We start from the raw sequence: 56,654 nt of genomic DNA, 5'->3' as shown, positions 1-56,654 counted from the left end.
CGCGGGCGGTCAGCAGCAATCCCGACGCCTACGTCTACCTCGCCGAATCGATCCGGGCCTGGCCCGATCAAGAGCAGCTCGCCCGGCGCATCGAGGCCGCGGGCTGGAGCGACGTGAAGTGGCGCAATCTCACGGGGGGCATCACCGCCCTGCACCGCGCGGTACGCAAGTAGCCGGGCGCATCGGCACCGTGCGGTACGCAAGTAGCCGGGCGCATCGGCACCGCGCGGTACGCAAATTGCCGCGCGGCGCTGTATCGGCGCTCAGGAGAAGAGCGGCTGCCGATCCCAGCGCATCGAGAGATGACCGCTCGTCCGCCACACCCGGGCCACGAAGTCGGCGTCCTCGTCGGTGACGAGATTGCCCATCACCCGCACCGCGACCGACATCATCGTCCGCGACCGCATCGCGATCGGGCCGGTCGCCGGCAGGAACTTCGGGATCGTGAGCAGGCTCGCGAGGCGACGCGCGGTGGAGAACGCCCGGCCGTAGTGGGAGCGCAGCGTCGCCGGCCACAGGTCGGTGAGGTCGTCGGAGTCGAGCAGCCCGGCGAGCAACCGACCGCCTTCGAGTCCGTAGTCGATGCCCTCGCCGTTGAGCGGATTGACGCACGCCGCGGCGTCGCCGATCAGCGCCCAGTTCCTGCCCGCGACCCCCGACACGGCTCCGCCCATGGGCAGCAGCGCCGACGCCACACGCGTCACCTCGCCGAGTTCCCATTCCGTGCGGCGCTGCCGCGCGTAGAGGTCGATGAGATGCCGCAGCGATCCGCTCGCCGGTCGCGAGGCGGTCGCGAGGGTCCCCACTCCCAGGTTCACCTCGCCGGTGCCGAGCGGGAACACCCAGCCGTAGCCCGGCTGGACGGCCCCCGCGTCGTCGCGCAGTTCGAGGTGCGAGGTGATCCACGGATCGTCGCTGCGCGGGGAGGTGGCGTAGGCCCGCGCGGCCACGCCGTAGGTGGTGTCGCGGTGCCAGCGACGACCGAGCACCTTGCCGAGGGGAGAACGCACCCCGTCGGCGACGATCACCGTGCGGCAGCGGACGGTCCGCGGTCCGTCGGCGGTGCGGAAGATCACGGCCGAGACCCGGTCGCCGTCGCGTTCGACGTCGACGGCCTTCGTTCCGTCCACGGCGCGGGCACCCGAGTCGAGCGCGGCCTGCCGGATCCGGGCGTCGAGTTCGGTGCGCGGCACGGCGCTGCCCACGACCGGGAACGACGAGTCGGGCCAGGGGAGTTCGAAGCGGCCACCGAAGCCCTCGAGACGCAGACCGCGGTTGACGGTGCGGGTGCGCAGCCAGTCGCCGAGGCCGAGTTCGTCGAGTTCGGCGACGGCACGCGGGGTCAGTCCGTCACCGCAGGTCTTGTCGCGAGGGAAGGTCGCGGCATCGACGAGCAACACCTCGCGACCGGCGCGGGCAGCCCACGCGGCGGCGGCGGAACCGGCTGGACCGGCACCGACGACGAGAACATCGGTACTGTCGGGAACGCAGGACTGGGATTGCCGCGGATCTCGCGCGGAGTGTTCGGCCACCACCGCTCCATCTTCTCAGGCCGCGATCGGCCGCCTCGACGAGGTGGATCGGGGAACGAACGGCTAGGTTCACTACGGTGAAGTCGAGGCGACAGAACAGGATGGGTACGTCATCGTGAGCACTGAGGGGGCGGCTCGGACCGCTGGTTCGGCCGATGCGGCGCCGAGCACCGTCGTGGCCGGTGTGGAACTCGGCGATCCGGTCCTCGCCGCGACAGTCGGGGACGGCCTCGCGAGCGTCGAGAAACTCCTGGTCGAGGAACTGTCCGACGGTGAGGACTTCCTGACGGAGGCCGCACTGCACCTTGCTAAGGCGGGTGGCAAGCGGTTCCGGCCGCTGTTCACTATCCTCACCGCGCAGCTCGGGCCGAAGCCCACCGATCCCGCCGTGGTGACGGCGGCGACCGTCGTCGAGCTCGTGCACCTCGCGACGCTCTATCACGACGACGTGATGGACGAGGCGACGATGCGTCGCGGCGCCCCGAGCGCCAACGTGCGCTGGGGCAACAGCGTCGCGATCCTCGCCGGCGACTATCTGTTCGCGCACGCCTCGCGGTTGGTGTCGACGCTGGGTCCGTCGGCCGTGCAGATCATCGCGGAGACGTTCGCCGAGCTGGTCACCGGTCAGATGCGCGAAACCATCGGTGTGCGTACCAACGACGACCCGGTCGAGCACTACCTGCGGGTGATCTGGGAGAAGACCGGTTCGCTGATCGCCGCCAGCGGTCGCTTCGGCGGTACGTTCTCGGGCGCTGATCCGGAACATGTAGAGCGTCTCGAACGGCTCGGCGACGCCGTCGGCACCGCTTTCCAGATCGTCGACGACATCATCGACATCGCGTCCGACACCACGGAGTCGGGCAAGACCCCCGGAACCGATCTCCGCGAGGGTGTGTACACCCTGCCGGTGCTCTACGCGCTGCGGGAGACCGGACCGGAGGCGGATCGTCTGCGTGAACTGCTCGTCGGTCCCATCGAGGACGAAGCACACGTCGCGGAGGCGCTCGAACTGCTCGTCCGCTCGCCGGGGATGGATGCGGCGAAGGCGACTCTCGCGACCTACGCCGCCCGCGCTCACGCCGAACTCGATGCCCTGCCGCAGGGGTCGGCGAACGAGGCGCTGCGTCGCCTCGTGGACTTCACCGTCGCCCGCGTCGGCTGACGGACCGTCGTGTCGTCCCGCCCCGGTCGGGGCGGGAACCGCGCCGTTCGCTCGTTCGTTGGACGAATGAGTGGGAAATCGTGGTGCGGAAGGGGTGCGACGTGCACGGATACTCGAACCGTCTCAAGACGGCCGGTCTGTTGATCGGAATGTCCGCGCTGATCGTGTTCGTCGGAGCGTTGTTCGGCAATTCGACGATCCTGCTGATATCGATCGTGCTCGCCGTCGGCATGAACGGCTACGCGTACTTCAACAGCGACAAGCTCGCCCTGCGGGCGATGCACGCCCAGCCGGTCACCGAGGTGCAGGCACCGGCGATGTACCGGATCGTGCGTGAACTCGCGACCGCGGCGCACCAGCCCATGCCGCGGCTCTACATCAGCCCCACCAACGCCCCCAACGCGTTCGCCACGGGTCGTAACCCGCGAAACGCCGCCGTGTGCTGCACGACGGGCATCCTGGAGATCCTGAACGAACGGGAACTGCGCGCGGTGCTCGGCCACGAACTCGCCCACGTCTACAACCGCGACATCCTCATCTCGTCGGTCGCCGGCGCGATGGCTGCCGTCATCTCGGGCCTGGCGAACTTCGCGTTCTTCGCCTCGGCCTTCGGCAACCGGGAGGGTGGCGCGAACCCACTGGCGCTGCTGCTGGTTTCCCTGCTCGGCCCCATCGCGGCGTCGGTCGTCAAACTCGCTGTGTCGAGGTCGCGCGAGTACCAGGCCGACCAGTCCGGTGCCGAGCTCACCGGCGACCCGCTGGCCCTCGCGTCGGCGCTGCGCAAGCTCGCTCTCGGCACGCAGGCCGCGCCGCTGCCACCCGAACCGAAACTCGCGGCCCAGTCGCACCTGATGATCGCCAACCCGTTCCGGGCGGGCGACAAGATGAGCCGGCTGTTCTCGACGCACCCGCCGATGGCCGACCGCATCGAACGGCTCGAGCGCATGGCCGGGATCCGCTGACCGGACGGCACCCCACAGACGACATCCCAGACGACTCCGCCCGCGACGACGGTCGCGGGCGGAGTCGTAGGAGAGGGCGTCGTCGGCAGTGGTCGACGTACTAGCGGTAGTTGACGAACTGCAGGGCGATGTCGAGGTCGGCGTTCTTGAGCAGCGAGATGACGGCCTGCAGGTCGTCGCGCTTCTTGCTGCTCACGCGCAGCTCCTCGCCCTGGATCTGCGCCTTGACGCCCTTCGGGCCCTCGTCACGGATGAGCTTGGAGATCTTCTTGGCATTCTCCTGGCTGATGCCCTGCACCAGCGTGCCGGTGATCTTGTAGACCTTGCCGGACTGCGTCGGCTCGCCGGCGTCGAAGGACTTGAGGGACAGGTCGCGGCGGATCAGCTTCTCCTTGAAGACCTCGAGCGCGGCGAGCGCGCGGTCCTCGGTCTCGGCCGAGATCGTGATGGCCTCGTCGCCCGACCACTCGATGTGCGCCCCGGTGTTCCGGAAATCGAAGCGGTTGGCGATCTCCTTCGCCGCCTGGTTCAGCGCGTTGTCCACTTCCTGGCGGTCGACCTTGCTCACCACATCGAACGACGAATCAGCCACGTCTCACTCCACTTCGGGGTCGGTCTGTAAGGGTTCTGTCCACCCGACGCTATCGGGTCGCGCGGAGCTGTGACCACTCGGTTTGCGTTTCGGGGGGGTATGCGTTGTATTCTTCCAAACGCATCGAGGACGCGGTCCCGATCGCACCCCGGCAGGTTGCCCGAGCGGCCAATGGGAGCGGACTGTAAATCCGTCGGCTTACGCCTACGTAGGTTCGAATCCTACACCTGCCACCGGAACGGCCCCGGTTCTTCGGAACCGGGGCTGTTCTGCATTCCGGGGCCCTTCGGTGCGGGCTCCGGAGTGTGGGTCCTGCTCTCCCCGAGGTTCCGGGCGGCTCGGCACGCGGTGCCGTTCCGCCTCGCGCCCGATGCCTCCCGCCGGCCCGCCGCGCGCGTATGTGTGGGCACGGGTGGGTGCGGGTGGGCAGAGCTCGGAGAGGAGCGGCGTTTATGCGCCTCTACCAGCGGATTTTGCACCAGGACCGAGTGTGTGTAATCTTTTGGAGGCCGCAGCGAGCAGAGATGCTCCGGAGGCCACGCCCCCTTAGCTCAGTCGGCAGAGCGTTTCCATGGTAAGGAAAAGGTCGACGGTTCGATTCCGTCAGGGGGCTCGCTGGATTGAGGTGCCGCCTTCGTAGCGACACTCGGCACCGAGGCGGTGTAGCTCAGTTGGTAGAGCAAACGACTCATAATCGTTGCGTCGCCGGTTCAAGTCCGGTCACCGCTACCAAAAGTTCATTGATCCACCCTGATCGATACTGATCGGATTGACGCGAAAGAAGGCATCCCGTGGCCTCCTCTACTGACGTTCGGCCGAAGATCACCTTGGCCTGCGAGGTGTGCAAGCACCGCAACTACATCACGAAGAAGAACCGTCGCAACGACCCCGACCGGCTCGAGCTGAAGAAGTTCTGCCCGAACTGCGGTACGCACCAGTCGCACCGCGAGTCCAAGTAGCCGGTCGCAACGACGTCGACGCATAAGGTCTCCGCAATACCGACCGTGCCAGTTGGCGTCGTCGGAATTGCGGAGGTTTTGCGTATGACGAACATACTCGAGAACCAGGAATCGGTGGACGCGACCGAACAGGCCGGGATCCCGTTCGATGCCGCCGCGCACGCCAAGTCCATGGTCGGTCACCACTACCGGGTGGGCGACTACTACGAGGTCGGTCGCGAGAAGATCCGCGAGTACGCCCGTGCCGTGCGCGATTCGCATCCGGCCCATCACGACGACGACGCAGCCCGGGGGCTGGGATATGACGGAGTGATCGCGCCGCTGACCTTCGTCTCGATCGTCGGCATGATCGCGCAGCGCAAGCTGTTCGAAGAGGTCGTCACCGGCTACGACCTGAGCCAGATCATGCAGACCGACCAGCGGATGGTCTACCACCGCCCGATCCAGGCCGGCGACAGGCTGTTCTGCGACGTCTACCTCGACGATTTCCGGCAAGCTGCCGGCAGCGACATCATCACCACCAAGAACGTGATCACGGATCAGTACGACAATCTCGTGCTCACCTCCTGGACGACGCTCGTCGCCCGTTCCGGTGGCGAGGTCGACGACAACATCGCGCACGCGGTCAAGGATGTGGTGATGCACAGTGACACTCCGTAGCTTCGCGGATGTCGCGGTAGGGGACGAGCTTCCGTCGAAGGTCGTCACGCTCACGCGCGGAAATCTGGTCAACTATGCAGGTGTGTCGGGTGATCCCAACCCGATCCACTGGAGCGACAAGGTGGCCGAACTGGCCGGCTTGCGCGACGTCGTCGGGCACGGCATGCTCTCGATGGGCATCGCGGCCGGCTTCGTCACGGAGTGGCTGGGAGACCCCGGCGCGGTGACCGAATACAATGTTCGGTTCACCAGTCCGGTATATGTGGAGGCCGACAAGGCCGCCGAGATCGAGTTCACCGGCAAGATCAAGTCGGTGGACGCGGAGAGCAAGACAGCAGTGGTCGCTATCGTGGCGAAGTCCGACGGTCGTAAGATCTTCGGTCGCGCCACGGCAACGGTCCGTTTGGCCTGACGGCCGAGCGGATTGGGTTTGTCCCGGGGCAATGCAGTACACTTAGGCTTCTGGGATCGCATAGCAGCGCGCTGCTCTACGAAGGCCGTAACGGCCCGACGGGGTAGCGCGCGTGTCATGTGGTCGCGGATGGGTCGGTTCCGGACACTCGCTTCGTACGAGTGTGGATGTCCGACCAGAGGGGCGTAGCTCAATTGGCAGAGCAGCGGTCTCCAAAACCGCAGGTTGCAGGTTCAAGTCCTGTCGCCCCTGCCCCCGGACTGCCAGCGACCGAGAGGAACGATGTGAGCGAGGAGCGCGGTCAGCGCCACAGCGGCACCGCAGGGAACATTCCCGGCGACGCTGGAACGGCTACCGGCGCGACCCCCGACGGTTCTTCCGCGGCTGCTCGGCCGACCGGCAAGCGGGCCACCCGTCGTGGTGCAGCCGATCCCTCGGCATCCACGACGAGTGCGGTGTCCATGAAGAAGACGTCGCGTTCGGCCACGGCCGTGAGCGATCGTCCCGCCGCGAAGTCCGAGAACATCTTCAAGCGACTCGTGCGCTTCTTCCGTGAGGTCATCGCCGAGCTCCGCAAGGTGATCTGGCCCAACCGCAAGCAGTTGACCACCTACACGCTCGTGGTCCTTGCGTTCGTGACCGTCATGACGGCGTTCATCTTCGGATTGGATCTGGCGTTCGTACAGGGCGTCAGCTGGTTGTTCGGTTAGCGCCTGTCCGCGCGAGACGAAAAATGTGATCGACGAGAGGAAAGTGCCCGGTGAGCACCCCCGAGAACGACTCGTACGAGGCTTCGGCCGAGGAGCACGTTTCGGACGAGGCCTTGGTTGACGACGTGACGGCCGAGTCGGCGGATGCGGACACCGAGGTCTCCGAGTCCGACGCTGCTGTCGAGTCCGGCACCGATGCCGAGACCGATGTCGAGGTCTCCGACGCAGCGGAGGGCACCGACGACGCCGCCGCCGAAGAGGACGAGGTCGACCCGGCCGAGGCCCTCGAGAAGCAACTGCGGCGCGAGCCCGGCGACTGGTACGTCGTGCACTCCTACGCCGGCTACGAGAACAAGGTCAAGACCAACCTCGAAACCCGCGTCCAGAACCTCGACCTCACCGAGTACATCTTCCAGGTCGAGGTGCCGACCGAAGAGGTCACCGAGATCAAGAACGGTCAGCGCAAGCAGGTCAACCGCAAGGTCCTGCCCGGCTACATCCTCGTCCGGATGGAACTCAACGACGAGTCGTGGGGCGCCGTCCGGAACACCCCCGGCGTGACCGGCTTCGTCGGAGCCACGTCGCGTCCGTCGCCGCTGACGATCAAGGAGGTCGTGAAGTTCCTCCTCCCGCAGCAGGCGAAGAAGAAGCCGGCGGCCGGTGCTTCGACCGCAGGCGAGCAGGCTCCCGCCGCCGCTGCGAAGCCCGCCATCGAGGTGGACTTCGAGGTCGGCGAGTCGGTCACCGTGATGGACGGCCCGTTCGCGACGCTGCCCGCCTCCATCAGTGAGGTCAACGCCGAGCAGCAGAAGCTCAAGGTCCTGGTGTCGATCTTCGGCCGTGAGACTCCCGTGGAGTTGTCGTTCAACCAGGTGTCGAAGATCTGACGATCCCCAGGATCCGACGGCGCCGGCATCCGGCGCGCACAAGCTTGCAGTAGCAGTACGCAAGAACCACACCGAGCACGAAACTAGGAATAGAGATGCCCCCCAAGAAGAAGAAGATCGCCGGGCTCATCAAGCTCCAGATCCAGGCCGGCCAGGCCAACCCGGCTCCGCCGGTCGGCCCCGCGCTGGGTCAGCACGGCGTCAACATCATGGAGTTCTGCAAGGCGTACAACGCGGCGACCGAGTCGCAGCGTGGCAACGTCGTGCCGGTCGAGATCACGGTCTACGAGGACCGTTCGTTCGACTTCAAGCTGAAGACTCCGCCGGCCGCGAAGCTCCTGCTCAAGGCCGCAGGCGTGCAGAAGGGCTCCGGCGAGCCGCACAAGACCAAGGTCGCCAAGGTGACCATGGATCAGGTGCGCGAGATCGCCAAGACCAAGCAGGAAGACCTGAACGCCAACGACATCGAGGCTGCCGCGAAGATCATCGCCGGCACCGCTCGGTCGATGGGCATCACGGTCGAGGGCTGAGCCCCTCGCTGTTCCGGGGCTCCGTCCCCGGGCTTGCATAGCACTCGTGGGAGGGCCGGCCAGGCCCGCTACCACGCCCGAACCATTCACCTGCCGGTGAGAAGTTAGGAAAGAACATGGCAAAGCGCAGCAAGGCATACCTCGCCGCGGCCGAGAAGATCGACTCGGACAACCTGTACAGCCCCCTCGCAGCTGCGAAGCTCGCGAAGGAGACCAGCTCGAAGAACTACGACGCCACCGTCGAGGTCGCCATGCGACTCGGTGTGGATCCCCGCAAGGCGGACCAGATGGTGCGCGGCACGGTCAACCTGCCGCACGGCACGGGTAAGACCGCTCGCGTCATCGTCTTCGCGGTGGGCGAGAAGGCTGCCGAGGCCGAGGCCGCAGGTGCCGACGTCGTGGGCGCCGAGGATCTGATCGAGCGCATCCAGGGCGGCTGGCTGGACTTCGACGCCGCGATCGCGACCCCCGACCAGATGGCGAAGGTCGGTCGTATCGCCCGCGTCCTCGGTCCCCGTGGTCTGATGCCGAACCCGAAGACGGGCACGGTCACCCCGGACGTCGCGAAGGCCGTCACCGACATCAAGGGTGGCAAGATCAGCTTCCGCGTCGACAAGAACGCCAACCTGCACTTCGTGATCGGCAAGGCCTCGTTCGACGAGACCAAGCTGGTCGAGAACTACGCTGCTGCTCTGGACGAGGTGCTCCGCGCCAAGCCGTCCAGCGCGAAGGGCCGCTACATCAAGAAGGTCACGATCGCTACGACCACCGGCCCGGGCATCCCGGTGGATCCGCAGCGCACCCGCAACCTCCTCGAGACCGCGGAGTAATTCGCACTGCACGCAGTGGATGTGCGTCCTGAAGCGGCCGGTACAGCATCGCTGTGCCGGCCGTTTTGCATCTCGTGCACATCGTCCGCTACAGTGGTGGGGTAGTTCGGCGTGCGCCGATCTTCACCCCGATCATGTTCTACCCAAGACCGTTGGTCACCGAATCCGCGTGCGGATCGGTTGAAGGTCCGGAGTTGTCCGGCGGCCCACGCAGGAGGACGAGGTTAGGGGAGATACGAACCGCGATGTGTCTTCCGGGTGCATTCGAGTTCCTCCTCCTGTATGCCCCGTGTGCCCTGCGCCGGGGCGTTCGTCGTTTTCCGGTCCCGGCGGTCGTCCGGTGGGGCGTCCCACTCGGGACACCGGGAAAACGACTGTTACTGAGAGGAGGCGAAGTATGGCAAAGCCCGAGAAGGTTTCCGCAGTTGCGGAGATCACCGAGCAGTTCAAGACCTCCACCGCTGCCGTGATCACGGAATATCGTGGTCTGTCGGTGGGAAGTCTGACCGAGCTGCGTCGCGCTCTCGGAGAGGGTGCCACCTACTCCGTCGCCAAGAACACCCTGGTCAAGCGTGCCGCCGCTGAGGCGGGCGTCGAGGGTCTCGACGATCTGTTCGTCGGTCCGACCGCCATCGCGTTCGTCAAGGGCGAAGCGGTGGATGCTGCGAAGGCTCTGAAGAACTTCGCGAAGGACAACAAGGCTCTCGTCATCAAGGGCGGTTACATGGACGGCGCTGCGCTGTCCGTGGAGCAGGTCAACCAGATCGCGGACCTCGAGTCCCGCGAGGTGCTGTTGGCCAAGCTCGCCGGCGCGATGAAGGGCAACTTGGCAAAGGCCGCAGGCCTGTTCAACGCCCCCGCTTCGCAGGTGGCCCGCCTCGCGGCCGCTCTGCAGGAGAAGAAGGCGGGCGAAGAAGCCGCCTGACGCTGATCCGCATCACTGCGAATCTGCATCACCGCGAAAGATACATCCACGCGTGCTCCGGCACGCACCATCCCATCCGGTCGCGGATCAGCGACATGGGACTTATCAGGAAGGACCGCCATCATGGCGAAGCTCACCACCGAAGAGCTGCTCGACGCGTTCAAGGAACTGACCCTGCTCGAGCTCTCGGAGTTCGTCAAGGCATTCGAGGAGACCTTCGAGGTCACCGCTGCTGCTCCGGTTGCCGTCGCTGCCGCCGGTGCTCCGGCCGCTGCTGCCGAGGCCGAGTCCGAGCAGGACGAGTTCGACGTCATCCTCGAGGGTGCCGGCGAGAAGAAGATCCAGGTCATCAAGGTCGTTCGCGAGATCGTCTCCGGCCTGGGCCTGAAGGAAGCCAAGGACCTCGTCGAGGGTGCTCCGAAGCCGATCCTCGAGAAGGTCGCCAAGGATGCTGCCGACGCTGCCAAGGCCAAGCTCGAAGAGGCCGGCGCCAAGGTCACCGTCAAGTAAGACGGTTTCCGAACTTTCCGTCGAGCGTTCCGACGCTCTCCGGAACGGTTCCGCACAGGGCCGTTTCCGCGAATTCATTTCGCGGAAGCGGCCCTTCTGAATTTCGGGCATGAATGCCGAGTGATATGTCCGTTATCGGCAGAAATCGACATCTACACCGTGTTCATGCAGGTCACGGCGTAAGTCGAGATACGCGTACCCCCTTGTACAACGTCCTTACTCATGAGTAGGATCGCGTGTCACAGGTACCACTATCCATGCGATAGAGTGGCCCAACCCACACGGGGGCGACGGTATCGGACAGCGGAGGTGATCGTGGGAGTCGAGGTTTCCGTCGAGGGACTGACCAAGTCCTTCGGCTCGCAACGTATCTGGCAGGACGTGACGTTGACGTTGCCGGCCGGTGAGGTGTCCGCGTTGCTCGGGCCGTCGGGTACCGGTAAGTCGGTGTTCCTCAAGTCGTTGATCGGTCTGCTGCGCCCGGAGGAGGGCTCGATCGTCATCGACGGCACCGACATCCTGCAGTGCTCCTCGAAGGAGCTCTACGAGATCCGCAAGTTGTTCGGGGTGCTGTTCCAGGACGGTGCGTTGTTCGGGTCGATGAACCTCTACGACAATGTCGCCTTCCCGTTGCGTGAGCACACCCGCAAGTCCGAGTCGGAGATCCGGCAGATCGTGATGAGCAAGCTCGAGCTCGTCGGTCTGCTCGGCGCCGAGGACAAGTTGCCCGGGGAGATCTCCGGGGGGATGCGGAAGCGCGCCGGTCTGGCGCGGGCGTTGGTGTTGGATCCGGAGATCATTCTGGTGGACGAGCCGGATTCGGGTCTCGATCCGGTGCGCACGACCTATATTTCGCAGACGTTGATCGATATCAATGCGGAGATCGATGCGACGATCCTGATCGTGTCGCACAACATCAATCTGGCGCGCACGGTGCCGGACAACATCGGGATGTTGTTCCGCCGGCAGTTGGTGATGTTCGGTCCGCGTGAGGTGTTGCTGACTTCGGATGAGCCGGTGGTCAAGCAGTTCCTCAACGGCACGATGATCGGTCCGATCGGGATGTCGGAGGAGAAGGACGAGGCGACGATGGCGCACGAGCAGGCGCTCGTCGAGGCGGGTCATCATGCCGGTGGTGTGGACGACGTCGAGGGGATCGTGCCGCAGATGCAGGCGACTCCGGGGATGCCGGAGCGGCAGGCGGTGGCGCGTCGGCAGGAGCGGGTGCGGTCGATCCTGCACAACCTGCCCCCGGCCGCCCAGAGCGCCATCCTCGAGTCGCTCGATCACAACGGCGCGCCCCACACAGCCCGGGGCTATGCCGACGATGACACCCAGATCATTCCCGCCTATACCGGAGAGAGATACGAGCAGCAGGCCCAGCAGTAGCACCAGCCGCAGCAGTGGTACAGCGTCAGCAGTGGTACAGCCGCAGGCTGGAGAAGTAGGAGAGTAGATGGGGGCGGGCAGCTCGCTCGTGCGGCCGGTTCACGGCGCACTCACCCAGGCCGGCAACATCGTCGAACTGTTCGTCGACGTCGTGCGGAACACCTTCCGCCGACCGTTCCAGTTCCGGGAATTCATCGAACAGGCGTGGTTCATCGCCAGTGTCACGATTCTTCCGACGGCGCTCGTCGCGATCCCGTTCGGCGCCGTCGTGTCGCTGCAGACCGGCTCGCTGATCAAGCAGCTCGGCGCCGAATCGTTCACCGGTGCCGCGAGCGTCCTGGCGGTCATCCAGCAGGGCAGTCCGATCGTGACGGCTCTGCTGATCGCCGGTGCCGCCGGCTCCGCGGTCACCGCCGACCTCGGATCGCGGACGATCCGCGAGGAGATCGACGCGATGGAGGTGCTGGGCATCAATCCCATCCAGCGCCTCGTCGTCCCGCGAGTACTGGCGATGGTGCTCGTCGCGCTCCTGCTCAACGGTCTCGTCTCCGTGATCGGCATCGCCGGCGGCTACTTCTTCAACGTGGTGCTGCAGGGCGGTACCCCCGGCGCCTACCTCGCCTCCTTCTCCGCCCTGGCGCAGCTACCCGACCTCTACGTCGCCGAACTCAAGGCTGCGATCTTCGGGTTGATCGCCGGCGTCGTCGCGTCCTACAAGGGGCTGCACCCCGGTGCAGGCCCGAAGGGCGTGGGGGAGGCCGTGAACCAGACTGTCGTCATCACGTTCCTGCTGCTCTTCTTCGCGAACTTGATCCTGACGATGGTGTACCTGCAGATCGTTCCTGCGAAGGGATCCTGACCAGATGACAGTCTCCAGAGGCCGCGGAGATCTCGTTCTTCTCCGGGGTCGCCGAGCGGTGCGCGCACCGCTGAACGTGCTCGACCGCGCGGGGGACCAGATGTCCTTCTACGCGCGCGCCGTCGCGTGGACCCCGCGAACCCTCACCCACTACCGCAAGGAAGTCCTGCGGTTGCTCGCCGAGGTCACCTTCGGCAGCGGTGCACTCGCCGTGATCGGTGGCACCATCGGCGTCATCGCGATGATGTCCGGCTTCACCGGCGTCGTCGTGGGTCTGCAGGGTTACGCCGCGCTCGAGCAGCTCGGCTCGTCGGTGCTCACCGGCTTCCTCTCGGCCTACGTCAACACCCGTGAACTGGCCCCGATCGTCGCGGCGCTCGCGTTGTCGGCGACCGTGGGCTGCGGCTTCACGGCACAGCTCGGTGCCATGAGGATCAGCGAGGAGATCGACGCCCTCGAGGTGATGGCCGTGCCGTCGCTGCCGTTCCTGGTGACCTCCCGGATGATCGCCGGCTTCGTCGCCGTGATCCCGCTGTACATCATCGGTCTCCTCGCGGCCTATCTCGCGACCCGCACGATCAGCACGCTGTTCAACGGCCAGTCGAGCGGATCGTACGACCACTACTTCTATCTGTTCCTCCCACCGGAGGATGTGTTGTATTCGTTCGCGAAAGTGCTGGTCTTCGCGTTCGTGGTCATCCTCATCCACTGCTACTACGGTTTCCACGCCAGCGGCGGTCCCGCCGGCGTCGGGGTGGCCGTGGGCCGCGCGGTACGTACCGCGATCGTGACGATCGCGATCCTCGACTTCTTCCTCAGCCTCGCGATCTGGGGCACGACGACCACGGTGAGGGTGGCCGGATGAGCGACACGACCACTTCGCCCTTGCGTCGCCGCACCCTGGGATTGATCTTCTTCGTGGTGCTGGCGCTGTTCCTGTACGTCACGATCGCGATGTACAACAAGACGTTCACGAAGGTCGTGAAGGTCGACCTCCGCACCGACAGCATCGGCAACGCCCTGCCGCTCAACGCCGACGTCAAGGCACGCGGTGTGCTCGTCGGCGAGGTCCGCGGAACGAGCGCGGAAGGCGGCGACGTCACCGCGCATCTTGCGCTCGACCCCGACAAGGCCGAACTGATCCCGGTCAACGCCACCGCACAGCTGCTGCCGAAGACCCTCTTCGGTGAGCGCTACGTCTCGCTGATCATCCCCGACGATCCGGGGCGTCCCGTCACGAACGGCGATGTGCTGGTGCAGGACACGAGCGAGCGCACCGTCGAACTCGGCGACGTGCTCGACGGGCTGCTCCCGCTCCTCGAGGCCGTCCCGCCGCAGGACCTCGCCAACACGCTCGGCGCCCTGGCCCAGGGACTGAGCGGACGCGGCGAGAAGCTGGGACAGACGGTCGACGACCTCGAACAGATCTTCCGCGAGGTGAACGGCGAACTGCCCACACTGCAGGAGGATCTGCGCGGACTCGCCGATTTCTCGCAGACCTACTCCGAGGCCGCACCGGATCTCGTCGAGGCGCTGAACAACCTGCGCACGACGGGTGGCACGGTCGTCGAACAGCAGAACCAGATCCGCACGCTGCTTGCGAGCGCGACGGGAGCGTCGTCGCAGACGGCCGATTTCATCGAGCAGAACTCGAACTCGATCATCACGCTGTCCGCCGATTCGAAGGAGGCGCTGCAGCTGCTCGCCCGTTACTCGCCGTCCTTCCCGTGCACCTTCGAGGGATTCGCCGACGCGAAGCCGGCCGCCGTCGATCTGCTCGCGGCCGACGATCCGTTCCCGGGTGTGCGCGCGAACATCCAGTTCACGAACCCGAAGGGCCGCTACCTGCCGAACCAGGACGAACCGCGTCTGCTCGACGATCGCGGACCGGCCTGCTACGACGACGTGACCGCGCCCGGCCGCAACTTCCCGCAGTATCCGGGCGGTTCGATCAACGACGGTTCGTACCAGGTGCCGTCGCGTAATCCCGGCCCCGAGACCATCGATTTCTTCCCTGCCCCGGCAGGATCCGGCGTCCCCGACGACGTCGGTGAGATCATCGGCACCTCGGACGGCGGCGCGACTCCCGTCTCGTACGCCGGCTCGCGTCTGGAACAGGACACGCTCGACGTCATCTACGGACAGGCCACCGGTGTCGACCCCGAGGAGGTCCCGTCCTGGACCACCCGGCTCGGCGCTCCGGCGATCCGCGGTACGGAGGTGAGCTTCCAGTGAGAGGTCTCGCAGCACCCCTGATCAAACTCATCGTGTTCGCCGTGGTCACCGTCCTCGCGACCGGTGTCCTCGCCGCGACCATCGCCAATGTCGGCGGTGGGGGAGGAACGAAGTTCCACGCGGTCTTTTCCGACGTCACCTCACTCAACAAGGGCGACGACATCCGCATCGCGGGTGTCCGCGTGGGGCAGGTCGAGGAGATCTCGGTCTTCGACGAACGGCAGGCGCGGGTCACCTTCTCGCTCGAGGAGCGCGACTGGCTCCCGGCCGGTGCCACCGCGACCATCCGGTTCCGCAATCTCGTCGGCCAGCGTTACATCGCGCTCGGTCAGGGTGAGGGCGCGCAGGGTGAGAAGATCACGGGCGGCGATACGATCCCGATCGAGCGTACGAAGCCGGCGGTGAACCTCACGACGCTCTTCGACGGCTTCCGACCGTTGTTCCAGACGCTGAGCGCCGACGACGTCAACAAGCTCTCGTTCCAGATCATCCAGGTCTTCCAGGGTGAGGCCGGAACGATCGACGATCTGGTGCGCAGCACCGCGTCGCTGACCAACACCATCGCCGACAAGGACCGCGTGATCGGTGCGGTGATCGACAACCTCAACACCGTCCTGGCCACGATCGACCAGCGCGACGAGCAGCTCGATTCGCTGCTGGTCAACACGCAGGCACTCGTCAGCGGGTTGTCGGCCGACCGGGCGACCGTCGGTTCGGCCGTGGCGTCGATGGCGGGGCTGACCGACGCGGTCTCCGACGTCCTCGAGCCCACCCGCCCGTCGATCGCACAGTCGATCACGGCGCTCGAACAGGTCACTTCGAATCTCAACGCGAACCGCGACGAGGTCGACCGCGTCCTCGAGACGTTGCCGGTCAAGCTCGACAAGCTCGGGCGCGTGGCCAGCTCCGGTTCGTGGTTCCAGTTCTACCTGTGCGGAATCGACATCATCGCAGGTCCCGGTTCGGTCCCGTATCTGAATCTGCCGACGGGGCTGCCCACCGTGAACCAACCCATCTACACGAATGCGGCGAAGCGTTGCTCGCAAGAGGGGATGCAGGAGTTGCAGGGACGATGAGCAAACGTCGCAGTCCGGCCGCCGCCGGTGCCCTGGGCATCGTCGTGGTGCTGCTGGGGACACTGTCCGCCTTTTTCCTCGACGAACTGCCCATTATCGGGGCGGGCGCGACCTACGAGGCCGAGTTCAGCGAGGCCGCGGGTCTCAAACCCACCAACGAGGTGCGTATCGCCGGCGTGAAGGTCGGCAAGGTCACCGGAGTCGACCTCGAGGGCGACCGCGTGATCGTCTCGTTCAAGGTCCAGGACGCATGGGTCGGGAACGACACGGCGGCCTCCATCCAGATCAAGACGATCCTCGGACAGAAGTATCTGGCACTCGAGCCGCGGGGTACGGAGGTGCTCGACCCGGACGACCGGATCCCGCTCGACCGGACGGTCGCGCCGTACGACGTGATCGAAGCGTTCTCGTCGGCGGCCACGACCCTCGGCGAGATCGATTCCGAGCAGCTCGCGACCGGCTTCCAGACCCTGTCGGAGGCGTTCTCGGAGACACCCGACGACATCCGGGCCTCGCTCGACGGCATCAGCCGCCTGTCCGAGACCGTCGCGAGTCGTGACCAGGAGCTGGAGAAGCTCCTCGACGCGACCGGCAATGTCTCGAAGGTGCTCGCCGACCGCAACGCCGAGTTCAACCGGTTGCTCTCCGACGGTGCGCTGCTCGTCGCGGAACTGAACAATCGGCAGGAGGCGATCTCCCAGTTGCTCGATGGCACCAAGCGGTTGTCGGCCGAGCTCTCCGGGCTCGTCGAGGAGAACCGCGAGACCATCGGTCCCGCCCTGCAGCAGTTGCGCGGCGTCGTCGACGTCCTCCAGGAAAACAACGACAACCTCGATCGGGCCATGGAGCTGTACGAGCCGTTCGTGCGTGTCTACACCAACGTCGTCGGCAACGGCCGGTGGTTCGACCAGGTCGTCGTGAACCTGACCCCGCCGGGCCTGCCGGAGATCCCCGGTTACCGCGAGCCCGGTCGCCGCCTGGAAGGGGGCAACTGATGGCACACGCCGAGAACGGCGAGTCCCGCAGCAATCGCGGGCGCATCGCGCTGATCGCGGCCGTCGTGGCGGTCGCAGTGGCCCTGGCCGGAGCGGGCTGGTGGCTGTTCGCCCGACTGGGCACCACCGAGATCACCGCTTACTTCGACAATGCCGTCGGCATCTACGAGGGCTCCGACGTGCGGGTGCTCGGCGTCGAGGTGGGGAAGGTGACCTCCGTCGAACCGCAGGGCGACCTCGTGAAGGTCGGTCTGCGGGTGAACCGCGGCGTCGACATCCCGGCCGACGCCCGCGCCGTGCAGATCACCCCGTCGGTCGTCGCCGACCGTTACGTACAGCTCACCCCTGCCTACACCGGTGGCGACACGATGAGCAGCGGTGCGGTGATCGACCGCGAGCGCACCGCCACCCCTGTGGAGGTCGACGAGCTCTACGCGAGCATCGACGAGCTCTCCCGCGCGCTCGGTCCCGACGGCGCGAACCGCGAGGGCGCGCTGACCGACTTCGTCGAAGTCGGTGCGGAGAACCTCGCCGGCAACGGTGAGGCCCTCGGGCAGAGCATCGAGAACCTGTCGGCCGCCGCGCGCACGCTCGACCAGTCGCGCGACGACCTCTACGGCACGATCGAGAACCTGCAGGTGTTCGTCAGTGCTCTCGCGGCCAACGACGAGCAGGTGCGCCAGTTCAATGCGCAGCTCTCGGACCTGTCGGGATTCCTGGCGGGGGAGCGGCAGAACCTCGGTGAGGCGCTGAACACGCTGTCGGTCACGCTCGGCGACGTCGCGACGTTCGTGCGCGACAACCAGGCGGCCGTGAAGGACAACGTCGACGCACTCGTGCCGATCACGGAGACCCTGGCTAACCGCCGGCAGGAACTCGTGAATTCGCTGACGCTGCTCCCGCTCGCGGTGAGCAACCTCGTCAACTCGTACGACGCCGAAGCAGGTGTGCTCGCATCGCGGCTCGTGCTGCCCGACCTGCAGGACCCTGCGGGAGCGGTGTGCAAGCTCATCGATCTCGGCAATCTCGTGCCCGGCGACGAGCGTTTCGAGCAGCTCGGCCGGCAGATGCAGCCGCTGATCGACCGGTGCCGCGACGTCGCCACGCAGATCACCGAGGACCAGCGGTCCCCGGATCTGATCCTGCCGTTCGGTGTCCTGAGCGGTGAGAACATCCAGCGGCAGGTCACCCCGGGCACGGTGCCCGGCGTGGTCTCGCCTCGGCTCGACCTCCGGGGAGGAGATCGGTGAGCGGCGCGAAGAGGATGGGCCGCACAGGTGTCTTCGGAGCGGCCGCGTGCGTGGTCGCGGTGACGGTCACGGGGTGCGGAGGTCTGTCCGACGTCCCGTTGCCCGGCGGCGCCGACGTGGGTAGCGATCCGATCCGTCTGTCCATCCAGTTCGACGACGTGCTCGACCTGGTTCCGCAGTCGAGCGTGAAGGTCGACGGTGTGCCGGTCGGGCGCGTCGAATCGATCTCGGTCGCATCCGATTTCGGATGGACCGCCGACGTCGGCATCGTGCTCGACTCGAGCGTCGACCTGCCGGCGAACGCGCTCGCGAGCGTCGAACAGTCGAGTCTGCTCGGTGAGAAGTTCGTGCAGCTCACGCCTCCGGAGGACGAGCCCCCGACGGGCCGGCTCGCCGACGGCGACGTGATCCCGCTCGACCGCACCCGGCACGCCACCGAACTCGAACCGGTGCTCGGCGCGCTGTCGCTGCTGCTCAACGGTGGCGGTGTCGGCCAGCTCGCGCCGATCGTCAACGAATTGTCGACGGCCTTCGACGGCCGCGAGGGAACCACGCGCAGCCTCATCGAGCAGGCCGAGACCCTGATAACCGGTCTCGAACAGCAACGCGACGACATCACCCGGGCGCTCGACGGACTCGACGAGCTCACGGTGCGGGTCGCGGAGCAGAACGACAAGATCGCCGCCGTGCTCGACGAACTGCCGGTCGCGACCGAGGTGCTCGAGCAACAGCGGCCGCAGCTGACCCAGCTGCTCGGCCAGCTCGACCGGCTCGGCACCGCAGGTGTCGACGTCCTCGATCAGTCCAAGGAGGATCTGATCGCCGATCTCCTGGCGCTGCGCCCGACCCTCCAGGCACTCGCGGCGTCGGGCGACGATCTCGTCGAGGCGCTCTCCTTCGTGCCCACGGTGCCGTTCCCGGACGGTGTCGAGAAGGTCGCGCTGGGCAACTCGGTGAACCTCTTCCTCCTCGTCGACCTGCAGATCGGCGATGCGCTGGCCGCGCTCGGTGTGGGCCAGGGCGACCCGGTCTACCGCCAGCCGAAGTTCGGCAATCCGAAGCCGCTCGTCGACCCGTCCAACCCGTACTACGACGGGAACGGACCTGCCCCGGGCTGGCCCACCGTGTCGTTGCTGCCGGTGCTTCCTACTCCGCGTCTGCCCGGTGTGACCCTGCCCGAAGGGGTGTCGCTGCCCGACGGCATCGAGATCCCGGGGGTCACCGAGGCCGGTACGGACACCGATACCGGCACCGGCACCGACGGTGACGAGGCCCCGCCGCCGGGGCCGCTGGAAGGTTTGCTGAATCAGCTCGGACTCGGGGGTGGGCAGTGAGATCGCGCCTGGTGAAAGTGCAGCTCGCGCTGTTCGTGGTCATCGCTCTGCTCGGCATCGTGTTCGTCGGTGCCCGGTACGTGCGGCTCGACAACCTCATGGGCTTCGGCCAGTACACCGTCGACGCGCGGTTCCCCACCGGCGGTGGCATCTTCCCGAACGCCGAGGTCACCTATCGTGGGGTGCCCGTCGGTCGAGTCGGGGCGCTCAGCCTCACGGACGACGGAATCAACGTCGAACTGCGCCTCGACAACGGCGGACCGCAGATCCCGGCGTCGGCGCGTCCCGTCGTGGCGAACCGGTCGGCGATCGGTGAGCAGTACGTCGATCTGCAGCCGCCGAACGACGAGGGCCCCTATCTCGAACAGGGCTCCGTCATCGAGGGCACCGAGGACGATCTGCCCACGCCGGTCGAAGACCTGCTGTTGAGCACGAACGACCTCGTGTACTCGGTTCCGCTCGAGCCGCTGCGCACCGTCGTCACCGAGCTCGGCGCGGCCTTCGACGGCCGCGGCGACGACCTGCAGGTGCTCGTCGACGCGCTCGCCGGTCTCAGCGAGAAGGGCACCGAATACCTGCCGCAGACCGTTACGCTCATCCGCGACAGCCTCACGGTGCTCGACACGCAGTCCGCCCAGTCGTCGGCGATCCAGCAGTTCAGCTCGGATCTGGATCTGGTGACCGCGCAGCTCCGCGACAGCGACCCCGACCTGCGGCGCCTGATCGACACCGGCACCGACGCGAGCGACCAGCTCTCCCAGCTGATCGAGGGCTCCGGCCCGGGCCTGACCACCGACCTCGCCAACCTCGCGGCGGTGGCGGAAGCGGCAGCCCCGCAGTCGATCGCTCTGCAGCCGCTGCTGGCCTTCCTTCCCGCCGTCGCGGGCAGCGCGAGTACGGTCGCTCCGGGCGACGGCGCGGTGCGTCAGGGCATCGTGCTCGAGACCAACAATCCGCCTTCGTGCACCATCGGGTACGAGGGGACGCAGGAGATCCTCGCGCAGATGCGCGCGCAGGATCCGAACTTCGACGAGACCCAGCAGGACTTCCCGTTCAACACGAACGCCTCGTGCGAGGTGCCGCAGGGCAGTGTCACCGGCGTGCGCAGCGCGAACCGCATCGTCTTCGCCGATCCGAACACGATCCAGCCCTGGGATTTCAAGCCGAAGAAGGACCCCGACAAGCTCAACCTGAATCCGATCGCGACGCAGCTCGCGCCGTTGCTCGGAGTCACCCCGAAGTGAGCAGTTAGTAGGTTTGTGGAGTGAGTGCACCAATTTCCTCCGACGCTCCGCCCACCCCGCCCCCCTCCGCCGACGGCAACTCGTCCGCGGACGGGCGGGGGCCGGGCGGGGCACGCAGGGCGGCCCTCGCCGTCGTCTCGGTGCTCGCCGTCGTCGCCCTCGCGGCGGCGGTGTGGTTCGGCTACGGCTGGGGGCGCGCGCTCCTGGTGGACCGTTCGGCTGCCGAGGCGCGCGACGCCGCGCTCTCGGGAGCCATGCAGGCGGCCGTCAACCTGAACAGCGTCGACGCGAACGACGTCGACCTGTCGATCGAGAACATGCGGTCGTCGATCACCGGCGACGCCCTGCGCAACGATCTCGCGGCGACCGAAGAGGACATCCGGGCCCGGGTCGCGGAGACCGGCACCAGCATGTCGGCCGAGGTGCTGTTCGGAACGCTCACCGAACTCAACACCGACGACGACCTGGGCAAGGCGCTCGTCGTCCTGGCCGTGCGCACCCAGACTCCCGAGTACTTCGTGACCAACAAGGTCCCGGTGCTCGTGTCGCTGCGCAAGGACGGTGACGTGTGGAAGGCCGAGACCATCGAACCGCTCGCCTCCGTCGAGATGGAGTCGGGACCGGTCCCCGGTGCTCCGGCTCCCGATCCCGGCGCGCAGCCCGCACCGGACGGGGCGCCCGCGCCCGAGGGTTCCGGGGCGCTCGCGCCCGAGGGCGAGGCGGGCCCGTGATGTTCGGCAAGTCGACGAAGGAGAACGTGTAGTGCCCCCGCAGCGACGGAAGACCGGCCCCAGTGGGCCCCCGCGCCGTCGGCCGAAGGTCGCCGGCACGTCCCGACCGCCTCGAGCGACCCCTGCAGAGGACGAACGCCCGACCCGGGCAGAGGACGAACGCCCGACCCGGGCAGAGCAAAACTCTGCCGAGGAAACTTCTGCCGAGCAGTCACGACCCTCCGAGGTGACGCTCGACAAGCAGGACGAGGAGCAGGAGAAGCCGGCCCCGGCGGCCGGCGACGGAACTCCCGCAGAGCACCCGACGGAGTCTCCGGCCGAGCCGGTTGATCCGCCCGAGCCTCCCGCCGGTGACGCCGGCAGGTCGCGTGCCTCCGGTGGGTGGCGTCCGGTGATCGTCGTCGGTGCGGTGGCGGTGGTGCTCGCGGTGATCGCCGCGGTCGCAGCCTTCCGCCCCGGCGCCGAGATCTCGAACGTCGCGTGGGTCGACACCGCGGAGACACGCGAGGTCACCGAGGCCGCGAAGGTCGCGATCGAGACCATGCACGGCTACGACTACCGCACCATCGACGAGGACTTCGGCCGGATCCGGGAGTTGCTGACCCCGGAGCGGCTCGAGGAGTTCGACTCGACCGCGGACGTCACCAAGAAGGCCGCGATCGACACCCGCACGGTCACCGAGGTGATGGTCGAGCACATCGGCGTGACGATGATCGACGACACCCGCGCCGAGGTCGCCGCCTACATCAACGTCAGCGCCACCGGCGACGGGATCGCCCAGGGAAGTGCGGCCGCACCGCTGCTGGTGAGGATGGAGAAGTCGGACGGACGATGGCTGGTCTCGGAGATCCGCGACCGGTGACGACGGCTGCGGATCGCCCCCTCACCGGGGGCGTCCGCGGCCGCGACGCGCGGATCGTTCCGGACGCGCAGTCTTGACGCAGGCGACGCGAGCGGTCACTCTATCGGTACGCCTGTTCGACTGAAGGCTTCCTCGTGAGCCGCTCGAGGTCGTTTGCCAGGTTTCTTTGAGGCACCCCTGTGGACATTTCGCCTACTCAGGTGTAGGTTAGTTCTTTGCGCTGGCTGCCTCCTGTTCACCTTCTGATCGTCGAGTCGGAATTCGCTCTTTCGAGCGAGACCGTTTCGGTGCGTCGGTGGGGTTCTCGTTCGGGTTGCGACCAGCGAAAACGCCCCACATGAAGAAGCAGGTACAGCGGCGGTCGCACCGGTTGGAGCGGCCCGCGTGAGGTGCTGGAAGGACGCATCTTGGCAGTCTCTAGCCAGACCAAGGCAGTAGCCGGAATCCCCGGAGCCCCGACGAGGGTGTCGTTCGCGAAGATTCGCGAACCCCTCGAAGTTCCCGGGCTCCTCGATCTACAGACCGATTCGTTCGAATGGTTGATCGGCTCGGAGCGCTGGCGCGCGAAGGCTGCCGAGCGCGGCGACGGTCACGTCGTCGGTGGCCTGGAAGAAATCCTCGACGAGCTCTCGCCCATCGAGGACTTCTCGGGTTCGATGTCCCTGTCCTTCTCCGATCCGCGCTTCGACGAGGTCAAGGCCTCCGTCGAGGAGTGCAAGGACAAGGACATGACGTACGCGGCTCCGCTGTTCGTCACCGCCGAGTTCATCAACAACAACACCGGTGAGATCAAGAGCCAGACGGTCTTCATGGGTGATTTCCCGATGATGACCGACAAGGGCACCTTCATCATCAACGGCACCGAGCGTGTCGTGGTGTCGCAGCTCGTGCGTTCGCCCGGTGTGTACTTCGACAAGAACGTCGACAAGAGCACCGAGAAGGACCTGCACAGCGTCAAGGTCATCCCGGGCCGCGGTGCCTGGCTCGAGTTCGACGTCGACAAGCGCGACACCGTCGGCGTGCGTATCGACCGCAAGCGTCGTCAGCCGGTCACCGTGCTGCTCAAGGCGCTGGGCTGGTCCACCGAGCAGATCGTCGAGCGTTTCGGGTTCTCCGAGATCATGATGTCGACGCTCGAGAAGGACAACACGGCGGGCACCGACGAGGCGCTCCTCGACATCTACCGCAAGCTCCGTCCGGGCGAGCCGCCGACCAAGGAGAGCGCGCAGACCCTGCTGGAGAACCTCTTCTTCAAGGACAAGCGCTACGACCTGGCGCGCGTGGGCCGTTACAAGATCAACAAGAAGCTCGGCCTGAACACGGGCCAGCCGATCGAGGCGTCCACCCTCACCGAGGAAGACATCGTCGCCACGATCGAGTACCTCGTGCGCCTGCACGCGGGCGAGAACAAGATGACCGTCCCCGGCGGCGTCGAGGTTCCCGTCGAGGTCGACGACATCGACCACTTCGGCAACCGTCGTCTGCGCACGGTCGGCGAGCTCATCCAGAACCAGATCCGCGTGGGCCTGTCCCGCATGGAGCGCGTGGTCCGTGAGCGCATGACCACCCAGGACGTCGAGGCGATCACGCCGCAGACCCTGATCAATATCCGTCCGGTCGTGGCCGCGATCAAGGAGTTCTTCGGAACCTCCCAGCTGTCGCAGTTCATGGACCAGAACAACCCGCTCTCGGGCCTGACCCACAAGCGTCGCCTGTCGGCGCTGGGCCCCGGCGGTCTGTCGCGTGAGCGCGCCGGCCTCGAGGTCCGCGATGTCCACCCGTCCCACTACGGCCGCATGTGCCCGATCGAGACCCCGGAAGGTCCGAACATCGGCCTGATCGGCTCGCTGTCGGTGTACGCGCGGGTCAACCCGTTCGGCTTCATCGAGACGCCCTACCGCAAGGTCGTCGACGGTGTCGTCACCGATGAGGTCGAGTACCTCACCGCCGACGAGGAGGACCGCTACCTCATCGCGCAGGCCAACTCGCCGATCGGTTCCGACAACCGCTTCTCGGACGAGCGTGTGCTCGTCCGTAAGAAGGGCGCGGAGATCGAGTACGTCTCCGCCGACCAGGTCGAGTACATGGACGTCTCGCCGCGCCAGATGGTGTCGGTCGCGACCGCCATGATCCCGTTCCTCGAGCACGACGACGCCAACCGTGCCCTCATGGGCGCGAACATGCAGCGTCAGGCCGTGCCGCTGGTGCGCAGCGAGTCGCCGATCGTCGGTACCGGCATGGAGCTGCGTGCCGCCGTCGACGCCGGCGACGTCATCGTCACCGAGAAGAGCGGCGTGATCGAAGAGGTCTCCGCCGACTTCATCACCGTCATGGCCGACGATGGAACCCGCAAGACCTACCGTCTGCGCAAGTTCGACCGTTCGAACCAGGGCACCTGCTCGAACCAGCGTCCGATCGTGGACGAAGGACAGCGCGTGGAGTCCGGCCAGGTCCTCGCCGACGGCCCCTGCACCGAGAACGGTGAGATGGCGCTCGGCAAGAACCTGCTCGTGGCGATCATGCCGTGGGAAGGCCACAACTACGAGGACGCGATCATCCTGTCGCAGCGCCTCGTGGAGGAGGACGTGCTCACCTCGATCCACATCGAGGAGCACGAGATCGACGCTCGCGACACCAAGCTCGGTGCCGAGGAGATCACCCGCGACATCCCGAACGTCTCCGACGAGGTCCTCGCCGACCTCGACGAGCGTGGCATCGTCCGCATCGGCGCCGAAGTCCGCGACGGCGACATCCTCGTCGGCAAGGTCACGCCGAAGGGTGAGACCGAGCTGACCCCCGAGGAGCGCCTGCTCCGCGCGATCTTCGGTGAGAAGGCGCGCGAGGTCCGCGACACCTCGCTGAAGGTGCCCCACGGCGAGAACGGCAAGGTCATCGGTGTTCGCGTGTTCTCGCGCGAGGACGACGACGATCTGCCTCCGGGTGTCAACGAGCTCGTCCGCGTGTATGTGGCGCAGAAGCGCAAGATCCAGGACGGCGACAAACTCGCCGGCCGCCACGGCAACAAGGGCGTCATCGGCAAGATCCTCCCGCAGGAGGACATGCCGTTCCTGCCCGACGGCACCCCGGTCGACATCATCCTGAACACCCACGGTGTTCCGCGTCGTATGAACATCGGCCAGGTCCTCGAGACGCACTTGGGCTGGATCGGCAAGGCCGGCTGGCAGATCCAGGTGGCCGACGACGGCAGCCGTCCCGAGTGGGCGCAGAACCTCTCCGATGAGATGCTCGCCGCCGAGCCCGACACCAACATCGCCACGCCGGTGTTCGACGGTGCCCGCGAGGAGGAGCTGACGGGTCTGCTGTCCTCGACGCTGCCGAACCGCGACGGCGAGGTCATGGTCGGCCCCGACGGCAAGGCGACGCTGTTCGACGGTCGCTCCGGCGAGCCGTTCCCGTACCCGGTGTCGGTCGGCTACATGTACATCATCAAGCTGCACCACCTGGTCGACGACAAGATTCACGCGCGTTCGACCGGTCCGTACTCGATGATCACGCAGCAGCCGCTCGGTGGTAAGGCACAGTTCGGTGGTCAGCGCTTCGGTGAGATGGAGTGCTGGGCCATGCAGGCCTACGGCGCCGCCTACACCCTCCAGGAGCTGCTCACGATCAAGTCCGACGACGTGGTCGGTCGCGTCAAGGTCTACGAGGCGATCGTCAAGGGCGAGAACATCCCCGAGCCGGGTATCCCCGAGTCGTTCAAGGTGCTCCTCAAGGAACTCCAGTCGCTGTGCCTGAACGTGGAGGTCCTCTCCAGCGACGGCGCGGCCATCGCGATGGCCGACGGCGACGACGAGGACCTCGAGCGGGCGGCCGCCAACCTGGGCATCAACCTTTCCCGCAACGAGTCGGCCACGGTCGACGACCTCGCGAACTAGGAGCCGAGCCGACGCGGTACGCACCCCGACACCACTGGGCGCGTACCGCGTCGGGCCCCGGCAGCGATAGCGACAACTAGCAGCAATACAACCCGCACAGGGGAAAGGAAGTTACGTGCTCGACGTCAACTTCTTCGATGAACTCCGGATCGGCCTGGCCACCGCCGAGGACATCCGTAACTGGTCGTACGGCGAGGTCAAGAAGCCCGAGACCATCAACTACCGCACGCTCAAGCCCGAGAAGGACGGCTTGTTCTGCGAGAAGATCTTCGGTCCCACCCGGGACTGGGAGTGCTACTGCGGCAAGTACAAGCGTGTCCGCTTCAAGGGCATCATCTGCGAGCGCTGCGGCGTCGAGGTGACCCGCGCCAAGGTCCGCCGTGAGCGTATGGGCCACATCGAGCTCGCCGCTCCGGTGACGCACATCTGGTACTTCAAGGGTGTGCCGAGCCGCCTCGGCTACCTGCTCGACCTCGCGCCGAAGGATCTCGAGAAGATCATCTACTTCGCCGCGTACGTCATCACGTCGGTCGACGACGAGCTGCGCCACAACGAGCTCTCCACTCTCGAAGCCGAGATGGAGGTCGAGAAGAAGTCGGTCGCCGACCAGCGCGACGCCGACCTCGAGGCCCGTGCACAGAAGCTCGAAGCCGACCTCGCCGAACTCGAGGCCGAGGGCGCCAAGTCCGACGTCCGCCGCAAGGTCAAGGACGGCGGCGAGCGCGAGATGCGTCAGCTCCGCGACCGTGCGCAGCGCGAGCTCGACCGCCTCGACGAGATCTGGACGACCTTCACGAAGCTGAAGCCGAAGGACCTGATCGTCGACGAGATGATCTACCGCGAGCTCCAGGACCGCTACGGCGAGTACTTCACCGGTGCCATGGGTGCCGAGGCGATCCAGAAGCTCATCGAGAACTTCGACATCGATGCCGAGGCCGAGTCGCTGCGCGAGACCATCCGCAGCGGCAAGGGCCAGAAGAAGCTCCGTGCTCTCAAGCGCCTGAAGGTCGTGGCGGCGTTCCAGCAGTCCGGCAACTCGCCCATGGGCATGGTTCTCGACGCCGTGCCGGTGATCCCGCCGGAACTGCGTCCGATGGTGCAGCTCGACGGTGGCCGCTTCGCGACCTCCGACCTCAACGACCTGTACCGCCGCGTCATCAACCGCAACAACCGCCTCAAGCGACTGATCGACCTCGGTGCCCCCGAGATCATCGTCAACAACGAGAAGCGGATGCTGCAGGAGTCGGTCGACGCCCTGTTCGACAACGGCCGTCGTGGCCGGCCGGTCACCGGTCCCGGTAACCGGCCGCTCAAGTCGCTGTCCGATCTGCTCAAGGGCAAGCAGGGCCGCTTCCGTCAGAACCTGCTCGGTAAGCGCGTCGACTACTCGGGCCGTTCGGTCATCGTCGTCGGTCCGCAGCTCAAGCTGCACCAGTGCGGTCTGCCGAAGCTGATGGCGCTCGAGCTGTTCAAGCCGTTCGTGATGAAGCGTCTCGTCGACCTCAACCACGCGCAGAACATCAAGTCCGCCAAGCGCATGGTCGAGCGTCAGCGCCCGCAGGTGTGGGACGTCCTCGAAGAGGTCATCAACGAGCACCCGGTTCTGCTGAACCGTGCTCCCACGCTGCACCGCCTCGGTATCCAGGCGTTTGAGCCGCAGCTCGTCGAGGGCAAGGCCATTCAGCTGCACCCCCTCGTGTGTGAGGCCTTCAACGCCGACTTCGACGGCGACCAGATGGCCGTGCACCTCCCGCTGTCCGCGGAGGCGCAGGCCGAGGCCCGCATCCTGATGCTGTCGTCGAACAACATCCTGTCGCCGGCATCGGGCCGCCCGCTCGCCATGCCGCGTCTGGACATGGTGACGGGTCTGTTCCACCTGACCCGTCTGGTCGAGGACGCCCCCGGCGCCTACACGGCCGCGACCGCCGACGAGCCCGAGCAGGGCGTCTACTCGTCGCCGGCCGAGGCCCAGATGGCCGTCGACCGTGGCGTGCTGTCGGTCCAGGCTCCGATCAAGGTGCGCCTGACCCAGCTGCGTCCGCCGCGCGACGTCGAGAACGAGCTGTTCCCGGAGGGTTGGAAGTTCGGTGAGCCGTGGACCACGCAGACCACCCTCGGTCGCGTGCTGTTCAACGAGCTGCTGCCGACGAACTACGCGTTCGTCAACGACATCATGCCGAAGAAGCGCCAGGCCGCGATCATCAACGACCTGGCCGAGCGGTACCCGATGATCGTTGTCGCGCAGACCGTCGACAAGCTCAAGGACGCCGGCTTCTACTGGGCCACGCGTTCGGGTGTCACCATCTCGATGGCGGACGTGCTCGTTCCGCCGGAGAAGAAGGACATCCTCGAGCGGTACGAGACCCAGGCCGACGCCATCCAGCGGCAGTACGACCGAGGCAAGCTCTCGGAGGACGAGCGTCGCGACTCGCTCGTCAAGCTGTGGCAGGAAGCGACCGAAGAGGTCGGTCAGGTCATGGAGGCGCACTACCCGGACGACAACCCGATCCCCACGATCGTCAAGTCCGGTGCTGCGGGCAACATGACCCAGATCCGTTCGCTGGCGGGCATGAAGGGTCTGGTGACGAACCCGAAGGGCGAGTTCATCCCGCGCCCGATCAAGTCCTCCTTCCGTGAGGGCCTGACCGTCGCCGAGTACTTCATCAACACGCACGGCGCGCGTAAGGGTCTGGCCGACACCGCTCTCCGTACCGCCGACTCGGGCTACCTGACCCGTCGTCTGGTCGACGTCTCGCAGGACGTCATCGTCCGCGAGGTCGACTGCGGCACGCCGCGCGGCATCGAGATGACCATCGCCGAGCTCGCACGCGACGCGACCGGTCAGCCGACCGGTGAGCTCGTGCGCGACGCTCACATCGAGACCAGCACCTACGCTCGCACGCTGGCGACGGACGCGGTCGACGCGAACGGCAACGTCGTCGTCGAGCGTGGTTCCGACCTCGGCGACCCGGCGATCGAGGCGCTGCTCGAGGCCGGTATCCAGAAGGTCAAGGTCCGCTCGGTCCTGACCTGCGACACCGGCACCGGCGTGTGCGCGACCTGCTACGGCCGTTCGATGGCGACGGGCAAGCTCGTCGACATCGGCGAGGCCGTCGGTATCGTCGCCGCCCAGTCGATCGGTGAGCCCGGTACGCAGCTGACGATGCGTACCTTCCACCAGGGTGGCGTCGGTGAGGACATCACCGGTGGTCTGCCCCGCGTCCAGGAGCTGTTCGAGGCTCGCGTCCCCAAGGGCAAGGCCCCGATCGCCGACGTCTCCGGTCGCATCCGTCTCGAGGACGACGATCGTTTCTACAAGATCACGATCATCCCCGACGACGGTGGCGAGGAGGTCGTGTACGACAAGCTGTCCAAGCGTCAGCGTCTGCACGTCATCCGCAAGGCCGACGGCACCGAGGGCGTGCTCGCGGACGGCGATCACGTGGAGGTCGGTCAGCAGCTCCTCGAGGGCTCTGCCGATCCGCACGAGGTGCTGCGCGTGATGGGCCCGCGTCAGGTTCAGGTCCACCTGGTCCACGAGGTCCAGGAGGTCTACCGGAGCCAGGGCGTGTCGATCCACGACAAGCACATCGAGGTCATCGTGCGTCAGATGCTGCGTCGCGTGACGATCATCGACTCGGGCTCGACGGAGTTCCTGCCCGGTTCGCTCGTCGAGCGCAGCGAGTTCGAGGCTGCGAACCGTCGTGTGGTTCAGGAGGGTGGCGAGCCGGCTGCCGGCCGTCCGGTCCTCATGGGTATCACGAAGGCGTCGCTGGCCACCGACTCGTGGCTGTCGGCGGCGTCCTTCCAGGAGACCACTCGCGTGCTCACCGACGCGGCGATCAACTGCCGCTCGGACAAGCTGATCGGTCTCAAGGAGAACGTGATCATCGGTAAGCTGATCCCCGCCGGTACCGGTATCAACAAGTACCGGAACATCGAAGTCCAGCCGACCGAGGAGGCCCGTGCGGCCGCGTACGCCATCCCGGCGTACGACGACCAGTACTACTCGCCGGACGGCTTCGGCCAGAACACCGGCGCTGCAGTGCCGCTGGATGACTACGGTTACTCCAACGACTACCGGTAGTTCGCTGCCGTAGTAGACGACGAAGGTCCCGCCCTCTTCTCTTCGGGGGCGGGACCTTCGTCATTTGTTCTCGACGGTGATGCCGTCACGGCGTGCGTGCGAGCGTCCCGTGGCAGTTCCGCTCGGGGTGGGTCGCTCGGGACGCGGGTCAGCGCGGGATGTGGAAGTCCACGAGTTCGGCGGTGCCTCGCGACAGTTCGGACCAGGATCCGCTCACCGTGAGGACCGCGATCGCGGAGGTGGGGAACTTCTCGGCCACCTGATGGGCAGCGTCGGTGCTGTGATCCGTGATGAGCCCGAGGACGGTCGCGGAGAGGGTCGGCTCGTGCCCGATGACGAGCAGGGTGTGCACGTCGTCGGCCGTTCCCCGGATCTCGGCGACCAGGGATTCCGGATCGGCGTGGTACAGGCTGTCGCGGTACTCGACGGGAGCCTCCACGGCTGCTTCGGCGAGTGTCTTGCGCGTCCGGGTCGCGGTGGAGCACAGAACGGCGTCCACTTCGGGCAGGTTCGCCCGGATCCAGCGACCGGCGAGTCCGGCCTCGCGGCGTCCGCGGGGGGAGAGGGGACGCTCGTGATCGTCCACGTCGTCCGGGTACGCGGACTTGCCGTGGCGCAGCAAGATCAGGGTACGGGTCATGGGGTCCACCGTAGAGCGTCCGGTTTCCGGCCGATCCACGCGACCGCGCGAGTGTGATCCTCGACCGTGAACCAGACCGTCAGTCCGTCCTCTCGCAGGGTCGTCCGCAGTGTGAGGGTCTCGCCGGCGGCGACGGGGCGCAGGTGTTCGATCACCGCCCGGTACGGCGCGTCCGGGATGTCCGGCCGGAGGGGCAGGAGCTCCTCGAGGCCGTGCCAGTAGACGGCGTTGTTGACGTGCCCGAACGGGTCGAGGTCGGTGGCGCGTAGGGGGAAGACGCGTTCGTCGTCGAGCTCGTCGGGTGCGCGAGCGGGCAGCCACGCCGTCCACTTCAGGCGTGTGTCGTGCGCGTAGCGGGCCATGTGCTCGAACAGGCCGTCGCTGATCCGGGTGGGGGCGCCGGTGGTGGGACCGATGTCGATCCAGAACGCCGCGGTCTCGATCAGCGGGCCGTCCGGGGCGTCGCCGGGGTCGTCGAAGCGGACCCGCACGTTCGCCCACCGCGTCGACAGGGCGTCGCACCAACGTCGCAGCCGGAGCGTGCGGCCGTACTCGGCGGGGCGGTGCACGTCGACGATCGTGCGCCGGACGATCCAGAGCGGGTCGGTCTCGGACGCGCCGACGGCGGCGAGGTTGTCGGTGCCGATGTCCTGGAGATAGCGGGCGATGCCGTCGAGCCGCAGTCGCTTACCGGTGTCGACGTCGCCGGTGCGGACGGTGCGCTCGGTGGAGAAGGGGTTCGCCTGCTCGGGCAGTTCCGTGAGCGGTCGCGTCCGAGGCAGATCGGTGCTCGGCGTCGACGTGGCCATGTGTCCCCCCCGGGTCGGATGTCCGATCGTGCGATTCTCGCAGTTTCGGTGGGCGGTCGCAGGTTCTCTTGCGAACCCACGGCGACAGCCGCTACAGTCGAATTAACTGTTACGGATCGTTACATGAAATTTGCGGACGCTCCGCCCGGCTGCCGAGGACCCTTCCCATGGCCTATGTGATCACCCAGACCTGCTGCAACGACGCGAGCTGCGTCGCAGTCTGCCCCGTGAACTGCATCCACCCCTCGCCGGACGAGCCCGAGTTCGCCACCGCCGAGATGCTGCACATCGATCCGAAGACCTGCATCGACTGCGGCGCCTGCGCCGACGCGTGCCCGGTCGAGGCGATCCTGCCCGACGACAAGCTCGATCCCTCCCAGATGCGGTTCGCCGAGATCAACGCGGCCTGGTACGAGGACCACCCGGCGCCGGAGGGGTGGAAGCCCCTCGTGCCCACCCCGGCGCCTCCGCGCGATCGTGGAACGCTGCGGGTCGCGATCGTCGGCGCCGGCCCCGCGGCCTGCTACGCCGCCCAGGAACTGCTCGAACGTTCCGAAGTCGAGGTCGAGATGTTCGACCGGCTCCCGACTCCCTTCGGCCTCGTGCGCGCCGGTGTCGCCCCCGATCATCCGGGGACCAAGGCGGTCATGGAATCGTTCGAATGGTCGTTCCGGCGCGAGGAGTTCGCCCTGCACCTTGCCACCGAGGTCGGTCGCGACATCACCCACGCCGAACTGCTCGAGCACCACCACGCCGTGATCTACGCGACCGGTGCGTCGTCCGACCGCCGCCTCGGGGTCGCCGGTGAGGACCTGCCCGGCAGCCACGCTGCCACCGAGTTCGTCGCCTGGTACAACGGCCACCCCGACTACGCCGACCGCACTTTCGATCTGTCCGGGGAACGCGCCGTCATCGTCGGCAACGGCAACGTCGCCCTCGACGTCGCGCGGATACTCACCATGGACGTCGACGAACTCGCGCGCACCGACATCGCCGACCACGCCCTGACGGCGTTGCGGAAGAGCAACATCCGCGAGGTCGTCCTGCTCGGCCGGCGCGGCCCGGCCCAGGCCGCGTACAGCAATCCGGAGTTCCTCGCCCTCGGCGACCTCACCGGAGTCGACGTCGTCGTCGACGACGCCGACCTCGAACTCGATCCGGTGAGCGCCCGGGCCGTGGAGGAGGACGCGGCGACCGCGCTGCGCGTCCGTCTCGCCAGCGAGTACGCCGGCCGGCCCGTCCGTCCCGGGCACCGCCGCATCGTCTTCCGGTACCTCGCCGCGCCGAGCGAACTGCTCGGCGACGACCACGTGACCGGCGTGCGGATCGAACGCACCGAACTCGTCGACGATAGTGGTCGTCTCTCCGCCCGACCCACCGGCCGTTTCGAGGACCTGCCCGCCACGCTCGTACTCCGGTCGATCGGCTATCGCGGCGTTCCCCTGCCGGGTGTGCCCTTCGACGACGTCCGCGGGGTCGTTCCCAACACCGGCGGTCGTGTGGACGCCGGCGTCTACGTCACCGGGTGGGCCAAGCGCGGCCCGAGCGGCGTCATCGGCACCAACAAGGGATGCGCGAAGGAGACCGTCGCCGCGCTGCTGGCCGACTTCGACTCCGGTGCACTCGCCGCTCCCCGCGGCGACCGTCGTGCGCTGAACCGGTTGCTCGCACAGCGCAGGCCCGATCGGGTGGACCTGGACGGCTGGAAGACCATCGACGCGGCCGAGCGGCAGGCCGGACGAGCCCAGGGTCGACCGCGCGTCAAGATCACCGACCGCGAGAGCCTCGTCGAACTCGGTCGTCGCCGACGCCGTCTTCCGCTGCTCGCCTCGTTGCGTCGTTGACACAGCCGCGGGTGACGCAGGTCGCGGCCTGCCCGGACGTTCGTCGATAGGCTCGGGAGAACCGAATCCCGACCCGAACGGACATGTGCATGAGCAGCGACAACCTCGACCGCACGGCGCTCACGCGCCGCACCCTCATCGGCGGCGCCGGTGTGGTGGCGGCCGGCGCGGCCCTTACAGCCTGCGGATCGTCCGGCGACACCGGCGAGGCGCGATCGGCGGTGCCCGCACCGACCACGACGGCGCCTCCCGGACCCGATGCGGAGGTCGTCGCCGCCGTCGCGGACGTGCCGGTCGGCGGAGGCGTCATGCTCGAATCGAAGAGGCTCGTCGTCACCCAGCCCGCAGAGGGCGACTTCCGCGCGTTCATCGCGATCTGCACCCATCAGGGCTGCAATCTCAGCGGTGTCGAGGACGATCGCATCATCTGCCCGTGCCACGGCAGCCGGTACGACCTCGACGGCGCGCCGGTCGAAGGACCGGCGAAGCGGCCGCTGAAGACCCGTCCCGTGGCGGCCCGCGGGTCCGATCTCGTCGTGGGCTGATCGGTCCGGGGATAGAGTCCGCTCCGTGGAGACCAGCGGAGGCCGGCGACCGAAGGCGCTGCACGGTTGGCGCCCGAAGGCGCTGCGTGACGGTACGGACCCGGACCCTCGTTTCACGCTGGCCAACGAGCGCACCTTCCTCGCGTGGGTGCGGACCGCGCTCGGCGTCATCGCCGCGGCGGTCGCGCTGGAGACCTTCGCGGGCGGCATCGTGTCGGAGGGGCTCCGCACGGTGCTGGCGTGCGTGTTGCTCGGATTCGCCGCTGTGCTCACGGTGTTCGCGCTGATCCGCTGGCACCGCGTCGAGCACGCGATGCGCACCGGACGGGCACTCCCGGTGCCGTGGGTGGCCTATCTGCTCGCCGTGGCCCTCGGGGTCTCGGGGGTCGTGCTCGCCGTCGCGATCGCCCGGTGAGACGAGCCGCACCGTGAGCCGGGACGATCTGCGGCACGGCGACGTCGGTCTGCAGCCCGAACGGACGAGTCTGGCGTGGCTGCGCACCGCCTCGGTGCTCGGTGCGGTGGTGCTCGGATTCATGCGGTTCGTGCCGGGTCCGGGTGCCGTGGTCGCGTCGATCGGCCTGATCTGCCTCGTGCCCGTGCTGGCGGTGCTGCTCGCCTCCCGGATCGGTCACCGCGCGCGAGTGCGCGGTCTGGTCGCGGGTCGCGCGCCCTATTTCTGGTGGCGCAACGTCGCGGTCTCCGCCACGGTCGTGGTGCTCGCGATCTCGTCGGCCGTCCTGATCGTCACCGCCCGCTGAGTGACAACACGCCGATCAGGGCTATCGCCGCGACCCAGACGGTCGCCGCTGCCGCGAGCGCGATCGGACGCCATCCGACGCCGCGGAGCACTTCCCGGCGCACCCCCGCGCCCAGGGCGAACATCGCGACGGTCAGCAGCGTGCGCTGCACCGTCCCCGCAGCCTCCACCACGATCGGATCGAGCAGTCCGGTCGAGCGCAGTGCGACGCACGCGAGGAAACCCAGCAGGAAGACCGGCACGATCGGGGGAGTGCGCTCGTCGCGGCGGTCCTCACCGCGCCGCCGAGCGACGACCCCGACGACCGCCACGACCGGGGCCAGCAGTGCCACCCGCGCGAGCTTGACCGTCACCGCCGCGGCGAGCACCCCACCGGCGGTGGCCTCGAGGGCGGTGCCGGTCGCGACCACCTGGGCGACCTCGTGGATCGCCGCACCCGCCCACAGGCCGGCGGTCCCGGGAGTCAGCCCGAGCATCCCGGCGGCGAGCGGAACGAGCGGGATCATCGCGGTGCCGAAGACGACCACCAATGCGACGGTGGTGACGAGTTCGCGTTTGCGCGAATCGATCACACCGTCGACCGCCGCCGCGGCCGCGGCTCCGCAGATCGAGAAACCGCACGCGATGAGCAGGCGCTGGGTCCAGCCCACCCCGAGCCACCGGCCGAAGGCGAGCGACCCGCCGATACCCGCGACGACGACGGTCGCCGCGACGACCGCTGTGCCCCACCCGAGGTCGACGAGATCGGAGACCGCGAGCTGCACGCCGAGAAGAGCGACGCCCACTCGGAGGAGACGCTTCGACGCCGTACCCAGGCCCGGCTCCAGAAGGCCGACCACCGGTGCGGGCAGACCGATATTCGCCACGACCACACCCAGGACGATCGCGACGAGCAACGGGCTCGTCCCGGGGATCAGGTGCGCCGCTCCCAGTGCGACGACCGCGCCCGCCGCGGCCACGAGGAGACCCGGGACGACGGTGGGCCGGGACACGGGCGCGTGGACGGTGAGCATGCCTCGACTCTTCCGCCGCAGCGGTGTCCGCACCAGCCGTCGATCGGACATGAGCTCATATCGAATGGATATGAGTGGCGAGTGCGGCATATCGTTCGTGCATGACCAGCTGGCCGGATCTCGTCGCTCTGGAACTGCTCGTCGGGGTCGACGACCGGGGCGGGCTCGGCGCCGCGGCCCGCGCGGCCGGTCTCGCCCAACCCAACGCGACCCGCATGCTGCGCCGACTCGAACGGCAACTCGGCGCGGTCCTCGTGCGGCGGGGCCGCACGGGTTCGGTGCTCACCCCGGAGGGCACGGTGGTCGCGCACTGGGCGCGGGAGGTCCTGGCCGACGCGGAACGCCTCCTCGACGCCGCTGCAGCACTGCGCGTCGAACAGCAACCCGAACTGGTGGTCGCGGCGTCGATGACGGTCGCCGAACACCTCATCCCGCGGTGGCTCGGCGCCTTCCGCACGCTCCGCGACGACGTCCAGATCCAGTTGCAGGTCCACAACTCGATGCGGGTGTGTGACGTCGTCGCCGAGGGCGGATGCGACGTCGGGTTCGTCGAGGGGCCGACGGTTCCGGAGGGACTGCACAGTGTCGCGGTGGCACGCGACCGCCTGGTCGTGGTCGTCCCGCCGCAGCATCCGTGGGCACGGCGGCGGCGCCCGCTCACCGTGGCCGAATTCGCGGCGACACCACTGGTCGTCCGCGAGGAGGGGTCCGGTACCCGCCGCACCCTCGACCTCGCGTTGCAGGAGTACGACCGGGCCGCACCGCTGCTCGAACTCGGGAGCGGAGCCGCGGTCCGCACGAGTGTGCTCGGGGGCACGGGCCCGGCGGTGCTGAGCACCCTGGCGGTGGAGGAGTATCTGGACTCCGGCCGGCTCGTCGCGGTCGCGGTGGACGGACTCGACCTGCAGCGTGTGCTCCGCGCGGTCTGGAGGCCGCCGCGGGTGTTGTCCGGTCCGGCGGGGGAGTTGGTCCGACTGATCACCCGTACCCGCTGACCTGGCTTACATCCGGCGCCGGGTCACGCGCGCGAGTGCTGCAACGCACCAGCCCCCGCGACCACCACGAGTGCGATACCCGCGAGGGCGAGAGGTTCGACGACCTGCCCCAGCACCAGAGCGCCGGCGAGCGCTGCGGCGGCGGGTTCGAGCGCGATGAGGATCGCGAACACCTTCTTCGGCAGGTCGCGCAGGGCACGGATCTCGAGGGTGTACGGGATCGCCGACGACAGCAGCGCCACGGCGAGTCCTGCGAGCACGAGGCCGGGCCGGAGGAGCTCGGTGCCGGCCGTCGCCGCGCCGAACGGCAGGACGACGACGGCCGCGATCGTCGTCGCCCCGGCCAGCCCCGCCGATCCGGGCAGGGTCGTCGCCACACGTGAGCCCGCCACGATGTACCAGGCCCACCCCGATGCGGCGACCAGCGCGAAGGCGACTCCGAGCGGATCGGGACCGGTGGACAGCCCGGCACCGTCGCCGACGCCGAGCAGGACCACCCCGCCCAGCGCGAGCACCACCCACAGGGCGTCGCGCATACGTCGGGACAGGATCGCGGCCAGCCCGAGAGGGCCGAGGAACTCGATGGTGACGGTCGCGGCGAGCGGCAGTCGCGTCAACGCTCCGTAGAACGCCGTGTTCATCAGCGCGAGACTCGCGCCCAGTGTCACCACCGCCCGCCACTGTTCCGGTGTCCACGTCCACGGCCGGGGCCGGGTGAACGCGCAGAGGATCACGGCGGCGAACAGCAGGCGCAGGGTCACCGTGCCGAGAGCACCAGCCCGGTCGAACAGGGTCGCGGCGAAGGCCGCCCCGAACTGCATCGACAGCACCGCGGTGAGGACCGCGACGACAGGGCCGACGGTGTGCGTGCGGGAATCGTCGGCCATCTCGTCAGTCTGTCCGACGAGCACGAACGACGCCTGCCGCAAAAAACAATCACACGTGCTTGATTTTGGGGCTGTGGCGTGTGACGCTTGCCGCATGTCCGATCTGTACATCGTGCTCGACGATCTCCGCGCGGAGGGCGACGATCTCGACGCTCTCGTCGCGACCCTGCCCGACGAGAGTTGGGCACTGCCCACCCCGGCGGAGGGCTGGACCATCGCTCACCAGATCGGTCACCTGTTGTGGACCGACCGGGCGGCGCTCACCGCCGTGCGCGACCCGGACGCCTTCGTGGAGATGGTCGAAGCGGCATTCGGCGACCCGCTGGGATTCGTCGACGTCGGTGCCGAGGAACAGGCGGGGCGGCCGCCCGCGGAGTTGCTCGCCGACTGGCGCGACACCCGCCGCGAACTCGCCGACGCGCTCGCCGAACTCCCGCGGGGTACGAAGATCCTGTGGTTCGGACCGCCGATGTCGCCGGCGTCGATGGCGACCGCGCGGCTCATGGAGACCTGGGCGCACGGGGGTGACGTCGCCGACGCCCTCGGTGTCACCCGCACGCCCACCGCGCGCCTGAAGAACGTCGCGCACCTGGGGGTGCGGACGCGCGACTTCGCGTACGTCATCCGCGACCGGAAGCCCCCGGCCGAGCCGTTCCGCGTCGTGCTTACCGCCCCCGACGGGGACAGCTGGGAATGGGGTCCGGAGGACGCCGCGCAGTCGGTCACCGGCCCGGCCCTGGACTTCTGCCTGCTCGTCACCCAGCGCATCCACCGCGACGACACCGCCCTCGTCGCCGATGGCCCGGACGCGGAGGAATGGCTCGGCCTCGCGCAGGCCTTCGCCGGTGCCCCCGGCGCCGGGCGCGAGCCCGGCTCGTCCGCCACCTGAGACCGCCCGCCCCACAGTCGAGACACCTCCGGCCGAGACATCTTCGACCGAAACACCATCCTCGACCGAAACACCATCCTCGACCGAAACACCATCCTCGACCGAAAACACCATCGGAGACATCGTGAGCATGTGGACCACCCCCGAGCGTCTCGCCCTCCGCGAGACCGTCACCGGTTTCGTGAAGCGTGAGATCCTGCCCCACCTCGACGACTGGGAGCGCGCCGGCGAACTGCCCCGCGAACTGCACGTCGAGGCCGCGAAGATCGGCCTGCTCGGCGCCGGATTCCCCGAGGAGGTCGGCGGTTCCGGTGGCGACGGCGCCGACACGCTCACCGTGTGCGAGGCGTTCCACGAGGCGGGGGCCTCGGGCGGCGCGTTCGCATCACTGTTCACGTGCGGCATCGCCCTGCCGCACCTCATCGCGGCCGGCGATCCCGATCAGATCGACAAGTGGGTACGGCCCACTCTCGCAGGCGAACTCGTCGGGTCCCTCGCGATCACCGAACCGGGCGGCGGATCGGACGTCGGTCATCTGACCACCACCGCGGTGCGCGATGGCGACCACTACGTCGTCAACGGCGCGAAGACCTACATCACCTCGGGATGCCGCGCCGACTTCGTGGTCACCGCCGTCCGCACCGGAGGTCCCGGCGCCGGGGGAGTCTCGTTGCTCGTGATCGAGAAGGGCACACCGGGTTTCACCGTCTCCCGCAAGCTCGACAAGATGGGATGGCGCGCGTCGGACACCGCCGAGTTGTCCTTCGCCGACGTCCGCGTACCGGTCACCAACCTCGTCGGCGCGGAGAACACCGGATTCTGGCAGATCGCACAGGGTTTCGTCTCCGAGCGGATCGCCCTCGCCGCCCAGGCCTATTCGGGTGCGCAGCGGTGCCTGGACCTGACCGTCGCGTGGTGCCGCGACCGCGAGACCTTCGGCCGGCCGCTGATCACCCGCCAGGCCGTGCAGCGCACCCTGTCCGAGATGGCGCGTCGCGTCGACGTCGCGCGCGTCTACACGCGGCACGTCACCGAGCGCGCCGTGGCGGGAGAGACCGACCTGATCGCCGAGGTGTGTTTCGCGAAGAACACCGCGGTCGAGGCCGGCGAATGGGTCGCCGACCAGGCGGTTCAGTTGTTCGGCGGCCTCGGGTACATGGCCGAATCGGAGGTCGAACGGCAGTACCGCGACATGCGCATCCTCGGCATCGGTGGTGGCACCACAGAGATCCTCACCGAACTCGCCGCCAAGCGGCTGGGTTACGGCGCCTGACCCACCTGTTCCCTCATGCGACCGTCCACGGCCGCGCGTCCTCTCACCCGACCCGGAAGGCATCCCATGAGCATCATCGAGACCGAAGAACAGAAGGAACTACGCGCTGCGGTGGCGGCTCTGGCCGAGCGCTACAACTACGTCGACTACGTACTTCCCAAGTCGCGCGCGCACGAGCCGCTCACCGAATTGTGGGCGGAGGCGGCCAAGCTCGGCTTCCTCGGCGTGAACCTTCCGGAGCAGTACGGAGGCGGCGGCGCCGGCATCTACGAACTCGCGCTGGTGCAGGAGGAGCTCTCCGCGAAGGGCGCCGGGCTGCTGCTCGTCGTGGTTTCACCGGCGATCTGCGGCACCATCATCTCCAAGTACGGCACCGACGCTCAGAAGCAGGAATGGCTGCCCGGCCTCGCCGACGGCTCTTGCATCATGGCCTTCGGCATCACCGAGGCCGACGCCGGATCCAACTCGCACAACATCACCACGATCGCGCGCCGCGACGGTGACGACTGGATCCTCTCCGGCAGCAAGGTCTACATCTCCGGTGTCGACCAGGCCGACGCCGTGCTCGTCGTCTCCCGCACCGAGGACGCGAAGACCGGCAAGCTCCGTCCGGCCCTGTTCATCGTGCCGACCGATGCCCCGGGCTTCACGAAGACGCCCATGGAGATGGACATCCTCGAGCCGGACTACCAGTTCTCCCTGTTCTTCGACGACGTCCGACTTCCCGCCGACGCACTCGTCGGTGAGCCGGAGGCCGCGCTCATGCAGCTGTTCGCCGGACTGAACCCCGAACGGATCATGGGCGCGGCGATGGCAGTGGGTATGGGCCGGTACGCCCTCGACGCCGCGGTGCGCTACGCCAACGAGCGGACCGTCTGGAAGCAGCCCATCGGTGCGCACCAGGGCATCGCGCACCCGCTGGCGCAGCGCCGGATCGAGCTCGAACTCGCCAAGCTCATGATGCAGAAGGCCGCCGTCCTCTACGACAGCGGCGACGACTTCGGGGCCGCCGAAGCCGCGAACATGGCCAAGTACGCCGCGGGTGAGGCTGCGATCGCCTCGCTGGACCAGGCGATCCAGACCCACGGCGGTGCCGGCCTCACTCGGGAGTACGGCCTCGCGGCGATGCTCGGCGCCGCGCGCATCGCACGCGTGGCGCCGGTCAGCCGGGAGATGATCCTCAACTTCGTGGCCCAGCACTCGCTGGGCCTGCCGAAGTCGTACTAGGCCGACGCTTCCGAGTCGGATGTTTCCGGGTTCGAGGTTTCGGGGTTCGACACCTCGAACCCGGAGGTTCCGATGTTCGGCGGGAAGGAATCCGGCGGGAAGAAACCGGTCGCCTCCTCCGCTGGGAGCAGCGTCCCCAGCAGATAGGCGAGGGACCACCGCAACGAGCTCACGTCCTGCAGCGGCACGGTCTGCTGGTAGCCCACGAGCGTGTACAGGGCCAGCCGCGCGAACCGCTCGGCCTGGTCCCTCGAACCGAGGTACTGGGCCACCGCTTCGGCCACCACCGCGTACCGCAGGTCGTCGACCTCGCTCTGCACCTCGTGGACGCCGGAGTCGCTGTGCGACCAACCGCGGATGGCGGACTCGGCGGAGTGGGGGAGGCTGCACGCGAATTCGACGAGCAACCGGAGCCGCCGGGTCATCGAACCCTCGAGGCGCGCCGCGGCGGCGAGCTGGAGCGTCTGGCTCTCGAGCCAGTGCTGGAGGAATTCGGTCTTGAACTGCGCCCAGCTCTCGAAATAGTTGTAGAACGAGCCGGTCGTCACCTCGAGGTGACTGCACAACCGTGCCTGCTTGAGTCCGGCATGGTCGTTGGTGGCCAGGATGGCCAGCGCGGCGTCGAAGTAGTCCTCGCGCCTGACGGTGGTCGCCACGTGGTGCTCCCCTTTCCCCCCGACCTGTTATACGAGTGTACGGATGATGACCTTTGCGTACGGTCTCGGGGTCGCACGAATACCCGTTCGGCGGAAGATCAGTCGTGACGGAACGGTCGTGACCACGGGGTCGTGACAGGACAGGCAGGAACAGGAGTCCCGATGGCGCGAGAACCGAAGCAGGACCGCAGCCGCGCCACGCGGCGGCGACTGCTCGAGGCGACGATCGACTGCCTCGTCGAATCCGGTTGGGCCGCAACCGCGGTGAGTGTGGTCGCCGAGCGGGCAGGAGTGTCGCGCGGGGCCGCCCAGCATCACTTCCCGACCCGGGAGGATCTCATCACCGCATCGCTCGAGTTCATGTTCGACAGTCGCATCGAGCGGGTCCGCACCGAACCGTTCGACGTGCCCGAGGGCGTCGGCCGCACGGAGGCGGTGGTCGAGCGCATCGTCGACCAATGCACCGGCAACATGTTCAAGGCCGCCCTGCAGGTGTGGACGGCTGCGGCGGCCGATCCGGCTCTGCGCGAGATGCTCCTGCCGCTCGAGGAGAAGTTCGGCCGTGTCTCGCACGCGGTGGCCGTCGAGCAGCTCGGTGCCGACGACACCGACCCGGTCGTGCACCGGACGGTGCAGGCGACCCTGGATCTCGCGCGCGGCCTCGGCCTGGCCGACGTGCTGACCGACGACTCGGCCCGCCGGCGGGAGATCGTCCGTCACTGGGCCGCGCAGCTCGACGAGGTGCTCCGGGAGTCCTCGAGTCGTCGCACACAGGTGGGCCCGGCTCGGTAGTCTTCCCGCCATGCCTCTCCCGCGCATCGGAAGGACGGCGGCTGCCGTGGCGACGGTCGGTCTCATGGGTCTCGGTGCGGCGGCGTGCGGGAACTCCGACGACGCCGGACAGGTCGAGACCTCGCCGACCGCGTCCGTCACCGACCCCGGCCCGCTGTTCGACGAGTGCGGCGCGATGTCCGACGACGAGGTGGCGGCGGCTTTCGGTCTCGGCAGTTTCACGACGGTGACGCGCAACTCGGTGGGCTGCGAGTGGGAGATCTACGTCGGCGGCCCCAGCGTGAGCTTCTCGTGGTACCGGGGAAGTCCCATCGGCCGCGAACGCGCCGGCTCCGATCTCATCGGCCGGCCCGCCGCCGACGTCGAGATCGGGGGACGGTCGGGTTTCATGGGGTCTTATCAGAACGAGCTGGGGCAGACGACGCTGTGCGAGATCGGCGTGGAGTTCGGCGGCGACTTCGTCCACTGGTCGGTCTCGTACTCGAACCTCACGCCCGTCGCCGACGCCTGCGTCGTCGCTCGCGGCCTGGCCACCACGAGTGTGGAAAGGGTGCAGAAGTGAACGCCCGCCGCTGGTGCGCCGCATTCGCGACCGTCCTCACGACGGGTGCTCTGCTCACCGGATGTACCCGCACCATCGAGGGGCGGGCCGTCCCGGAGGGGATCGGCGGCGGCACGGGCGCCGAGTTCACCCGGCTGCTCACCGAGTGCGATGCCGTCGCCGACGAGAAGATCGCCGAGGCCGTGGGCGCGGACTACGTCTATCGCGGATTCTTCGGTGCGATCTGCCGCTGGGACGGTGAGGGACCCACGGGAGTAGTGAAGGTCACCTTCAACTGGTTCGAGACCGGTTCCCTCGACCACGAACGCGCCGCCGCCGAGGGACTCGGTTACGAGATCGAGAACACGACCATCGAGGGCCGGCGGGCACTGCAGATGCGCCGACCCGGCGATCCGCTGTCGTGCGGGGTCAGTTCCGGGGCGTCGACGACCGGCATCTTCGGCTGGTGGGTGCAGTACACCTCCGGGGGAGCGGACCCGTGTGAAGCTGCTGCTACGTTGGCCCGGCTCACGCTGAACCTCAGCAGTTGACGGTGTGTGCGGATCCTCGGGAGGGTGCGCGCTTCTCACTTTGACCTCATGCGCGCACGCCGGGTATCGTTGTGGGTCGTGTCCGGCATGCCCGGGCCGGTCTGTGTGCCTATGCGAGGTAGTGCCGTGCGCGCGGTCTGTGGATATCTGCAGGAGCGAGCCCCCGGCTGCCTGTGTGGGGGTACGCGACACACCCGACCTCGTGTGCACACGAGGGGCGAGTGCGGGGCAGCAGCTTTCTTGCCCCAACCGATGGATCCCTAATTTCAGAACAGCCGAGGTTGCTCGAAGTGAGCAGCTTCAGACAACGAAGAAAGCCGGTTAATGCCAACCATCAATCAGCTGGTCCGCAAGGGCCGCCGCGACAAGGCCGCCAAGGTCAAGAGCGCGGCGCTCAAGGGCAGCCCCCAGCGTCGCGGTGTGTGCACTCGCGTGTACACCACCACCCCGAAGAAGCCGAACTCGGCTCTCCGTAAGGTCGCCCGTGTGCGCCTGACCTCCCAGGTCGAGGTCACCGCCTACATCCCCGGTGAGGGCCACAACCTCCAGGAGCACTCGATGGTGCTCGTGCGTGGCGGTCGTGTGAAGGACCTCCCGGGTGTGCGCTACAAGATCATCCGCGGCTCGCTCGACACCCAGGGTGTCAAGAACCGCAAGCAGGCCCGCAGCCGCTACGGAGCGAAGAAGGAGAAGGGCTGATGCCACGTAAGGGTCCCGCTCCCAAGCGCCCGCTGATCGCCGATCCGGTCTACGGTTCGCCGCTGGTCACCCAGCTGGTCAACAAGATCCTGCTGGACGGCAAGAAGTCCACCGCCGAGCGCATCGTCTACCAGGCGCTCGAGCAGGCTCGCGAGAAGACCGGTACCGATCCGGTCGTCACCCTCAAGCGCGCGCTCGACAATGTCAAGCCCGCCCTCGAGGTCCGCAGCCGTCGCGTCGGTGGTGCCACCTACCAGGTGCCGGTCGAGGTTCGCCCCGGTCGTTCCACCACGCTCGCACTGCGCTGGCTGGTGACGTTCTCGCGTCAGCGTCGCGAGAAGACCATGGTCGAGCGGCTCGCCAACGAGCTCCTCGACGCGAGCAACGGCCTCGGCGCCTCCGTGAAGCGCCGCGAGGACACGCACAAGATGGCTGAAGCCAACAAGGCGTTCGCGCACTACCGCTGGTGAGTCGTCGCCGACCGGGAGATGCCGTCATCGCGGACCTCCCGGTCGGCTGCTCGCACAACTGTGTCGGTCCCGTAAAGGCCGGCTGACAACACAAGAACATGTGGTCCGCACCCAAGGACCGACACGAGCTACGAGCGGGGTTACCTGTGGCACAGGAAGTGCTGACCGACCTGAACAAGGTCCGCAACATCGGCATCATGGCGCACATCGATGCCGGCAAGACCACCACCACCGAGCGCATCCTCTTCTACACCGGTGTCAACTACAAGATCGGTGAGACGCACGACGGTGCCTCGACCACCGACTGGATGGAGCAGGAGAAGGAGCGTGGTATCACCATCACCTCCGCTGCTGTGACCTGCTTCTGGAACAAGAACCAGATCAACATCATCGACACCCCCGGCCACGTCGACTTCACGGTCGAGGTCGAGCGGTCGCTGCGCGTGCTCGACGGCGCGGTTGCCGTGTTCGACGGCAAGGAGGGTGTCGAGCCCCAGTCCGAGCAGGTCTGGCGGCAGGCGGCCAAGTACGACGTGCCGCGCATCTGCTTCGTCAACAAGATGGACAAGATGGGCGCGGACTTCTTCTTCACCGTGCAGACGATCATCGATCGCCTGGGCGCGAAGCCGCTGGTCCTGCAGCTCCCCATCGGTGCCGAGGATGCCTTCGACGGCGTCGTCGACCTCGTCGAGATGAAGGCGCTCACCTGGCGTGGCACCACCGACATCGGCACCGAGGCCACGGTCGAGGAGATCCCGGCGGAGCTCGCCGACAAGGCTGCCGAGTACCGCGAGAAGCTGCTCGAGACGGTCGCCGAGTCCGACGAAGAGCTCATGGAGAAGTACTTCGGCGGCGAGGAGCTCACCGTCGCCGAGATCAAGGCGGCCATCCGCAAGATGACCGTCAACTCCGAGCTCTACCCGGTGCTGTGCGGCTCCGCCTTCAAGAACAAGGGCATCCAGCCCATGCTCGACGCGGTCATCGACTACCTGCCGAACCCGCTCGACATCGGCGACGTCATCGGCCACCAGGTCGGTAACGAAGAAGAGGAACTGCGTCGTAAGCCCTCGAAGGAGGAGCCCTTCTCGGCTCTCGCCTTCAAGATCGCTGCGCACCCCTTCTTCGGCAAGCTGACCTTCGTCCGCGTGTACTCCGGCCGGATCGACTCGGGCACCCAGGTGCTCAACTCGACCAAGGGCAAGAAGGAGCGCGTCGGCAAGCTGTTCCAGATGCACGCCAACAAGGAGAACCCGGTCGACGAGGCGGTCGCTGGCCACATCTACGCGATGATCGGCCTGAAGGACACCACGACCGGCGACACCCTGTGCGCGCAGGACGCCCCGATCGTCCTCGAGTCGATGACCTTCCCGGACCCGGTCATCCAGGTCTCCATCGAGCCGAAGTCGAAGGCCGACCAGGAGAAGCTGTCGACGGCCATCCAGAAGCTCGCCGAAGAGGACCCGACCTTCTCCGTGGAACTCGACGACGAGACCGGCCAGACCGTCATCGGCGGCATGGGCGAGCTCCACCTCGATATCCTCGTCGACCGCATGAAGCGCGAGTTCAAGGTCGAGGCCAACGTCGGCAAGCCGCAGGTCGCGTACCGCGAGACGATCACCAAGCCGGTCGAGAAGCTCGAGTTCACGCACAAGAAGCAGACCGGTGGCTCGGGCCAGTTCGCAAAGGTCATCATCGGCCTCTCGCCGTTCGTCGGCGAGGACGGCGCGACCTACGAGTTCGAGAACAAGGTCACCGGCGGTCGCATCCCGCGCGAGTACATCCCGTCGGTCGACGCGGGTGCCCAGGACGCCATGCAGTACGGCGTGCTCGCCGGCTACCCGCTGGTGAACCTGAAGGTCACCCTCATCGACGGTGCGTACCACGACGTCGACTCGTCCGAAATGGCGTTCAAGATCGCCGGTTCGCAGGCACTGAAGGAAGCGGCCCGCAAGGCCGCCCCGGTGATCCTCGAGCCCCTCATGGCGGTCGAGGTCACCACGCCCGAGGACTACATGGGTGAAGTGATCGGCGACCTGAACTCCCGCCGTGGCCAGATCCAGGCCATGGAGGAACGCAGTGGTGCCCGTGTCGTGAAGGCGCTGGTTCCGCTCTCGGAGATGTTCGGTTACATCGGCGATCTGCGGTCGAAGACCCAGGGTCGTGCGAACTTCTCCATGGTGTTCGATTCCTACGCAGAGGTTCCCTCGAACGTCGCGAAGGAAATCATCGCCAAGGCGACCGGCGAGTAGCCTCCGGGTTATCCCTCGGTCACCTGCACGACCAAGTAATACAAACCGCACTGCTGCATACAGCAAGCAACAACAGTCCAGGAGGACATCCAGTGGCGAAGGCGAAGTTCGAGCGGACCAAGCCGCACGTGAACATCGGCACCATCGGTCACGTCGACCACGGCAAGACCACCACCACGGCTGCGATCACCAAGGTGCTTGCCGACAAGTTCCCCGACCTGAACGAGAGCTTCGCTTTCGATCAGATCGACAAGGCACCTGAGGAGAAGGCTCGTGGTATCACGATCAACATCTCCCACGTCGAGTACCAGACCGACAAGCGCCACTACGCGCACGTCGACGCCCCGGGTCACGCGGACTACATCAAGAACATGATCACCGGTGCCGCCCAGATGGACGGCGCGATCCTGGTCGTGGCGGCCACCGACGGCCCGATGCCCCAGACGCGTGAGCACGTGCTGCTCGCTCGCCAGGTCGGCGTTCCCTACATCCTCGTCGCCCTGAACAAGGCCGACATGGTCGACGACGAGGAAATCCTCGAGCTCGTCGAGATGGAGGTGCGCGAGCTCCTCGCTTCGCAGGAGTTCGACGAGAACGCTCCGGTCGTCCCGATCTCCGCTCTCAAGGCTCTCGAGGGTGACGAGAAGTGGGTCCAGTCGATCGTCGACCTCATGCAGGCCGTCGACGACTCCATCCCGGACCCGGTCCGTGAGACCGACAAGCCGTTCCTCATGCCCGTCGAGGACGTCTTCACCATCACGGGTCGTGGCACTGTCGTCACCGGCCGTATCGAGCGTGGCGTGATCAACGTCAACGAAGAGGTCGAGATCGTCGGCATTCGCCCCGATTCGACCAAGACCACGGTCACCGGCATCGAGATGTTCCGCAAGCTGCTCGACCAGGGCCAGGCCGGCGACAACGTCGGTCTCCTCGTCCGCGGCATCAAGCGCGAGGACGTCGAGCGTGGCCAGGTCGTCGTCAAGCCGGGCACCACGACTCCCCACACGGAGTTCGAGGGCCAGGCCTACATCCTCAACAAGGAGGAGGGCGGCCGCCACACGCCGTTCTTCAACAACTACCGCCCGCAGTTCTACTTCCGCACCACGGACGTGACGGGCGTTGTGACCCTCCCCGAGGGCACCGAGATGGTCATGCCCGGTGACAACACCGAGATGTCCGTCAAGCTGATCCAGCCGGTCGCCATGGACGAGGGCCTCCGCTTCGCGATCCGCGAGGGTGGCCGCACCGTCGGCGCCGGTCGCGTCACGAAGATCATCAAGTAGGCACCGCCTACGGGATCATCAAGTAGGCACCGCCTACGGGATCATCAAGTGAGCTAGTCCTCACTGACGCTCGAACGGCGTCCACCCTCCGGGTGGGCGCCGTTCGGCGTTTCTGGATCACAAGCGATCAGCCGACGATCTCCTTCAGCTGGTTTGCCACGGGGGTCACCGGTTCCTCCCCGTCGGCCGTCGGGATGTCGCTGTTCACGGCGGCGACGACCACGGCCCGGCGCTCGGGCAGATATCCCACGTAGGTGTTGAAACCGGGGAGTTCGCCCGTGTGGCCGAGCCAGCCGTTCTCGATACCGAGCCCGAGGCCGTAGGCGCGCGTGTCGGTCGCACCGGGGACGTCGAACAGGAACGAGTCGAGACGGAGCTGCTGCATCTCGGGGGAGAGGATGCCCTCGCCCGTCCCGAGGGCCGTGCCCCACAGTTCGAGGTCGTCGACGGTGGAGATCACCGCGCCGGCCGACCATCCCCACGACGGGTTCCAACCGGTCGCATCGGCCGTCTGCCCGTCCGGCTGTCCCTGTTCGGTGATCCCGTACAGGTGCGGTGACGCGATGGCCGCGTCGGTGGGCATCACGGTGTCGGCCATGCCCAGGGGCTCGAAGATGTTCGCCCGGAAGTACTCGTGCAGGCTCTGCCCGGAAACCTGCTCGACGACCAGCCCGAGCGCGATCGTGTTGGTGTTGGAGTACTCGAACCGCTCCCCGGGAGCGAAGTTCGGTGCGTCACCGCGTACGTAGTCGAGGAGTTCGTCCGGGGTCCACGGTGCCTCCGGATCGTCGAAGAGTTGCTGCTGGAATTCCTCGTCGAAGGTGTAGCTGGGGATGCCGCTCACCATCGAGGCCAGCTGACCCAGGGTGGCGACGTCGCCGTTCGGCAGGCCCGGCACATAGCGGCCGATCGGATCCTCCAGCGACAGGCGGTCGTCCTCCGCCAGTTGCAGTAGAGCGGTGATCGTCATCGTCTTCGTGATGCTGCCGATGCGGGTGTGGTCGTCCGGGCCGGGTTCCTCCGATCGATCCGCACCGATCGTGCCGGACGAACCGGTCCACTCGTAGTCCGGGGTGACCACGCGCGCAACGACTCCCGGAAAGCCGACTTCCTCGCGGACGCGGTCGAGCACGTCCTGGAACTCGTCGGCGGGCGCCGCGCCGGTAGCGGTCGCATCGGTCGCAGTCGCATCGGACGTTGCGGCGAGCGGTGATTCGCTCGAGGTGTCGTTGCCGCAGGCGGCCGCGACGGTGAGGATCACGGCGGACAACACGATCGGTAGTCGACGCACAGCACTCTCCTCGGTCGAGACGACGGTGTGAGAACGACAGTGATCAGTATGTGCCGTTCGGCAGGACGTCGGGTCTGTTTTCGAACCCGGAGATGAGCGCGCCGTACACGATGCGCCGTGCGTCAGGCGCTCTCGATCGCGGCGAGGAGCATCCGCGCCGTCACCGCGATCATCCGGGTCCGATCGGATCTCCGGGGCCGCAAGAGGGCGATCCGTGAACACAGGCTCGCCGTCGCTCCCATCACGATGAACACGAGATCGTCGAGTGCTGCGTCGTCGAGATCGGGTCGCAGCCGCGCCGGGATGATGCGTCCGAGCGGCCGCAGCGGACCTTCGACCTCGGCCCACGCGAGTCCGAACTCGATCTCCTCGGAGGTGTACGACACCCGGAGCACCGCGGCGTGTTTCTCGAACGCGGCGGTGAGGCTTTCCACGACCGTCGCCATGGCGTCCTCCGGCTGCTGGTCCATCGCCCGCCCGATGGCGGTGGACAGCGAGGTGGTGATCGCGTGGACGGCGGTCATGCGGAGTTCGTCGAGCACGGCGTCGACGTCGGGGAAGTATCGGTAGACCGTCCCGATGCTCACGTGGGCGTGCTCGGCGAGTGCCGTGGTGCTGATCCGCGCGGTGGGGCTGCGCTCGAGCAACTCGTACGCAGAGATGAGGAGCAACTTGCGGGTGTCGTGACTTCGCTGCTGCACAGGACGCTTCCGAGGGATTCTGCCTGCGGTTCTGTTGCCGCGCGGGGAGCTCATGAAAAGTGAATAGTAAGTGAGGATTCCTCGTGTTTCCATGGATGCATGGAGCGACACATCCCACGTGATCTCGTCAACGCCGACCTTGCGGTGCGCCGATACGCAGATCTCGGCGAGCGCTGGCTCGACGGCATGTGGCAGGCCGACCCGCCGGCCGACGCCGTGGTGAACGACGACTTCGGTCCGAACTCCGCGACGGCTGCCGTGCGCGTCGCACTCACCCACGGTGTCGAGGCGGTCCCCGACGCACCCGAATCCCTGCGAGAGCTGTTCGCCTTCCTCGACGACGAACCCGCCTGGGTAGACCACGACCGCATCGACAACGCCGCCGACGCGCTCGTTCGGCACACGCCGATCCTCGGCATGGTGCTCGGTGCTGCCTCGCTGCTGCGCGGTGCCGGAAACTTCATCGCCGGAAAGCCTCTCGCACTGACGGGCCGCTATGTGAGTCAGCCGGCCGTGCGGTCGGTCGAGGTCGGGGAGTGGTTACGGCACGTCCTCACTCGCGGCGGAATGCGCCGCGACGGAGGCGGATTCGCGTTCACGGTGCGGGTGCGCCTGATCCACGCCCACGTGCGCAAGGGCATTCTCGCGAGCGGGGTGTGGGACGAGGACGCCTGGGGAGTGCCGATCCCGCAGTCGTACATGGCGCTCACGATGGCCGAGTTCGGGCACATCGCGGTCGAGGCGATGCAGATCCTCGGGGTGCGCTTCACCGATCGCGAACTCGACGACATCTACCACCTGTGGCGCTACGTCGGGCACGTGATCGGGATGGGCGAGGAACTGGGCCTGCGCACCGAACGCGATCACATCGCGGTCGAGGACCTGTACCGGCTCACCTCGCCCGGCCCCAGCGACGAGGACCGGGATTTCGTCACCGCGCTGACCGAGCAGTATCTCGTCCCGGAGCTGGCCAACCTGCTGCCGGGCACCGCACCGATCCGGACGACGGTCGCCCGCACGGTGATGCACTCGCTGCAGCGGGTGTTCATCGGTGACGCCGACGCCGACGCCCTGCACATCCCCGACAGCCCGCTCAAGCACGTCCTCGGACGCGTCGGGCCGCTGCTCGCGCTCGTCGACCGCGTCCAGGAATTCCGCTATCCGGACCTCGAACGCACCACGCAGCGGGCGTACAAGGTGCGCGACGTGGCGATGGACCGGATGCGCGTGGACTACAGCGTCGAGCACGACCTCGTGGACGCGGCCCGAAGCTGAGCCACCCCGGGCCGGATGGGTTCCGGCCCGGGGTGGGTGGGCTCAGTGGACATCCACAGCCGGGTCGAGATGTACCAGGACCTGCGTCGCCACGTGCGCCCCGCCGAGAGCGCGCGCGACCCGCTGGGCGGCATCCTCCGCGGCTTCCGTCAGCTCGGTGACATCGATGGTCGGGTCGGCGTGCACCACCACCGAGAGCGTCGGCAGGTGGCGTTCGACGACCGCGCGTCCGCGCACGGCCCGCACGCCCGGCAGGGCGGCGAGTTCGGCTGCCATACCGTCGACGACGGGACCGAGTTCGACACCGAGGGTCGCGTCGGTGACCTGGTCGTAGAGCTGCACGGTCGACGTGCGCCGGCGCGACAGGTTGACAGCGAGCAACGCGATGCCGAGCACGAGTCCGCCCGCGAAGACCGACCACAGGGCCGGTGTCCACCACGACTGGTCCGGGACGTCGGTCACGCGGGGACGGTCGAGACGCGAGAGTTGCTCTCGAGCTAGGGGAACCTGCCACACCCACGCCAGGGCGAATGCGCCGGCACCGGCGAGGGCGAGGCCCGCCAGGAAGGTGACGAGCCGATTCGCCAGCACGGTACGGAGTTTCACCGCGCCACCTCCACCACGAGTTCGACGGGGTCGGCGAGCGCCGCGAGGTTCGGGGCGACCGCGCCGCGCACGGACGCGGTGATCTCGTCGACCGGTGTCTCGTCCTCGATCGAGATGCGCACCACGGCACGGCGACGGTCGACGACCGTGCGGGCCGTGCGCACGCCGGTGAGCGCGGACGCGTGGGCGCTGCACATGCGTGCGACGTCCGTGCGCCGCATCCACACCGTGGGCACCGGCCCCGCGACCTGCAGCGGCACATGCGTCCGGCGGCGGGGTTTGAGGGCGACGACGATCAGGACGATCCCGAGGACGAGGCAGACGCCCGCGACGGGTGCGAGCCAGGTGTGCCAGTGCAGACGGCCGAACCACTCGAAGGAGTTGCGCAGCCACGGGGCACCGCCGTACGTCCCGTTGACGATGAGCAGTTCCCGGGCGGCGACGAACGACAGGGCGAGCGCCGCGATCGCCACGATCGCGGCGGCGGGTGCGGCCGCGGGCGGCGCCAGCGGTGGCAGGGGAGCGACGGTGGGGATGTCGGGATGCGGAGTGGTCCGCGCCGCGACGATGTCGGATTCCAGGTACTCGACGGGTGGCTGCGCCTCGTCGGTCTCGCCGTCCTCGACGAGCGCGGTCGCGACGATGAGCACGTTGAGTTCGCTGATCCGCATGCCCGTCAGGTCGTTCAGCTGGCGTTCGACCGCGTCGTGGACCCGGCGGGTGAGCATCGCCGCGTCGTACGGCCATTCGGCGGCGATGTAGAGATTCACCGCGACGGCCTTCGCGCCGGTGGTGACGTCGGCCCGGGGCAGGTCGCGGCCGGTGAGACGCAGGATCCCACCTCCGCTGTGCCGCACCACACCGGGAACGCCGAGCGCGGCAGCCGCGGCGATGCGTTCGATCGCACGGTCCTTGACGACAAGGCTGCCGCGTTCGCCCGGGGGAACGACCCCGGTCCCGGTGTCGTCGGATGTCCCGACGTCGGACGCGGTGGGATCAGCCACGGCCCCGACTCCTCAACAGGGCGCCGAGGTCGAGGTGGCCGTCGCGATGGGCGCCGATCGCGGCACCGAGCGCGCCGAGCAGCACGGCGAACAGCAGACCGCTGAACCCGCCGATGATGCCGGCGAGGGCCAGGAGCAGCCCCGCGAGGAGTCCGACGACGGTGTTGCTGACGGGTGTGTGGTTCACGATGGGGCTCCTTCTCGTTCACCGGCGTGGACATCTTCGATGGTCACTTGGACGGGGACGTCCACCAGCGGGGACACCCGGACGCGGACGGCGTCGGCGACGGCCGGGAGATCGGCGGGGATCCGCACGACGATGTGCACCGCGCACAGCTGATCGGTCAGCCGCACACCTTCGACCCGTCGGCCGGGCAGATAGGTGGCGACCTCCCCGAATGCGCCGCGGTGCAGACCCACGACGCCGGGAACGGACAGCGCAGCGTCCGCCACCAGGTCGGCCGCATTCGCCTGCGCTGCTGATCCGGGGTTCACTGCACGCGGGGTTTGGCGTCGTCGGTGAGGGCCGCGGCCTCTTCGTGGAGCATCACGTCGAAGACCGTGATGTTGACCTCGGTGACCTCGAGTCCCGTCATGCGTTCGACCGCAGCGATGACGTTGTGCCGGATGGCGACGGCGAGTTCGTGCAGCGCGACGCCGTATTCGGCGACGATGCCGATGTCGATCGCGGCCTGACGTTCACCGACCTCGACGGCGACACCCTGTCCGTGGTTGATGCGCGCACCGGGGATGCGGTCGCGCAGTGCGCCCACGACGCGGGCGGTGCCGGCGCCCACCTCGATGACGCCGCTGATCTCGCGGGTCGCGAGCCCCGCGATCTTGGCCACCACCGCGTCCGCGATGATCGTGCGGCCCTGCGGGTCGGCGGATCCGGAGGAGGTTCCGGCGCCGAACTGTATGCGGCTGATACCTGCGCCGCTGTCGCTGGTCATGAGGGGCTCCCAGGTAGGTGTACCGGTCGTGTTCCGTGCTCGATCCTGTGCTGGATCCCATTGTCCTCACGGTGCCTCGAACTCTAACGGCCGACGTAGGTCTGTCGCCCGTCGTCGCTGTTTGGTAAGAACGTGGGACGCGGAGTGGGATGCATCACTACCGCGCGGCACGCGCATGCGTGTCACAACAGACGAAGCGAAGGATGGGCCGAGGGTGTCGAACGAGCGGGAGACCGAGAGTACGCCGGAGCGCGTCGTGGTCGTGGGCGCCGGCCTGGCGGCGGTGCGTACCGCCGAAGAGCTGCGCCGGGCCGGATACGAGGGCGAACTCGTGCTCGTCGGCGACGAGACGCACCTGCCCTACGACCGCCCGCCCCTGTCGAAGGAGGTCCTGCGCGGCGACCGCGACGACACGACTCTTCGGCCGAGCGAGTTCTTCGGCGACAACCGCATCGAGTTGATGCTCGGTGCCGCGGCTCGCTCGGTCGACACCGCGTCGCGCATCCTCACGCTCAGCGACGGCACCGAACTCGGCTACGACGAACTCGTCGTCGCCACGGGTCTGCGGCCCCGCCGCATCCCCGGTCTGCCGGATCTGGCGGGGGTCCACGTCCTGCGGTCGCTCGAGGACAGCCGCGCCCTGCGCGAGGCGATCGTTCCGGGTGCCCGCGCGCTCGTCGTCGGTGCCGGGTTCATCGGGTGCGAGGTCGCGGCGAGCCTGCGGGCGCGCGAGGTGGAGGTCGTGCTGGTCGAACCGCAGCCCACCCCGCTCGCATCGGTGCTCGGTGCCGAGGTCGGTGCTCTGGTCACCCGCCTGCACACCGCCGAGGGCGTCGACGTGCGTGCCGGCGTCGGATTGTCGGAGATCCGCGGCGACGGCCGTGTCACCTCCGCCGTCCTCGGCGACGGCCGTGTCACCTCCGCCGTCCTCGGCGACGGCAGCGAGATCGACGTCGACCTCGTCGTGCTGGGCATCGGTTCGATCCCGGCCACCGAGTGGCTCGAGGGATCGGGTGTCGAAGTCGAGAACGGTGTCGTGTGCGACGGCACGGGCCGCACCTCCACCCCGCACGTGTGGGCCGTCGGCGATGTCGCGTCCTGGCAGGTACCGGCTGGTGGGCGCAGGCGCATCGAGCACTGGACGAACGCCGGCGAGCAGGCATCCGTCCTGGCGAAGACCATCATGGGCGTCGAGGCCGGGGCCGCCGCACAGGTGCCCTACTTCTGGAGCGACCAGTACGACATCAAGATCCAGGGCCTCGGTGCGGTCACCGCCGACGACACGGTGCACGTCGTGCGCGACGACGGCCGCAAGTTCCTCGCGTACTACGAGCGCGACGGCAGGTTCGTCGGCGCTGTGGGCGGCGGCCTGCCCGCGCTGGTCATGAAGTCGCGCGCGAAGATCGCTGCGGGCGCCCCGATCGACGAGCTGCTCACGGCGGCGGTCTAGGGGAGTGAGCTGCGCGCCGGAACGACCGCCGTCGGGCCGGCCGTGCGCGACCCGCTAGATTCGTAGGGTGATCGTTGCGCTCATCGACTCGGGTCTCGGGCTGTTGCCGACGTCCGCGTGGCTGCGACGGTTGCGTCCCGATCTCGACCTCATGTTGTCGACGGATCCCGACGGTGCCCCGTGGGGCCCGAAGTCTCCGGACTGGGTGATCGACCGGGTCGTCACCACCGCCCGTCGCGCCGTCGCCCGGGGCGCCGAGGTGGTCGTGCTCCCATGCAACACCGCATCGGTGACCGCCCTCGAACACGTCCGGGCCGATCTCGGTCCGGCGGTGCCCGTGGTGGGCACGGTCCCCGCGGTCAAGCCCGCGGCCGCGGCGTGCGATTCGGTGGCGATCTGGGCCACCGCGGCGACCACCGCGAGCAGGTACCAGGCGAATCTGATCGACCAGTTCGCGAACGGGTCCGAGGTCGTCGGCGTGGCGTGTCACGGACTTGCCGACGCCATCGATGCGGGTGATCGGGTGGCCGTCGCCGCAGCGGTCGCCTCCGCGGCCGAGCGCACCCCTCGGGATGTCCAGGGTGTGGTTCTCGGTTGCACCCACTATCCGCTTGTCGCCGAC

At 67.6% G+C, this 56,654-nt stretch carries 57 protein-coding genes and 4 tRNA genes (2 of these 61 running past the window's edge); 47 read left to right on the top strand and 14 right to left on the bottom strand.

The features are described 5' to 3' along the window. Nucleotides 1-173: the end of a demethylmenaquinone methyltransferase gene (locus AC6CID_RS01930; protein ID WP_071935515.1), read on the top strand. The gene continues 529 nt to the left of window position 1, outside the view; 173 of the gene's 702 nt are visible here — the last part of the coding sequence; its start codon lies beyond the left edge, outside the window; the stop codon is at nt 171-173. 90 nt (nt 174-263) lie between these two features. On the opposite strand, the gene AC6CID_RS01925 is transcribed toward AC6CID_RS01930, so the two are convergent. Then, nucleotides 264-1,535 (bottom strand): geranylgeranyl reductase family protein, encoded by a 1,272-nt coding sequence (locus AC6CID_RS01925; protein ID WP_220666405.1) that lies wholly within the window; start codon nt 1,533-1,535, stop codon nt 264-266. Nucleotides 1,536-1,647: 112 nt separating this feature from the next. On the opposite strand from AC6CID_RS01925, the gene AC6CID_RS01920 reads away from it, so the two are divergent. Together AC6CID_RS01920 and htpX are read left to right on the top strand one after the other, a co-directional pair. Continuing rightward, on the top strand, nt 1,648-2,694 hold the full coding sequence (locus tag AC6CID_RS01920) for a polyprenyl synthetase family protein (RefSeq protein WP_006552298.1): 1,047 nt from the start codon (nt 1,648-1,650) through the stop codon (nt 2,692-2,694). Nucleotides 2,695-2,795: 101 nt separating this feature from the next. Further along, nucleotides 2,796-3,656: a zinc metalloprotease HtpX gene (htpX, locus tag AC6CID_RS01915; protein ID WP_024101689.1), complete on the top strand. Its 861-nt coding sequence runs from the start codon at nt 2,796-2,798 to the stop codon at nt 3,654-3,656. A gap of 100 nt (nt 3,657-3,756) precedes the next feature. Here htpX and AC6CID_RS01910 read toward each other — a convergent pair whose 3' ends face one another. Further along, entirely contained in the window at nt 3,757-4,248 is a 492-nt protein-coding gene (locus AC6CID_RS01910) for a YajQ family cyclic di-GMP-binding protein (RefSeq protein WP_006552295.1), read from the bottom strand. Nucleotides 4,249-4,398: 150 nt separating this feature from the next. On the opposite strand from AC6CID_RS01910, the gene AC6CID_RS01905 reads away from it, so the two are divergent. From AC6CID_RS01905 to AC6CID_RS01780, 26 genes are all read left to right on the top strand, one after another. Next, nucleotides 4,399-4,481, top strand: a tRNA-Tyr gene (locus AC6CID_RS01905). A gap of 307 nt (nt 4,482-4,788) precedes the next feature. Next, nucleotides 4,789-4,861 (top strand) — tRNA-Thr (locus AC6CID_RS01900). Nucleotides 4,862-4,904: 43 nt separating this feature from the next. Continuing rightward, nucleotides 4,905-4,980: transfer RNA gene (locus AC6CID_RS01895), tRNA-Met, on the top strand. A gap of 59 nt (nt 4,981-5,039) precedes the next feature. Beyond that, nucleotides 5,040-5,207 (top strand): 50S ribosomal protein L33, encoded by a 168-nt coding sequence (gene rpmG / locus AC6CID_RS01890; RefSeq protein ID WP_003941903.1) that lies wholly within the window; start codon nt 5,040-5,042, stop codon nt 5,205-5,207. Nucleotides 5,208-5,291: 84 nt separating this feature from the next. After that, nucleotides 5,292-5,867, top strand: a complete 576-nt coding sequence (hadA, locus tag AC6CID_RS01885; protein WP_006552294.1) for a (3R)-hydroxyacyl-ACP dehydratase subunit HadA — start codon at nt 5,292-5,294, stop codon at nt 5,865-5,867. After that, nucleotides 5,854-6,279, top strand: coding sequence for a (3R)-hydroxyacyl-ACP dehydratase subunit HadB (hadB, locus tag AC6CID_RS01880; protein WP_019291230.1), 426 nt, complete (start codon nt 5,854-5,856; stop codon nt 6,277-6,279). Before hadA ends, hadB begins: the two co-directional genes overlap by 14 nt. Before the next feature lie 179 nt (nt 6,280-6,458). Further along, a tRNA-Trp gene (locus AC6CID_RS01875) sits at nt 6,459-6,531 on the top strand. 32 nt (nt 6,532-6,563) lie between these two features. Further along, entirely contained in the window at nt 6,564-6,989 is a 426-nt protein-coding gene (gene secE / locus AC6CID_RS01870; RefSeq protein WP_024101687.1) for a preprotein translocase subunit SecE, read from the top strand. 50 nt (nt 6,990-7,039) lie between these two features. Then, the gene (nusG, locus tag AC6CID_RS01865) at nt 7,040-7,876 is read left to right on the top strand and encodes a transcription termination/antitermination protein NusG (protein WP_006552291.1); all 837 of its coding nucleotides are present in this window, start codon (nt 7,040-7,042) and stop codon (nt 7,874-7,876) included. Between the two features lie 95 nt (nt 7,877-7,971). Further along, complete coding sequence (gene rplK, locus AC6CID_RS01860; RefSeq protein WP_006552290.1) at nt 7,972-8,406, top strand: 50S ribosomal protein L11; 435 nt, start codon at nt 7,972-7,974, stop codon at nt 8,404-8,406. Between the two features lie 116 nt (nt 8,407-8,522). Beyond that, a complete protein-coding gene (gene rplA, locus AC6CID_RS01855; protein WP_006552289.1) occupies nt 8,523-9,236 on the top strand; it encodes a 50S ribosomal protein L1 in 714 nt (237 codons plus the stop codon). A gap of 397 nt (nt 9,237-9,633) precedes the next feature. Continuing rightward, nucleotides 9,634-10,161: a 50S ribosomal protein L10 gene (gene rplJ, locus AC6CID_RS01850; RefSeq protein WP_006552288.1), complete on the top strand. Its 528-nt coding sequence runs from the start codon at nt 9,634-9,636 to the stop codon at nt 10,159-10,161. Between the two features lie 123 nt (nt 10,162-10,284). After that, nucleotides 10,285-10,671, top strand: a complete 387-nt coding sequence (rplL, locus tag AC6CID_RS01845; protein ID WP_024101686.1) for a 50S ribosomal protein L7/L12 — start codon at nt 10,285-10,287, stop codon at nt 10,669-10,671. 312 nt (nt 10,672-10,983) lie between these two features. Next, complete coding sequence (locus tag AC6CID_RS01840; RefSeq protein WP_041803793.1) at nt 10,984-12,060, top strand: ABC transporter ATP-binding protein; 1,077 nt, start codon at nt 10,984-10,986, stop codon at nt 12,058-12,060. Nucleotides 12,061-12,127: 67 nt separating this feature from the next. Then, entirely contained in the window at nt 12,128-12,919 is a 792-nt protein-coding gene (locus AC6CID_RS01835) for an MlaE family ABC transporter permease (protein ID WP_006552286.1), read from the top strand. Nucleotides 12,920-12,923: 4 nt separating this feature from the next. Then, on the top strand, nt 12,924-13,784 hold the full coding sequence (locus AC6CID_RS01830; protein ID WP_024101684.1) for an MlaE family ABC transporter permease: 861 nt from the start codon (nt 12,924-12,926) through the stop codon (nt 13,782-13,784). Beyond that, nucleotides 13,781-15,154, top strand: coding sequence for an MCE family protein (locus tag AC6CID_RS01825; protein WP_006552284.1), 1,374 nt, complete (start codon nt 13,781-13,783; stop codon nt 15,152-15,154). The genes AC6CID_RS01830 and AC6CID_RS01825 overlap by 4 nt, the downstream gene beginning before the upstream one ends. Continuing rightward, nucleotides 15,151-16,230, top strand: coding sequence for an MCE family protein (locus AC6CID_RS01820; RefSeq protein ID WP_498353499.1), 1,080 nt, complete (start codon nt 15,151-15,153; stop codon nt 16,228-16,230). Before AC6CID_RS01825 ends, AC6CID_RS01820 begins: the two co-directional genes overlap by 4 nt. Further along, entirely contained in the window at nt 16,227-17,225 is a 999-nt protein-coding gene (locus AC6CID_RS01815; RefSeq protein ID WP_217579568.1) for an MCE family protein, read from the top strand. The genes AC6CID_RS01820 and AC6CID_RS01815 overlap by 4 nt, the downstream gene beginning before the upstream one ends. Beyond that, nucleotides 17,225-18,475 carry an MCE family protein gene (locus AC6CID_RS01810; protein WP_006552281.1) on the top strand — a complete coding sequence of 417 codons (1,251 nt, stop codon included), beginning with the start codon at nt 17,225-17,227 and terminating at the stop codon, nt 18,473-18,475. Before AC6CID_RS01815 ends, AC6CID_RS01810 begins: the two co-directional genes overlap by 1 nt. A gap of 14 nt (nt 18,476-18,489) precedes the next feature. Then, nucleotides 18,490-19,809: an MCE family protein gene (locus tag AC6CID_RS01805; RefSeq protein ID WP_217580292.1), complete on the top strand. Its 1,320-nt coding sequence runs from the start codon at nt 18,490-18,492 to the stop codon at nt 19,807-19,809. After that, a complete protein-coding gene (locus AC6CID_RS01800; RefSeq protein WP_039958116.1) occupies nt 19,806-21,053 on the top strand; it encodes an MCE family protein in 1,248 nt (415 codons plus the stop codon). Before AC6CID_RS01805 ends, AC6CID_RS01800 begins: the two co-directional genes overlap by 4 nt. A gap of 140 nt (nt 21,054-21,193) precedes the next feature. After that, complete coding sequence (locus AC6CID_RS01795) at nt 21,194-21,784, top strand: hypothetical protein (protein ID WP_220666432.1); 591 nt, start codon at nt 21,194-21,196, stop codon at nt 21,782-21,784. A 226-nt stretch (nt 21,785-22,010) separates the two neighbouring features. Then, nucleotides 22,011-22,646, top strand: coding sequence for a hypothetical protein (locus tag AC6CID_RS01790; protein ID WP_197483218.1), 636 nt, complete (start codon nt 22,011-22,013; stop codon nt 22,644-22,646). Nucleotides 22,647-23,035: 389 nt separating this feature from the next. Next, entirely contained in the window at nt 23,036-26,542 is a 3,507-nt protein-coding gene (gene rpoB, locus AC6CID_RS01785) for a DNA-directed RNA polymerase subunit beta (protein ID WP_006552276.1), read from the top strand. A gap of 115 nt (nt 26,543-26,657) precedes the next feature. Continuing rightward, complete coding sequence (locus AC6CID_RS01780; RefSeq protein ID WP_006552275.1) at nt 26,658-30,629, top strand: DNA-directed RNA polymerase subunit beta'; 3,972 nt, start codon at nt 26,658-26,660, stop codon at nt 30,627-30,629. 148 nt (nt 30,630-30,777) lie between these two features. Here the strand turns inward: AC6CID_RS01780 and AC6CID_RS01775 are convergent, their stop codons facing one another. Together AC6CID_RS01775 and AC6CID_RS01770 are read right to left on the bottom strand one after the other, a co-directional pair. Further along, entirely contained in the window at nt 30,778-31,269 is a 492-nt protein-coding gene (locus tag AC6CID_RS01775) for a SixA phosphatase family protein (protein ID WP_059383303.1), read from the bottom strand. Continuing rightward, on the bottom strand, nt 31,266-32,078 hold the full coding sequence (locus AC6CID_RS01770; protein ID WP_006552273.1) for an acyl-[acyl-carrier-protein] thioesterase: 813 nt from the start codon (nt 32,076-32,078) through the stop codon (nt 31,266-31,268). Before AC6CID_RS01770 ends, AC6CID_RS01775 begins: the two co-directional genes overlap by 4 nt. A 167-nt stretch (nt 32,079-32,245) precedes the next feature. On the opposite strand from AC6CID_RS01770, the gene AC6CID_RS01765 reads away from it, so the two are divergent. From AC6CID_RS01765 to AC6CID_RS01750, 4 genes are all read left to right on the top strand, one after another. After that, nucleotides 32,246-33,922: an FAD-dependent oxidoreductase gene (locus AC6CID_RS01765; RefSeq protein ID WP_498353498.1), complete on the top strand. Its 1,677-nt coding sequence runs from the start codon at nt 32,246-32,248 to the stop codon at nt 33,920-33,922. A gap of 89 nt (nt 33,923-34,011) precedes the next feature. Beyond that, nucleotides 34,012-34,467 (top strand): Rieske (2Fe-2S) protein, encoded by a 456-nt coding sequence (locus AC6CID_RS01760; RefSeq protein ID WP_006552271.1) that lies wholly within the window; start codon nt 34,012-34,014, stop codon nt 34,465-34,467. Between the two features lie 25 nt (nt 34,468-34,492). Beyond that, nucleotides 34,493-34,882 carry a YidH family protein gene (locus AC6CID_RS01755; protein ID WP_174556260.1) on the top strand — a complete coding sequence of 130 codons (390 nt, stop codon included), beginning with the start codon at nt 34,493-34,495 and terminating at the stop codon, nt 34,880-34,882. A 13-nt stretch (nt 34,883-34,895) separates the two neighbouring features. Then, nucleotides 34,896-35,228 carry a DUF202 domain-containing protein gene (locus tag AC6CID_RS01750; RefSeq protein WP_006552269.1) on the top strand — a complete coding sequence of 111 codons (333 nt, stop codon included), beginning with the start codon at nt 34,896-34,898 and terminating at the stop codon, nt 35,226-35,228. On the opposite strand, the gene AC6CID_RS01745 is transcribed toward AC6CID_RS01750, so the two are convergent. Further along, the gene (locus tag AC6CID_RS01745; protein WP_006552268.1) at nt 35,215-36,240 is read right to left on the bottom strand and encodes a YeiH family protein; all 1,026 of its coding nucleotides are present in this window, start codon (nt 36,238-36,240) and stop codon (nt 35,215-35,217) included. The two genes, AC6CID_RS01750 and AC6CID_RS01745, sit on opposite strands and share 14 nt — an antisense overlap. Before the next feature lie 101 nt (nt 36,241-36,341). On the opposite strand from AC6CID_RS01745, the gene AC6CID_RS01740 reads away from it, so the two are divergent. After that, nucleotides 36,342-37,235 carry a LysR family transcriptional regulator gene (locus tag AC6CID_RS01740; protein WP_019291245.1) on the top strand — a complete coding sequence of 298 codons (894 nt, stop codon included), beginning with the start codon at nt 36,342-36,344 and terminating at the stop codon, nt 37,233-37,235. A 23-nt stretch (nt 37,236-37,258) separates the two neighbouring features. Here AC6CID_RS01740 and AC6CID_RS01735 read toward each other — a convergent pair whose 3' ends face one another. Next, on the bottom strand, nt 37,259-38,122 hold the full coding sequence (locus tag AC6CID_RS01735) for an EamA family transporter (protein WP_037218093.1): 864 nt from the start codon (nt 38,120-38,122) through the stop codon (nt 37,259-37,261). 94 nt (nt 38,123-38,216) lie between these two features. Here AC6CID_RS01735 and AC6CID_RS01730 point away from each other — a divergent pair, with 94 nt between their 5' ends. From AC6CID_RS01730 to AC6CID_RS01720, 3 genes are all read left to right on the top strand, one after another. Continuing rightward, complete coding sequence (locus tag AC6CID_RS01730) at nt 38,217-39,011, top strand: TIGR03084 family metal-binding protein (protein WP_220666400.1); 795 nt, start codon at nt 38,217-38,219, stop codon at nt 39,009-39,011. Between the two features lie 124 nt (nt 39,012-39,135). Beyond that, a complete protein-coding gene (locus AC6CID_RS01725; protein ID WP_024101667.1) occupies nt 39,136-40,284 on the top strand; it encodes an acyl-CoA dehydrogenase family protein in 1,149 nt (382 codons plus the stop codon). Nucleotides 40,285-40,350: 66 nt separating this feature from the next. Beyond that, on the top strand, nt 40,351-41,511 hold the full coding sequence (locus AC6CID_RS01720) for an acyl-CoA dehydrogenase family protein (RefSeq protein WP_006552263.1): 1,161 nt from the start codon (nt 40,351-40,353) through the stop codon (nt 41,509-41,511). Here the strand turns inward: AC6CID_RS01720 and AC6CID_RS01715 are convergent. Further along, the gene (locus AC6CID_RS01715) at nt 41,508-42,167 is read right to left on the bottom strand and encodes a TetR/AcrR family transcriptional regulator (protein WP_121208906.1); all 660 of its coding nucleotides are present in this window, start codon (nt 42,165-42,167) and stop codon (nt 41,508-41,510) included. The two genes, AC6CID_RS01720 and AC6CID_RS01715, sit on opposite strands and share 4 nt — an antisense overlap. 162 nt (nt 42,168-42,329) lie before the next feature. Between AC6CID_RS01715 and AC6CID_RS01710 the strand changes: the two genes are divergently transcribed. The 7 genes from AC6CID_RS01710 to tuf all read left to right on the top strand — a co-directional run bounded on the left by AC6CID_RS01710 (nt 42,330) and on the right by tuf (nt 48,752). Then, nucleotides 42,330-42,959, top strand: a complete 630-nt coding sequence (locus tag AC6CID_RS01710; protein WP_220666399.1) for a TetR/AcrR family transcriptional regulator — start codon at nt 42,330-42,332, stop codon at nt 42,957-42,959. 10 nt (nt 42,960-42,969) lie between these two features. Continuing rightward, on the top strand, nt 42,970-43,521 hold the full coding sequence (locus tag AC6CID_RS01705; protein WP_051121622.1) for a DUF3558 domain-containing protein: 552 nt from the start codon (nt 42,970-42,972) through the stop codon (nt 43,519-43,521). Beyond that, entirely contained in the window at nt 43,518-44,051 is a 534-nt protein-coding gene (locus AC6CID_RS01700) for a DUF3558 domain-containing protein (RefSeq protein ID WP_064060460.1), read from the top strand. Before AC6CID_RS01705 ends, AC6CID_RS01700 begins: the two co-directional genes overlap by 4 nt. Nucleotides 44,052-44,375: 324 nt before the next feature. Beyond that, nucleotides 44,376-44,750, top strand: a complete 375-nt coding sequence (rpsL, locus tag AC6CID_RS01695; RefSeq protein ID WP_006552258.1) for a 30S ribosomal protein S12 — start codon at nt 44,376-44,378, stop codon at nt 44,748-44,750. Beyond that, nucleotides 44,750-45,220: a 30S ribosomal protein S7 gene (gene rpsG, locus AC6CID_RS01690; protein ID WP_006552257.1), complete on the top strand. Its 471-nt coding sequence runs from the start codon at nt 44,750-44,752 to the stop codon at nt 45,218-45,220. The genes rpsL and rpsG overlap by 1 nt, the downstream gene beginning before the upstream one ends. Nucleotides 45,221-45,366: 146 nt before the next feature. After that, nucleotides 45,367-47,469, top strand: coding sequence for an elongation factor G (fusA, locus tag AC6CID_RS01685; protein WP_220666398.1), 2,103 nt, complete (start codon nt 45,367-45,369; stop codon nt 47,467-47,469). A gap of 92 nt (nt 47,470-47,561) precedes the next feature. Next, nucleotides 47,562-48,752 (top strand): elongation factor Tu, encoded by a 1,191-nt coding sequence (gene tuf / locus AC6CID_RS01680; protein WP_064060461.1) that lies wholly within the window; start codon nt 47,562-47,564, stop codon nt 48,750-48,752. Nucleotides 48,753-48,879: 127 nt separating this feature from the next. Here tuf and AC6CID_RS01675 read toward each other — a convergent pair whose 3' ends face one another. Further along, nucleotides 48,880-50,043 (bottom strand): serine hydrolase domain-containing protein, encoded by a 1,164-nt coding sequence (locus AC6CID_RS01675; RefSeq protein WP_498353497.1) that lies wholly within the window; start codon nt 50,041-50,043, stop codon nt 48,880-48,882. A 122-nt stretch (nt 50,044-50,165) separates the two neighbouring features. Then, nucleotides 50,166-50,744 (bottom strand): TetR/AcrR family transcriptional regulator, encoded by a 579-nt coding sequence (locus AC6CID_RS01670; protein WP_006552253.1) that lies wholly within the window; start codon nt 50,742-50,744, stop codon nt 50,166-50,168. A gap of 99 nt (nt 50,745-50,843) precedes the next feature. On the opposite strand from AC6CID_RS01670, the gene AC6CID_RS01665 reads away from it, so the two are divergent. After that, nucleotides 50,844-52,019 carry an oxygenase MpaB family protein gene (locus tag AC6CID_RS01665; protein ID WP_039585351.1) on the top strand — a complete coding sequence of 392 codons (1,176 nt, stop codon included), beginning with the start codon at nt 50,844-50,846 and terminating at the stop codon, nt 52,017-52,019. Nucleotides 52,020-52,061: 42 nt separating this feature from the next. Here the strand turns inward: AC6CID_RS01665 and AC6CID_RS01660 are convergent, their stop codons facing one another. The 5 genes from AC6CID_RS01660 to AC6CID_RS01640 are packed head-to-tail and all read right to left on the bottom strand — an operon-like array spanning nt 52,062 to nt 54,582. Further along, on the bottom strand, nt 52,062-52,625 hold the full coding sequence (locus AC6CID_RS01660) for a hypothetical protein (protein ID WP_498353496.1): 564 nt from the start codon (nt 52,623-52,625) through the stop codon (nt 52,062-52,064). Further along, entirely contained in the window at nt 52,622-53,629 is a 1,008-nt protein-coding gene (locus tag AC6CID_RS01655; protein ID WP_006552249.1) for a DUF6286 domain-containing Asp23/Gls24 family envelope stress response protein, read from the bottom strand. Before AC6CID_RS01655 ends, AC6CID_RS01660 begins: the two co-directional genes overlap by 4 nt. Continuing rightward, complete coding sequence (locus tag AC6CID_RS01650) at nt 53,622-53,816, bottom strand: hypothetical protein (protein WP_006552248.1); 195 nt, start codon at nt 53,814-53,816, stop codon at nt 53,622-53,624. The genes AC6CID_RS01655 and AC6CID_RS01650 overlap by 8 nt, the downstream gene beginning before the upstream one ends. Then, nucleotides 53,813-54,124 carry a hypothetical protein gene (locus AC6CID_RS01645; protein WP_006552247.1) on the bottom strand — a complete coding sequence of 104 codons (312 nt, stop codon included), beginning with the start codon at nt 54,122-54,124 and terminating at the stop codon, nt 53,813-53,815. Before AC6CID_RS01645 ends, AC6CID_RS01650 begins: the two co-directional genes overlap by 4 nt. Beyond that, nucleotides 54,121-54,582 carry an Asp23/Gls24 family envelope stress response protein gene (locus AC6CID_RS01640; RefSeq protein ID WP_006552246.1) on the bottom strand — a complete coding sequence of 154 codons (462 nt, stop codon included), beginning with the start codon at nt 54,580-54,582 and terminating at the stop codon, nt 54,121-54,123. The genes AC6CID_RS01645 and AC6CID_RS01640 overlap by 4 nt, the downstream gene beginning before the upstream one ends. A gap of 214 nt (nt 54,583-54,796) precedes the next feature. On the opposite strand from AC6CID_RS01640, the gene AC6CID_RS01635 reads away from it, so the two are divergent. Both AC6CID_RS01635 and AC6CID_RS01630 read left to right on the top strand, forming a co-directional pair. Then, nucleotides 54,797-56,032 carry an NAD(P)/FAD-dependent oxidoreductase gene (locus AC6CID_RS01635; protein WP_039585347.1) on the top strand — a complete coding sequence of 412 codons (1,236 nt, stop codon included), beginning with the start codon at nt 54,797-54,799 and terminating at the stop codon, nt 56,030-56,032. 67 nt (nt 56,033-56,099) lie between these two features. Continuing rightward, nucleotides 56,100-56,654, top strand: partial view of a glutamate racemase gene (locus tag AC6CID_RS01630; protein ID WP_006552244.1) — the 5' portion only. Its footprint extends 249 nt past the window's final position; 555 of the gene's 804 nt are visible here — the first part of the coding sequence; the start codon lies at nt 56,100-56,102; its stop codon lies beyond the right edge, outside the window.

This window comes from Rhodococcus sp. GQ147 (genome assembly GCF_059759155.1).
This window is presented reverse-complemented; position numbering and strand designations above follow the sequence as displayed.

Coding starts and splice junctions, on each gene's coding strand:
- hadA (WP_006552294.1), top strand. CDS start 5,292: ATGACGAACATACTCGAGAACCAGGAATCGGTGGACGCGACCGAACAG.
- rplK (WP_006552290.1), top strand. CDS start 7,972: ATGCCCCCCAAGAAGAAGAAGATCGCCGGGCTCATCAAGCTCCAGATC.
- rplA (WP_006552289.1), top strand. CDS start 8,523: ATGGCAAAGCGCAGCAAGGCATACCTCGCCGCGGCCGAGAAGATCGAC.
- rplJ (WP_006552288.1), top strand. CDS start 9,634: ATGGCAAAGCCCGAGAAGGTTTCCGCAGTTGCGGAGATCACCGAGCAG.
- rplL (WP_024101686.1), top strand. CDS start 10,285: ATGGCGAAGCTCACCACCGAAGAGCTGCTCGACGCGTTCAAGGAACTG.
- AC6CID_RS01835 (WP_006552286.1), top strand. CDS start 12,128: ATGGGGGCGGGCAGCTCGCTCGTGCGGCCGGTTCACGGCGCACTCACC.
- AC6CID_RS01830 (WP_024101684.1), top strand. CDS start 12,924: ATGACAGTCTCCAGAGGCCGCGGAGATCTCGTTCTTCTCCGGGGTCGC.
- AC6CID_RS01825 (WP_006552284.1), top strand. CDS start 13,781: ATGAGCGACACGACCACTTCGCCCTTGCGTCGCCGCACCCTGGGATTG.
- AC6CID_RS01815 (WP_217579568.1), top strand. CDS start 16,227: ATGAGCAAACGTCGCAGTCCGGCCGCCGCCGGTGCCCTGGGCATCGTC.
- AC6CID_RS01810 (WP_006552281.1), top strand. CDS start 17,225: ATGGCACACGCCGAGAACGGCGAGTCCCGCAGCAATCGCGGGCGCATC.
- AC6CID_RS01805 (WP_217580292.1), top strand. CDS start 18,490: ATGGGCCGCACAGGTGTCTTCGGAGCGGCCGCGTGCGTGGTCGCGGTG.
- AC6CID_RS01775 (WP_059383303.1), bottom strand. CDS start 31,269: ATGACCCGTACCCTGATCTTGCTGCGCCACGGCAAGTCCGCGTACCCG.
- AC6CID_RS01770 (WP_006552273.1), bottom strand. CDS start 32,078: ATGGCCACGTCGACGCCGAGCACCGATCTGCCTCGGACGCGACCGCTC.
- AC6CID_RS01765 (WP_498353498.1), top strand. CDS start 32,246: ATGGCCTATGTGATCACCCAGACCTGCTGCAACGACGCGAGCTGCGTC.
- AC6CID_RS01760 (WP_006552271.1), top strand. CDS start 34,012: ATGAGCAGCGACAACCTCGACCGCACGGCGCTCACGCGCCGCACCCTC.
- AC6CID_RS01745 (WP_006552268.1), bottom strand. CDS start 36,240: ATGCTCACCGTCCACGCGCCCGTGTCCCGGCCCACCGTCGTCCCGGGT.
- AC6CID_RS01740 (WP_019291245.1), top strand. CDS start 36,342: ATGACCAGCTGGCCGGATCTCGTCGCTCTGGAACTGCTCGTCGGGGTC.
- AC6CID_RS01735 (WP_037218093.1), bottom strand. CDS start 38,122: ATGGCCGACGATTCCCGCACGCACACCGTCGGCCCTGTCGTCGCGGTC.
- AC6CID_RS01730 (WP_220666400.1), top strand. CDS start 38,217: ATGTCCGATCTGTACATCGTGCTCGACGATCTCCGCGCGGAGGGCGAC.
- AC6CID_RS01720 (WP_006552263.1), top strand. CDS start 40,351: ATGAGCATCATCGAGACCGAAGAACAGAAGGAACTACGCGCTGCGGTG.
- AC6CID_RS01710 (WP_220666399.1), top strand. CDS start 42,330: ATGGCGCGAGAACCGAAGCAGGACCGCAGCCGCGCCACGCGGCGGCGA.
- AC6CID_RS01705 (WP_051121622.1), top strand. CDS start 42,970: ATGCCTCTCCCGCGCATCGGAAGGACGGCGGCTGCCGTGGCGACGGTC.
- rpsL (WP_006552258.1), top strand. CDS start 44,376: ATGCCAACCATCAATCAGCTGGTCCGCAAGGGCCGCCGCGACAAGGCC.
- rpsG (WP_006552257.1), top strand. CDS start 44,750: ATGCCACGTAAGGGTCCCGCTCCCAAGCGCCCGCTGATCGCCGATCCG.
- AC6CID_RS01665 (WP_039585351.1), top strand. CDS start 50,844: ATGGAGCGACACATCCCACGTGATCTCGTCAACGCCGACCTTGCGGTG.
- AC6CID_RS01640 (WP_006552246.1), bottom strand. CDS start 54,582: ATGACCAGCGACAGCGGCGCAGGTATCAGCCGCATACAGTTCGGCGCC.